Annotated in this window: 52 protein-coding genes and 1 pseudogene (1 of these 53 running past the window's edge); 33 read left to right on the top strand and 20 right to left on the bottom strand. The window is 47.0% G+C overall.

The genetic code is table 11. The features are described from left to right. The first annotated feature begins 41 nt into the window (after positions 1 to 41). The 5 genes from WBJ47_RS03950 to lysC are packed head-to-tail and all read left to right on the top strand — an operon-like array spanning position 42 to position 1,484. A complete protein-coding gene (locus WBJ47_RS03950; protein WP_424585243.1) occupies positions 42 to 269 on the top strand; it encodes a hypothetical protein in 228 nt (75 codons plus the stop codon). After that, the gene (locus tag WBJ47_RS03955) at positions 266 to 778 is read left to right on the top strand and encodes a glycoside hydrolase family 108 protein (protein ID WP_424585244.1); all 513 of its coding nucleotides are present in this window, start codon (positions 266 to 268) and stop codon (positions 776 to 778) included. The genes WBJ47_RS03950 and WBJ47_RS03955 overlap by 4 nt, the downstream gene beginning before the upstream one ends. Positions 779 to 794: 16 nt before the next feature. Continuing rightward, on the top strand, positions 795 to 1,007 hold the full coding sequence (locus WBJ47_RS03960) for a hypothetical protein (protein ID WP_422243639.1): 213 nt from the start codon (positions 795 to 797) through the stop codon (positions 1,005 to 1,007). Continuing rightward, on the top strand, positions 1,004 to 1,381 hold the full coding sequence (locus WBJ47_RS03965) for a hypothetical protein (RefSeq protein WP_422243772.1): 378 nt from the start codon (positions 1,004 to 1,006) through the stop codon (positions 1,379 to 1,381). Before WBJ47_RS03960 ends, WBJ47_RS03965 begins: the two co-directional genes overlap by 4 nt. Next, positions 1,296 to 1,484, top strand: a complete 189-nt coding sequence (gene lysC, locus WBJ47_RS03970) for an Rz1-like lysis system protein LysC (RefSeq protein ID WP_422243765.1) — start codon at positions 1,296 to 1,298, stop codon at positions 1,482 to 1,484. Before WBJ47_RS03965 ends, lysC begins: the two co-directional genes overlap by 86 nt. 193 nt (positions 1,485 to 1,677) lie before the next feature. Here lysC and WBJ47_RS03975 read toward each other — a convergent pair whose 3' ends face one another. The 12 genes from WBJ47_RS03975 to WBJ47_RS04030 all read right to left on the bottom strand — a co-directional run bounded on the left by WBJ47_RS03975 (position 1,678) and on the right by WBJ47_RS04030 (position 18,579). Then, the gene (locus WBJ47_RS03975) at positions 1,678 to 3,660 is read right to left on the bottom strand and encodes a DUF262 domain-containing protein (RefSeq protein ID WP_422243640.1); all 1,983 of its coding nucleotides are present in this window, start codon (positions 3,658 to 3,660) and stop codon (positions 1,678 to 1,680) included. After that, positions 3,657 to 5,138 carry a DUF262 domain-containing protein gene (locus tag WBJ47_RS03980; protein WP_422243641.1) on the bottom strand — a complete coding sequence of 494 codons (1,482 nt, stop codon included), beginning with the start codon at positions 5,136 to 5,138 and terminating at the stop codon, positions 3,657 to 3,659. Before WBJ47_RS03980 ends, WBJ47_RS03975 begins: the two co-directional genes overlap by 4 nt. 138 nt (positions 5,139 to 5,276) lie before the next feature. Next, positions 5,277 to 8,507 (bottom strand): DEAD/DEAH box helicase family protein, encoded by a 3,231-nt coding sequence (locus WBJ47_RS03985; protein WP_422243642.1) that lies wholly within the window; start codon positions 8,505 to 8,507, stop codon positions 5,277 to 5,279. Continuing rightward, entirely contained in the window at positions 8,504 to 9,787 is a 1,284-nt protein-coding gene (locus tag WBJ47_RS03990) for a restriction endonuclease subunit S (protein WP_422243643.1), read from the bottom strand. Before WBJ47_RS03990 ends, WBJ47_RS03985 begins: the two co-directional genes overlap by 4 nt. Continuing rightward, complete coding sequence (locus WBJ47_RS03995; RefSeq protein ID WP_422243644.1) at positions 9,784 to 11,853, bottom strand: HsdM family class I SAM-dependent methyltransferase; 2,070 nt, start codon at positions 11,851 to 11,853, stop codon at positions 9,784 to 9,786. The genes WBJ47_RS03990 and WBJ47_RS03995 overlap by 4 nt, the downstream gene beginning before the upstream one ends. A gap of 770 nt (positions 11,854 to 12,623) precedes the next feature. After that, complete coding sequence (locus tag WBJ47_RS04000; RefSeq protein ID WP_422243645.1) at positions 12,624 to 13,973, bottom strand: hypothetical protein; 1,350 nt, start codon at positions 13,971 to 13,973, stop codon at positions 12,624 to 12,626. Further along, the gene (locus WBJ47_RS04005; protein ID WP_422243646.1) at positions 13,974 to 14,858 is read right to left on the bottom strand and encodes a plasmid partitioning protein RepB C-terminal domain-containing protein; all 885 of its coding nucleotides are present in this window, start codon (positions 14,856 to 14,858) and stop codon (positions 13,974 to 13,976) included. It lies immediately after the preceding gene. Then, complete coding sequence (locus WBJ47_RS04010; RefSeq protein WP_422243647.1) at positions 14,855 to 15,757, bottom strand: plasmid partitioning protein RepB C-terminal domain-containing protein; 903 nt, start codon at positions 15,755 to 15,757, stop codon at positions 14,855 to 14,857. The genes WBJ47_RS04005 and WBJ47_RS04010 overlap by 4 nt, the downstream gene beginning before the upstream one ends. After that, on the bottom strand, positions 15,754 to 17,319 hold the full coding sequence (locus tag WBJ47_RS04015) for a recombinase family protein (RefSeq protein ID WP_424585245.1): 1,566 nt from the start codon (positions 17,317 to 17,319) through the stop codon (positions 15,754 to 15,756). Before WBJ47_RS04015 ends, WBJ47_RS04010 begins: the two co-directional genes overlap by 4 nt. Before the next feature lie 172 nt (positions 17,320 to 17,491). After that, complete coding sequence (locus tag WBJ47_RS04020) at positions 17,492 to 17,962, bottom strand: hypothetical protein (protein ID WP_424585246.1); 471 nt, start codon at positions 17,960 to 17,962, stop codon at positions 17,492 to 17,494. 154 nt (positions 17,963 to 18,116) lie between these two features. Beyond that, entirely contained in the window at positions 18,117 to 18,248 is a 132-nt protein-coding gene (locus tag WBJ47_RS04025) for a hypothetical protein (protein WP_422243649.1), read from the bottom strand. Between the two features lie 97 nt (positions 18,249 to 18,345). Further along, entirely contained in the window at positions 18,346 to 18,579 is a 234-nt protein-coding gene (locus WBJ47_RS04030) for a cupin domain-containing protein (protein WP_422243766.1), read from the bottom strand. Positions 18,580 to 19,125: 546 nt separating this feature from the next. On the opposite strand from WBJ47_RS04030, the gene WBJ47_RS04035 reads away from it, so the two are divergent. The 4 genes from WBJ47_RS04035 to WBJ47_RS04050 all read left to right on the top strand — a co-directional run bounded on the left by WBJ47_RS04035 (position 19,126) and on the right by WBJ47_RS04050 (position 22,292). Next, the gene (locus WBJ47_RS04035) at positions 19,126 to 19,914 is read left to right on the top strand and encodes a TIGR04255 family protein (protein ID WP_422243650.1); all 789 of its coding nucleotides are present in this window, start codon (positions 19,126 to 19,128) and stop codon (positions 19,912 to 19,914) included. After that, positions 19,895 to 20,086, top strand: coding sequence for a hypothetical protein (locus WBJ47_RS04040; RefSeq protein WP_422243651.1), 192 nt, complete (start codon positions 19,895 to 19,897; stop codon positions 20,084 to 20,086). The genes WBJ47_RS04035 and WBJ47_RS04040 overlap by 20 nt, the downstream gene beginning before the upstream one ends. Next, complete coding sequence (locus WBJ47_RS04045) at positions 20,079 to 20,633, top strand: hypothetical protein (protein ID WP_422243652.1); 555 nt, start codon at positions 20,079 to 20,081, stop codon at positions 20,631 to 20,633. The genes WBJ47_RS04040 and WBJ47_RS04045 overlap by 8 nt, the downstream gene beginning before the upstream one ends. Positions 20,634 to 21,674: 1,041 nt before the next feature. Further along, the gene (locus tag WBJ47_RS04050; RefSeq protein WP_422243653.1) at positions 21,675 to 22,292 is read left to right on the top strand and encodes a LysE family translocator; all 618 of its coding nucleotides are present in this window, start codon (positions 21,675 to 21,677) and stop codon (positions 22,290 to 22,292) included. 89 nt (positions 22,293 to 22,381) lie between these two features. On the opposite strand, the gene WBJ47_RS04055 is transcribed toward WBJ47_RS04050, so the two are convergent. After that, positions 22,382 to 22,675 carry a YciI family protein gene (locus tag WBJ47_RS04055; RefSeq protein ID WP_422243654.1) on the bottom strand — a complete coding sequence of 98 codons (294 nt, stop codon included), beginning with the start codon at positions 22,673 to 22,675 and terminating at the stop codon, positions 22,382 to 22,384. Between the two features lie 61 nt (positions 22,676 to 22,736). Here WBJ47_RS04055 and WBJ47_RS04060 point away from each other — a divergent pair. Together WBJ47_RS04060 and WBJ47_RS04065 are read left to right on the top strand one after the other, a co-directional pair. Then, positions 22,737 to 23,047 (top strand): annotated as a pseudogene (locus tag WBJ47_RS04060) (cupin). A gap of 244 nt (positions 23,048 to 23,291) precedes the next feature. Further along, the gene (locus tag WBJ47_RS04065; protein WP_422243655.1) at positions 23,292 to 23,555 is read left to right on the top strand and encodes a hypothetical protein; all 264 of its coding nucleotides are present in this window, start codon (positions 23,292 to 23,294) and stop codon (positions 23,553 to 23,555) included. 77 nt (positions 23,556 to 23,632) lie between these two features. Here WBJ47_RS04065 and WBJ47_RS04070 read toward each other — a convergent pair whose 3' ends face one another. The 4 genes from WBJ47_RS04070 to WBJ47_RS04085 all read right to left on the bottom strand — a co-directional run bounded on the left by WBJ47_RS04070 (position 23,633) and on the right by WBJ47_RS04085 (position 30,585). Beyond that, positions 23,633 to 26,830, bottom strand: coding sequence for a beta strand repeat-containing protein (locus tag WBJ47_RS04070; protein WP_422243656.1), 3,198 nt, complete (start codon positions 26,828 to 26,830; stop codon positions 23,633 to 23,635). A 576-nt stretch (positions 26,831 to 27,406) separates the two neighbouring features. Beyond that, the gene (locus tag WBJ47_RS04075) at positions 27,407 to 28,039 is read right to left on the bottom strand and encodes an outer membrane protein (RefSeq protein WP_422243657.1); all 633 of its coding nucleotides are present in this window, start codon (positions 28,037 to 28,039) and stop codon (positions 27,407 to 27,409) included. Between the two features lie 33 nt (positions 28,040 to 28,072). Beyond that, complete coding sequence (locus WBJ47_RS04080; RefSeq protein WP_422243658.1) at positions 28,073 to 28,774, bottom strand: response regulator transcription factor; 702 nt, start codon at positions 28,772 to 28,774, stop codon at positions 28,073 to 28,075. Beyond that, the gene (locus WBJ47_RS04085) at positions 28,774 to 30,585 is read right to left on the bottom strand and encodes an ATP-binding protein (protein ID WP_422243659.1); all 1,812 of its coding nucleotides are present in this window, start codon (positions 30,583 to 30,585) and stop codon (positions 28,774 to 28,776) included. The genes WBJ47_RS04080 and WBJ47_RS04085 overlap by 1 nt, the downstream gene beginning before the upstream one ends. Before the next feature lie 763 nt (positions 30,586 to 31,348). Between WBJ47_RS04085 and WBJ47_RS04090 the strand changes: the two genes are divergently transcribed. From WBJ47_RS04090 to WBJ47_RS04140, 11 genes are all read left to right on the top strand, one after another. Beyond that, positions 31,349 to 33,838 carry an autotransporter outer membrane beta-barrel domain-containing protein gene (locus WBJ47_RS04090; RefSeq protein ID WP_422243660.1) on the top strand — a complete coding sequence of 830 codons (2,490 nt, stop codon included), beginning with the start codon at positions 31,349 to 31,351 and terminating at the stop codon, positions 33,836 to 33,838. A gap of 441 nt (positions 33,839 to 34,279) precedes the next feature. Then, on the top strand, positions 34,280 to 36,070 hold the full coding sequence (locus WBJ47_RS04095) for an amidohydrolase (RefSeq protein ID WP_422243661.1): 1,791 nt from the start codon (positions 34,280 to 34,282) through the stop codon (positions 36,068 to 36,070). 572 nt (positions 36,071 to 36,642) lie between these two features. Next, entirely contained in the window at positions 36,643 to 36,975 is a 333-nt protein-coding gene (locus WBJ47_RS04100) for a type II toxin-antitoxin system RelE/ParE family toxin (protein ID WP_422243662.1), read from the top strand. 175 nt (positions 36,976 to 37,150) lie between these two features. Next, on the top strand, positions 37,151 to 37,816 hold the full coding sequence (locus tag WBJ47_RS04105; protein WP_422243663.1) for a hypothetical protein: 666 nt from the start codon (positions 37,151 to 37,153) through the stop codon (positions 37,814 to 37,816). Between the two features lie 212 nt (positions 37,817 to 38,028). Beyond that, complete coding sequence (locus tag WBJ47_RS04110) at positions 38,029 to 39,210, top strand: CaiB/BaiF CoA transferase family protein (RefSeq protein WP_422243664.1); 1,182 nt, start codon at positions 38,029 to 38,031, stop codon at positions 39,208 to 39,210. Between the two features lie 20 nt (positions 39,211 to 39,230). Then, the gene (gene acdA, locus WBJ47_RS04115) at positions 39,231 to 40,433 is read left to right on the top strand and encodes a 3-sulfinopropanoyl-CoA desulfinase (RefSeq protein WP_422243665.1); all 1,203 of its coding nucleotides are present in this window, start codon (positions 39,231 to 39,233) and stop codon (positions 40,431 to 40,433) included. A 138-nt stretch (positions 40,434 to 40,571) separates the two neighbouring features. After that, positions 40,572 to 41,678: a patatin-like phospholipase family protein gene (locus tag WBJ47_RS04120; protein WP_422243666.1), complete on the top strand. Its 1,107-nt coding sequence runs from the start codon at positions 40,572 to 40,574 to the stop codon at positions 41,676 to 41,678. A gap of 35 nt (positions 41,679 to 41,713) precedes the next feature. Continuing rightward, complete coding sequence (locus WBJ47_RS04125) at positions 41,714 to 43,009, top strand: alpha/beta hydrolase (RefSeq protein WP_422243667.1); 1,296 nt, start codon at positions 41,714 to 41,716, stop codon at positions 43,007 to 43,009. Between the two features lie 202 nt (positions 43,010 to 43,211). Continuing rightward, positions 43,212 to 44,162, top strand: coding sequence for a TRAP transporter substrate-binding protein (locus WBJ47_RS04130; protein ID WP_422243767.1), 951 nt, complete (start codon positions 43,212 to 43,214; stop codon positions 44,160 to 44,162). 62 nt (positions 44,163 to 44,224) lie between these two features. Next, a complete protein-coding gene (locus WBJ47_RS04135; RefSeq protein ID WP_422243668.1) occupies positions 44,225 to 44,719 on the top strand; it encodes a TRAP transporter small permease in 495 nt (164 codons plus the stop codon). Beyond that, positions 44,716 to 45,990, top strand: coding sequence for a TRAP transporter large permease (locus WBJ47_RS04140; protein WP_422243669.1), 1,275 nt, complete (start codon positions 44,716 to 44,718; stop codon positions 45,988 to 45,990). The genes WBJ47_RS04135 and WBJ47_RS04140 overlap by 4 nt, the downstream gene beginning before the upstream one ends. Before the next feature lie 11 nt (positions 45,991 to 46,001). Here WBJ47_RS04140 and WBJ47_RS04145 read toward each other — a convergent pair whose 3' ends face one another. Beyond that, positions 46,002 to 46,919 carry a hypothetical protein gene (locus WBJ47_RS04145; RefSeq protein WP_422243670.1) on the bottom strand — a complete coding sequence of 306 codons (918 nt, stop codon included), beginning with the start codon at positions 46,917 to 46,919 and terminating at the stop codon, positions 46,002 to 46,004. A gap of 852 nt (positions 46,920 to 47,771) precedes the next feature. On the opposite strand from WBJ47_RS04145, the gene WBJ47_RS04150 reads away from it, so the two are divergent. The 6 genes from WBJ47_RS04150 (at position 47,772) to WBJ47_RS04175 (ending at position 53,166) form a co-directional block, all read left to right on the top strand. Then, positions 47,772 to 48,143, top strand: a complete 372-nt coding sequence (locus WBJ47_RS04150) for a hypothetical protein (RefSeq protein WP_422243671.1) — start codon at positions 47,772 to 47,774, stop codon at positions 48,141 to 48,143. 165 nt (positions 48,144 to 48,308) lie between these two features. Then, on the top strand, positions 48,309 to 50,513 hold the full coding sequence (locus WBJ47_RS04155) for an OsmC domain/YcaO domain-containing protein (RefSeq protein WP_422243672.1): 2,205 nt from the start codon (positions 48,309 to 48,311) through the stop codon (positions 50,511 to 50,513). Between the two features lie 15 nt (positions 50,514 to 50,528). Continuing rightward, complete coding sequence (locus tag WBJ47_RS04160) at positions 50,529 to 51,062, top strand: hypothetical protein (RefSeq protein WP_422243673.1); 534 nt, start codon at positions 50,529 to 50,531, stop codon at positions 51,060 to 51,062. Between the two features lie 80 nt (positions 51,063 to 51,142). Then, positions 51,143 to 52,201, top strand: coding sequence for a linear amide C-N hydrolase (locus WBJ47_RS04165; RefSeq protein WP_422243674.1), 1,059 nt, complete (start codon positions 51,143 to 51,145; stop codon positions 52,199 to 52,201). Between the two features lie 108 nt (positions 52,202 to 52,309). Then, a complete protein-coding gene (locus WBJ47_RS04170; RefSeq protein WP_424585621.1) occupies positions 52,310 to 52,714 on the top strand; it encodes a potassium channel family protein in 405 nt (134 codons plus the stop codon). Positions 52,715 to 52,812: 98 nt separating this feature from the next. Continuing rightward, positions 52,813 to 53,166 carry a hypothetical protein gene (locus WBJ47_RS04175; protein WP_422243675.1) on the top strand — a complete coding sequence of 118 codons (354 nt, stop codon included), beginning with the start codon at positions 52,813 to 52,815 and terminating at the stop codon, positions 53,164 to 53,166. 20 nt (positions 53,167 to 53,186) lie between these two features. Here WBJ47_RS04175 and WBJ47_RS04180 read toward each other — a convergent pair whose 3' ends face one another. After that, complete coding sequence (locus WBJ47_RS04180) at positions 53,187 to 53,687, bottom strand: cupin domain-containing protein (protein ID WP_422243676.1); 501 nt, start codon at positions 53,685 to 53,687, stop codon at positions 53,187 to 53,189. Positions 53,688 to 53,828: 141 nt separating this feature from the next. Here WBJ47_RS04180 and WBJ47_RS04185 point away from each other — a divergent pair, with 141 nt between their 5' ends. The 5 genes from WBJ47_RS04185 (at position 53,829) to WBJ47_RS04205 (ending at position 57,226) form a co-directional block, all read left to right on the top strand. Then, complete coding sequence (locus WBJ47_RS04185; protein ID WP_422243677.1) at positions 53,829 to 54,308, top strand: hypothetical protein; 480 nt, start codon at positions 53,829 to 53,831, stop codon at positions 54,306 to 54,308. A 76-nt stretch (positions 54,309 to 54,384) separates the two neighbouring features. Further along, positions 54,385 to 55,860, top strand: coding sequence for a polyphosphate:AMP phosphotransferase (gene pap, locus WBJ47_RS04190; protein WP_422243678.1), 1,476 nt, complete (start codon positions 54,385 to 54,387; stop codon positions 55,858 to 55,860). Between the two features lie 116 nt (positions 55,861 to 55,976). Then, positions 55,977 to 56,537 carry a DUF2092 domain-containing protein gene (locus tag WBJ47_RS04195; protein ID WP_422243679.1) on the top strand — a complete coding sequence of 187 codons (561 nt, stop codon included), beginning with the start codon at positions 55,977 to 55,979 and terminating at the stop codon, positions 56,535 to 56,537. Continuing rightward, entirely contained in the window at positions 56,537 to 56,791 is a 255-nt protein-coding gene (locus tag WBJ47_RS04200; protein ID WP_422243680.1) for a DUF2092 domain-containing protein, read from the top strand. Before WBJ47_RS04195 ends, WBJ47_RS04200 begins: the two co-directional genes overlap by 1 nt. 21 nt (positions 56,792 to 56,812) lie before the next feature. After that, positions 56,813 to 57,226: a hypothetical protein gene (locus tag WBJ47_RS04205; RefSeq protein WP_422243681.1), complete on the top strand. Its 414-nt coding sequence runs from the start codon at positions 56,813 to 56,815 to the stop codon at positions 57,224 to 57,226. 118 nt (positions 57,227 to 57,344) lie between these two features. On the opposite strand, the gene WBJ47_RS04210 is transcribed toward WBJ47_RS04205, so the two are convergent. Continuing rightward, positions 57,345 to 57,671: the final stretch of a hypothetical protein gene (locus WBJ47_RS04210; protein WP_422243682.1), read on the bottom strand. It continues 453 nt past the right edge of the window; only the last 327 of its 780 coding nucleotides appear in the window; the start codon falls outside the window, past its right edge — the gene reads right to left on this strand; it ends in the stop codon at positions 57,345 to 57,347.

The raw sequence follows: 57,671 nt of genomic DNA on the forward strand, positions 1-57,671 counted from the left end.
GCACATATCGATTAAGAAATACATAACGGCTAAGGAACAACATGGACGAAGAAATCACCCATAAAGAAATCTACGAACGACTCGTCTGCGTTGAAGACAAGATCGATCGCATCGATGAGAACACAAAAGAAGTCACCGCCGCCTTTTCAGCCGCAAAAGGGGCATTTATTGCACTTGAAGTACTGGGCAAGATTGCTAAGCCGATCCTGTGGATTACAGGCGTGTGCTCGGCCATTGCAGTGCTTTGGAATGAGTTCTGGAAAAGATGATTACTTTTAATGAAGCTTTTGATCGCTTGATCTCACACGAGGGGGGTTACAGCGATGACCCACGCGACTCGGGCAATTGGACAGGAGGAGCACCTGGCATCGGGCTATTAAAAGGCACCAAGTTTGGAATTGCCGCAAGTTCCTACGGCTATCTCGACATCAAGAATCTCACTCTTGATAAGGCAAAGACCATCTATCAGCGAGACTTTTGGGATGTTTGTGGCGAGGCCCACCCAGCGGTCAAGTTTCAACTGTTTGATGCGTCAGTCAATCACGGCCGAAGTAATGCGATTCGCTTTTTACAGCGCGCAGTAAAGGTAGCTGATGATGGAGAGTGGGGAGTGATATCTCAAGCGGCACTAAACCGCATGGATCCCAATGATGTGTTGCTGCGTTTTCTGGCCTATCGCTTGAAGTTTTGGGCATCGCTTCAAAAGTTCGATATTTATGGACGGGGCTGGACTAATCGGGGAGCCGACAATCTTCTTTATGCGGCAGAGGATAACTAAATGCGGATAAAAACTCATGACTAATCGCTCAGATCGCTGGCGTAACCGGCGCAAGATGGCCTGGCTCTCTATGCTTGCGGGACTCCTTTTTCCACTACTAATACTCGTCACCGAATCCGATCAATTAGGTCAGATTGCACCACCCTTTTATGTTTTTGTCGGGATGGTCGTGACGGCCTACATTGGTGGAGCGGTAGTCGATGATCATTGGCAGAAGGAGGTCAAATGATTGCACTACTCACCAACCGATACGTACTCATCGCAATTGCCATGGTCGCTGGCATGTCGGGGCTATGGGGATACGGAAAGTATCAATTCCACGTGGGCTATCAAGCTGCAGAAAACATTCGCCATCTCGCAGATCTCGAATCATTTAAATCTGAGTCAATGCGATTGCAAGGGTTATCCCAAAACCTCGAAGCCCAACTATCAACACTGCGCGAGGCTCAACCCAAAATCATTGAAAGGTATAACCGTGTCGTTATTGAAAAACCACTACCCGGCGATTGCATTATTGATGCTGACAGGCTGCGCGAGCTCAACGCCGCCATCACGACCGCCAATACCGGCAAATCTGGCCAGCCCTTGCCCGGCGATCGATAGTTTTACGTCACCGTCCTGGGATGAGTTGATGAAAAGCTATCTGAAGCTGGTGATTCAGTATTCTGAATGTGCAAAAAAGCATGAAGCGTTCAGTGGTACTTAGACACTAAAAAATATCAACAATGGAGGGGCTCTCACGAATGCGGTGGCAGCCTCACTCGGTCATCCACTTAACCTGCCGTCGCTCGATATCGGGCCGCTCGCCACACTTACTCTCGGCATGCTGGGTCTGGGCGGGTTGCATGTGGCGGAGCGGGTCAATGGGGCTGCCTAAAACAGCATTATTCGGCCGCTTCTTATGCCCGTGGAGTGTCCCTGCAATAATTTTCCAGGCACTCAATCACCTCCTTTTGATGAGCGAACGCCTGCTTATCTCCCCACTGCTTGTTCTCATAGATTAGATCCATTTTGAGCGAATCGATCCGCTTCTTGTTCTTGTTGAGGAACCGTTGACGCTTCTCGTTGTAAGGCAGATTTCCATATTCTGAATTCAGACTCCGAGAAACAAGTGCGAGATTGCCTATGCAGTCGAGCGCTTGTTCAACTTGGTTGCTATCCCTTTCGGTCGGTGTCTGTGGCGAGATATGTTCAACCGAGCTTTTTGCGGTGAGCCGGAATTTCTTCCATCCATCTGTTTCACGCTTGCGTTGAAACCAAAGCACAAACTCTAATTTGTAAAACCAGTAGTGGGCGAACTTCACCCCGTTCGCACTTGTCAACTCCGTGTTATGGACCAAGTGGCGACGCTGCCAAGGCTTTTGCATAAATGCGCGGGTTCTTATAACAAGGGATTCATCAGCGGCAGAACCTAGCAGGTGATTATCAAGATGTCGAAGATAGTCGAAATAGCGCTTTGCCTTTGTGATTTGCGTTTCAGTCTTCTCGCCTGGATTGCGGTACATATACAACAATAATGGGGTCACCCAATACTGCGTCGTTATTTCCTGGGAGTGATAAAGCATGCTCTGCAAAAGCGAAAATCCCCGATGGGAGTCGGTCTCGCGCGACCTGCTGACGTAGCGCTTCCCACTGCTTGTGCTAACGCTGATGTTGCTAATCAGATGCACTTCCTCTTCGCCTTGATCGACCCACTTAATAAAGTGAATATCGAAGATAACGCGCAGCCTCCAGAGCAACTCAATGAACGAGCTTACGTCCTCTGCCCGTTTTAGCGAACCTTGAAAAAAATGTTCATCAAACAGGGTCAAAAGCTCTCGGTCAAGCAACCGAGGTAAGTCATCCCGTTTGTTTTCTAACAACCAAATTCGCAGCGTATGCTGTAAAAAGAGTGGAAACCCAAAAATGCTTCGCACCCATGTGGGATCACCATCCTCCACTTCGCTATCAATATCGGATATCGCAGGCTGATCCAATTCTTGCAGAATACTTTCCAAGTCCAGCGCATGAAGATTACTCTGGCCTTGCATTTTTTTACTCAGCGCCAGGCGGATGAATTCTGAATTACTAAATTCACCGCGCTCATAGAATTCCGTGACCTCACTTGCCGATAGCCCCGAAAGTCCAGCAAGGTTGCGCTCGATGAAACTATCCATGTCTGCGCAAGCCTCCCAGAGCACTGCGTAGGGGCCACGTTCGGCCTCAGTCAACGCGTCTAGCATCCTGGCCTTGAGAATCTCATGATGCTGAAGCTGCACCCCGCGATTGTTGATAACCTCGAATAGTTTGTTTAAGTCGGTCTCACGGGGAACCGTGGTGATTACGAACTTCACCTTGCCAAAAACGAAATCCGTCAATCCAGTGAGATGCATCTCTTTGCTTCTCACACCTTCCGGCAGGGGGCGCCTCTCAAAAACAGACCTCATTAGATCAAGCGCAGTTCGCATCCGTTTGGTAGCTTCATCTTCAGCTATTGGCTGACCGCGCGATCCAAAAGTCAATGTTTCCAAAAAGTGATTGACTTCGGGCCGAATGGCGAATCTTAGTCGCGTCTGCGTGCGGGTGTCTTCCGTTACCGTTAGGAACGGCTTCAAAGCTTCTTGCCATGCATGGCAAAGCATCCACAGTGTCGTGAATCGCTGCTGCCCGTCGATGAGGTCAAAGTGTCGCCCTGTAACACCGCCTTGCTCAACCAGCAGGGTGCCACCGAGAAAAAATAAATCCTCACCTCGCTCATAGGCATTCACTAGGTCGTTCAGTAGCGTAAGTACCTGATCTTCACCCCACACATACAAGCGCTGATAAATTGGAATATTGAAGTGCCAGTTGGGGCTTTCCTCGACGATTTCTGTCAAGCTGTAAAGCTCTGAAGCGATCTTCATGCGGCACCCTCTTTAAGCTTTTCAACGATCCATTTATTCTTGCCACCAAGTGATGTGCGTTTTGTTTGTTCAAAATAGGCTAGTACCGCTTGTTTGTAGCTTCCCTGCACACCTTTTCCTACTTCAATGGACTCACTCGCGTAGATCTCACTGTGTGCGTGGTACATTTTTAAGTGGCCGATAACCTGCTCTGGTCGGAAGCCGGTTGAAATGATATCGAACAAATTCAGGTTGCCCGGGTTGTTGGGGTCCTGTTTGACAAAATTTTGTGCCGCCTCATATCGAACTTGCTGCTTATCTAACCGAATTGCGCCCAACGCGTGCTCGAGCCAAAGCGAGAACTCCCACAGTCGCTCATCCTCAAACTGATCGAAGTACATCAGCGAAGCCAACAAAAAAACCTCTCGCAGGAAAATCGAGTTTGCCATCAACAACTTCTCGTAAACCACACGGTAGCGCAACACCTCGGATGACTCCGTAGGTTCGTGGACTAAGCGGCGCAGGAGTGCGGAATATTTATCCGCGTAGAGAAAGAAGCCAATACCCTTGTGAATCGGTTGTCGGATAGCAAAGGGTAAATCTTCGGCGTTGGGGCTCAGTGAAATGCGATTGGTGTGAATTTCACTGTGCCCGTCGCGGGTGAGCGAAAGTGCTGTGCCAAGCCGATTATTCCGCGAGCGGTAAAGCGGGATGGTGGCATTGTCGCCTTCCAGCGCCCACGTCTGTTTCTGGAACTCCTCCATAAGTGCATCGTGGCCACCGTAGTTAACACGACCACCGGTCCAGTAGCGGGCACGCCATAGGAACTTGGCAAAAAGGCTAGGTGCAAACTCTTGGTCGTGCGACATCACCGGCGCACCCTGCTGGATACCTTCCCAGCGTCGTGCACATAATGTTTGCAGTGCCTCCTTCCGTTCTGTTGTTGCGCCATCGACCGCCCTCAAGTGGTAAGCTTTGAGCAAGTCTGTGGCATGAAGCGGCACCCCCCGGTTGTTTTGAGTGTCAAAAAAAGTAAAGGCAAGATCCACTCGATTCACGCTAATCACCGTGAAGACGATCTGCTGGAAGATGTCAGCGTTGGGGAGGTTTAAGTGCTCCCGAAAAATCCCAGCAGCGCAACGAATGCGGCGAGCCGACTGTGGTGAGTATGTCAGTGCACATTTCTCAGGCAAGCGGCCCGTCAACTTCTGATACAGCACACACAAAGCCGTCAGCCGCTGCTGGCCATCTATGATGAAACGTTTTTTCTTTTGAGCATGAAAATGTACAAGTACCGTACCCATATAGTACGGTGGCTTCGGATCGGGCGCTTTCTGGTAGTCGGCCAAGTCATCGGCAAGTTGCCGAATCTTTTCATCATTCCAGACAAACCCCCGCTGATATGTATCCACCGCAAACGGATGCTTCGATTTCCCGAATAATTCTGAAAAACTCCTGACGCTCACACGTACCGGAGATTGCGTAGGGTTGTCACTCATACCAGTCGAATCCTGCCGGGCAGAAGTAACTCCCGCATCGTCATGGCCATCCTATGGATGACCGAGACTATCGCAAATGCGGGCTGTTTGATTTTTGAGATCATAGGTGTGCCCAATTGATGACCGACGCCCTATTGCTCACGGTGCATCCCGGACGGTGACCTCAAAGTCATCACACAGCTTATCAACCAGATCCTCGGTTTCCTTGAAAAAATAGTCGCCAACCGTCTGCCGATGCAGCGCTTTGTAGCGGCGATAAATCTTCGCAAAATCGTCGTAGATTTCGTTCTCTGAAATGTGCGATTTGATCTTAACGATCAGCCGTTCACCTTCACTTGACTCGCGCACATAGCGGAAGAAATCAACGATCTTGGATTCAAAGTCTTTGATTAGTGTTCCCGTCTTTGCTTCCTGCTCGTTACGGGCTGCAATGATGGCCAAAATATCAAACTGACCGCCGGGACCGGGAGGCGTTCCCTCAGCAACTTCTGTTGGCTTTCTCTTCTTCTTTTTTGATTCTGCAGCGACCACTTCTACCATGCCAATCTGGTTGTCAAAATACACTTCAATCGGGTCTTTGATGTCCTCGCTTCGATGCAGCATGTTGTAGAGCGTATTGAACTTTCGCCAGAAAAATAAAAAGCTCGGTTCGCTGTACTTAGCATCCAACTCAATCACGTATTCAATGCGATTGAGAATGGTGAAATACTGCGAAGCCTTGGCTTTATTATCGGCGGTTCGCTGTGGGTTGGCGTCGATGTATTTCTTCAGGCTACTTTCAAAGTCTAAATAGCTCTCTGGTTCGTCGCGCTTGACGGCATCCTTGTATATACCTATGAATATGGCAAAGAATTTTTCGTAAGTATCCGACTTCCTCAATTCAGTCAGCAATACGTCTAGTACTTTTTTGTCCCCAAACGGATCAAAGTCACTTACCACCACATCTGAGAAGTGCTCGAAGGCATCCTTGATATTTTGAACATTCACGTTGTTATAGGAAAAATCAACAATCTTGCAGTCGTTCTTGTATTTCGTCGTGCGATTCACGCGTGAAATGGTTTGAATGGCGCTGATTCCCTTGATTTCTTTGTCCAGGAATAAGGTGTGCAATTTCTTCTCGTCAAAGCCGGTTTGCAGCTTGGCTACAACGATCATCAAACCATTTTTACAGAGCGCAAAACTCTCCAGCACCTTTTCTTCCGTCAAACCGCCATTCAGACCGGTAGCACTTTGCTCATCCTGATTGCTGGAATACACCACATGTATCGGTGCATCCGCGTACTTTTCATACTTAGGTTCTTTCACCAAGGCGTTGAAGTGTTTCGTCACCGCACCTTGGTAGGCAATCGCCGCCTTGATTGAATGCACTGCCAGCATCGCCTTGCCTGTGCCGCGTATTTGACGGTACACGTCCTTAACTAACAGGTCGGCCACGTACTTGGCAATAGCATCGATTCGATCACGGTTCTCATAGACCTGCTTTTTCTGCGCGTCCTTGTATTCCTTCTCGGTAAAACCTTCGAGCGGATTCGCGGGCAAATCAAAAAGCATCTTGGACGCGACGGGCACAATGTTTTTCAGCGGGTTCAGGATGAAGCCATCCTCAATCGCTTCTTTCATGGTGTAGCTATCGAAGGGCCGCCAGAGTTTCTCGCTTTCGGCATAGCCACTGAACTCGCCAAAGCGGGCCAGGGTGTGGTCGTCTGGCGTTGCGGTAAAGCCGATGATCAGATTCTTCTTGATAGCTTGACCGGCGTAGGCTGCGCCGTCGAACGGACTTTGCAGTTCGTCAAAAATGCTCACCATCTCTTCATGCTGGTCGCCACTGTTGGATCGGTGGATCTCGTCAATCAGGAAAACAATGCGCATGCCTGACAGTTTTTTCAGAACATCCGCGTCGAGCATTTCGCGTACTGAGCCAAATTTCTGCAAATTGACGATCACCAATCGGGTGTCGGACGCCAGAGCATCTTGAAAGGTCTTCTTGTTGGTTGCCTCGATCACCATGCGCTTGTCGATGTTCATGTTCAGCATGAGCGAATCAATCTGGCTGCGCAGTTGCAGGCGGTCCACCACAATCATGATTTTGTCGTACACATACTGCGATTTGCCGTAGCTATCGGGGCGGCGCAGGTCCTTCAACTGCAGGGCTGACCAGCCGATGATGTTGGACTTGCCAAACCCGGCGGCGTATTGCATCAGCAACGAATACACATTCTTGTTGTTGGAGTAGGCTTTACGCTTTTCCAGCAGTTCTTTTTTCTTGGCTTCGGAAACGCCCACCAATTGCTTTTCGAGCAACTTCTCAAAATAATCAGGCTCTTGCTCGTGAGCCAAAAATTCGTCGATCTTGGCCATGATCTTGTCGGTGCCGAACTTCTGCTTCGGGCGCGGAGAAATCAAATGGCCAGTTTGATCTTTAACTTCCTTTATCCCTTTATTAACATAGACGTCACGCTCAATGAAATTGTAATAAAGGATTTCTTTTTCCATCATTAGCTTGCCGTATAAAGCCGCGAATAGCTCTTTTATTTTGTCCTTCTTTTCCGCATCGGGGTTAAGCAAGGGGTAAAGCTTAAATACGCTTTGAGCTTTTTTCTCTATTTCTTCGCGATCGAATTTGCCTTCGCGACAGGTAGCCAATATCTCATCAAAGTAATCGGCAATAGTGCGGATAACATAGGTTTCACCAATGTCGGTGGTAGTGATGTGAATCGCGCTTTCGAAAATTTTGAGAAAATCCTTGCGGACACCCTGCTTTTCCTTCTCGCTCAGCATTAGATTACTATCGATGTGCTGGTGATAAACTTTCACTGCTTCAAAATAATCCTTCAGAACTTTGCCACGCCCGTTTTTGCTAGCGCTCTGACTTGTGTAGTTGCTTTTCAGTTCGCTGTAGCCGAGATAAATACCATTAACAAACATCACGAGATCTGGCCGAAACGAAAATATCTGTGAACCTTGATAGATGAACTTGTACGGCAGCTCTTGCACGACCGAGAAAATATTTTCATCAAATAAGGCATTGCCATGAATCACGCTGTCACTGGTGTAAAACAGATGGAGCTTGATACCTTGTAAGGTAATCGACTTATTGGCGTTGATGAACAAGGCCATATTCCGACTGCTGGCAATGCGTTCAGCAATCAAAGTCATTAGCTCTTGCAGCAAAGCCTTTTTGTCGCCCTTATATTTCTTGAGCAAAATCTCGTAGGGCTTTTGGTTGAGCGAACTCTCTGCAATAAACGCCTGTAAGTCTTCTTCAATAATGAGCGCTTGGGTCACAGTATTGGCTTTGACTTCCTTATAGCCCAAGCCCTCCCGATAGAACGGAATCAGGAATTTATCCTGCAGATGAAGTTCGTTCATTCGTCATTCCCTATACCCACAACTTTAATTTTGCCGGTCACAACATCGTTGATCAGCGCTTTGCGGAGATCTTTAAGTTTTTTAAGCTGGTAATTGATGGCGGTGACTATTCGATCGATCCTCTCTGTTCTTTCATTTAGATAAGATGTAATTTTGGCTTGTTCATGGGCGGGTGGGACGCAGGCCATAGAATTTCTAACATCTTCGATCGAAACCGCGACGTAAGTCGATCCAGTGGCGATGCTATTTAAATAAGAAGACATAGACGATAAAAAGTAGTACCAATACTGGTAATTTGATTTCGATCTTATTGCGCACAAGCCTCGCCCGATTCCATATGAGGCAGATGCAACATTAACTGCTCCTACTGGAGCGCGAACAGAAAGTAAGACATCGTTTTTTAGGCATACTTTCTTTACTTCAGAGCACCATACTCTTGGGGTCGGGGAGTAATTTCCAAAATCAGCATTGCCTTGAAGAAATGGGAAACCTAGTCCTTCTTCGGTATAGTCCGACGAAGAAGGCGATTGCCCCATATGAACATCTACCACTTCTTTTAGTCGTCGCACATTCCAATGAGTAGGTGTCTTCCCAATCCATTCCACTCCACTATCCTTCATTCCTACGGATTTATCCAAACCTCGAGTAACTGTCTGGACAATTAACGATTGTTTGAGTTCGCTGTATTTCTTTAACTTCTCGTTGAGTAACTCTATGTGCCGATCAATTTGCGCGGTTTTGGTATCAATATAAGTTGCGATTGCCTGCTGCGTTGAAAATGGCGGGACGGGAACAGTGATTGCACCGAGCTTGTCAAAATACAACCGCAGTCGCATATCCATGATGCCGCGCGAATTTCGCTTGAATATTTGTTTAGCGATCTCGGTTCTAAACAAATATGAAAAATATCGCTCATCAACGCGCATCGACGTTTTTCGCAAAACATCGTAAGCAGGGCTAGTAACTCCGTCATATTCCGATAAGCCAACAGATCCCATCCAAGCCAACAGTTTATTGACGACAATATCCCCCTTTTTTACAATCCAGTACCCATCGGTGGAACTGGCTTTGTTGCCCCTCGCTTCCAAATCTTTACGCGGCCTTACGCCTATGCTCGCATAAAGTGACAAAAGTTCCTGGTCATTATCGACAGGGGCCTTATCTGTGACAAGCTTAAAAAGGTCTTTTACTCTTTTCTCTTCCCATTCGGAAGGGGTTTGATCGATCCATTCACCATTACTAACTCTGTACGATTCATACGGATGAGAACGGAGATTCACAGCAATATCTCCTGCTCGAGAAGTTTCAACTGACCGTCGATATTTGCGAGCTCACCTAAAATTACACTTACATCACGCAACTTTTCCGGCTGATAAAAAATCTTGTTGAAGTTCAGTTCAACACCGACGACGTTCTCCAGATACTCGAATGGCTTACTGATGTAGCGCGCCATAAAGGCTTCAATGGCAGTTTGGTTTACCGCTACATCTTTATGATACGAAACAATTTCGTAGTCTTTTTGATAATCCGCAGTCAGTTCTACGCAAATCTCAATGCGCTCTGACAATTTCTTGGTGGCCTTCTTGTAGTTGGCCGAAACGATGATCTTGCCGCAGCCTAGCTCTTCTGTGATGCCGCCAGCTTCTTTGATCAGGGTTTCTTTCTCTGGGTCGTAAAAAAAGTTAGCATCGGCAGTGGTGATGAGCAAAGGCTGCTCTTTGTAGTCAAGCTGGGCGACTTTGGGTTTGATGGCGTCGGCGCAATAACTCTCCAATGAGGCATACTGGGTCGCATCGTACTTCGTGATGCTGAATTCAGTCAGCTCAAGTTCGCCCTGCGCGATCTTGTTGGGCGTCAGCTCAATCGAGCTTACACGTTTCATTTCGCCGAACTTATCCTCCTTCAACGGCAAGTGCGTTTCAAAGGTTCTGCCTTGCTCATCGACATTGGTGAGCATGATGGCTTGTTTGTTGAAGTAGAAAAACTCTCTGTCAAACACGCGGGCATAATCATTCTCTTGGTAGGCGGAGAGAGTGGCCACGATTTCCAGGCGGCTGACTTCATCCACTTCATTTTTCTTAGATCCCTTGCTCTTCTGCAGGGGCTTGAATTTTTCGCTGGCGTTAATCAGCATCACCTTGTTTTCGTGATGCGGCTGCTTATTTTTATTGATCACCCACAGATAGGTGTAAATGCCGGTATTGAAAAATTCATCCGTAGGTAGCTGAATCACCGCTTCGACGATATCGCTGTCGAGCATCCATTTACGGATATTGCTCTCAGCTGAGCCGGCATCACCACTGAACAGTGTCGAGCCGTTATGAACCACCACGCCCATCCCATCGGCATCTAACTTGGAGATGAGGTGCTGCATGAAAAGCAGTTGTCCATCTGAAATGGATGGCAAGTACTTGAAACGCTCGGTCTTGTCGTTGGTAATGTCTTTTTCATAGCCCTTCCAGCTCACGCCGTAGGGCGGATTGGCGATAACGACGTCGAATTCTTCGTTGTCGAATTTGTCTTCTACCAGAGTGTTGCCGTGCTCGATCTTGGAATCAGGACGGAAACGGCTTTCAATTTTCGCCAAAGCATAAAGCGCATCGTTCCAGTCTTGGCCATAGGTTTGGGTGAGGCGCTTGAATTTCTGGTTGATGCGGTCTTCGACCCCAAACAACATATTGCCGCCGCCGCAGGTGCAGTCGTAGATCTTTAGTAGCGTGTCTGACTCTTCAATTTTGGAGGCGATGATTTCAGCAATCAGAGCGATAACGTCGTCCGGGGTGTATTGCTCTCCGGCGGTCTCGGCAGAAATGTCCGCCCACTTGCGCTTGATGTGCTCTTCCAGCGTAGTGATTTCTGAGTTATTGAAGGGCTTGAGATCAATCTCTGCCCAGAGCTTGGTGTAACTAAACAGCACCTTCTTTGCTTTGAGCTTGGTGATTACACCTTTGATGTCGAGGAATTTTTCTCCCTCAGAGGCATCGACGCCCAGCAGGTCTTTTGTTTCGCCATCAAAGCCTTTCAGGTAGGTGTCGAAGTCGATTTCAAATGATTTATCGTTCTTGCAAATATCGGTCAGCGTCTGAGTCTTTTCAAAAATGAAAATGTTGTAGCCTTGGCCTTTGTCTTTGATAAGATCGTAAAGATCTTCTTTATGAATCTTGGTAAAGGCATTTACCCCAATCTCGGCTTTGAGGTCGTCAAACATTCTCACCAAGCGACTTTCGATCATGGCTAATGCAAAGAACGGCATCATGAAGGACGGCCATTCGGACTCTTTGATGCCACAGCCACGTAGTAAATCAGCAGTAGCCCAGATTTTTGATTCGTATTGAAGTATGTTCATAAGCCTTTGGCTTTAAATTTTTGATGATCAATTTTTAAACGAATGTAAAAAAAAGACTATCGCGTGTATAAACTAATTAACAGGGCTGTTTTAGTTTCAAATTAACGCTCTTGAGTCCTCAACTTAACCTCGTATCGACAAGCTTTGCATCTGCTATTTCTATACTTTGTGCTGCCAGCCACATCTCAATGAAACAATTAGTAAAAAAGATTTTTTTGTGTAACTAATTCTACCCGCTCAAAATAGGTTTTCATTCGAAACGTGGGGTTACAGAGCAATTTGGTAGATTGGTCGTGTGAGACGATTTAAATGTCTTCTGAAATATGACCGATTGACTAAATTTTTCATTGAATGTCAACCCCTCATCTACGGGATCTAGTCAGAAATTATGAAATTAACGACGATGACTTAATTGAGTCTATGTCTTGTGCATAATCAGCATAATTTCAAATCTTGTAGGTTAAAACCGAAAGCTCACGTTGTAGTTAACGGCTTCCTAGCCAGTGCGTTCTACCAATGTGAAATTCATTTTTAGTAGGTTTCAAGAGGTTGGTGCAAACTGATCAATCGCGCACAACAACCGCCTCAGCCTGGAAGAATTATGATTGGCTTATGGCTCACCAGGTGAGACATCGACTGTGATCTCTGCTTGACATGGATACCTATGCGAAATCAGCGAAATGTGCGAAATGTGTTGTATGGCAATGGTTACAGCCGAGTCTGACAGCTGCGAAATCTGCGAAATCAGCCCCCGCCCAGGGCACTTCTAGCTATGCCAAGCGGTAGATTCTGGTCGGAGAGCCGGCCGCTTCTTCTGAGCGCTTGACCAATTGCACGCAGATTCGCGCAGGCGTAGCTGTCAGCAAATAATCCAGACTGACATCGAGCTGCACCTTGGTCACTCGTCCCCGAAAGCATTCGGCACTGATTTCACTACGCGTCGCGTGCCCGCGCTCGCGCAAGAACTCCAGCACACGAGTCGCAAACTCAATGACCTTCGCCAGCTTGGCTTCTTCCTCCGCGCTGACGAAAACGTAAGTGACAGATGCCGTGGCGTACCGCATCCAGGACATCGCCGCCTCAATGTGCGGAACCTCTATCCGGGTTTGCAAGTCAGTCAAGGCAAAGAGCATGGCCAGACGCAACAGCATAGGAGCCCGGCGCTCCACCATAGAGCTGACTAGCTCACTTCCAAGATCATCGTTCAGTTCGCCCCGGTAGAGCTGGGCGTAGTGCCATTGCGCTTGCGCAGACATTTCCATACGCAGGCTGTCTCGCTGCTCATGGTGGTCAGCCTCACAAAACTCCAGAATATTCAGAATCCGACGTGCGAGACTATCCACCATCACTTGCGGAGTAGCCTTTGGGAAGGGAACGACCTGTGTGCGCTCAGCCCAAATCATCAGAAATCGGTTAGCGAAGCCATTCGTTAGCTCGCGCGCTGTCATCAGCCCGGTCAATTCACCTGGTGAAATAGCGCCACTCAGGCACACATGGGGATTGCTCGCATACAGCCTGTTCGACTTGGTCGCGGGTTTAAGGCAAACGCCATCCCAACAGTCCCTCAACGCCGAAGAAAGCGTATTGCCGTCGCGTCGACCTTGGTGCAGCACGTTGGCGAATTCTGACTCAACCACCCATAGTCGTTTGTCATCTATGGCCGCAATTTCTTGCTTGCCTTGCCAATATCCGTCGTGCATCAAGGCTACGAGTCCCTCGCGACTGGATAGCCCACCACGGTGAATCTGCGGTGCAAAGCACTCGCCTACCTCTCGTAGAGCCTGATCAAGACGCAAAATCAACTGTAAAGCATCACCCTTTCGTCCACGACCAGATCGTCCAATATGAAGGCAGAAAAGTCGAGCGTGGTGTGCAGTATTTCCTACGGACAGATAAGCCCCACGACCAATCGCACAGGAAAGGTAGGTCATAAAATTGGCCGCTATGGCGTATGGGCTTGTTTCAGTTCCTTCGCTACCTGCACAAGCGACCTCGCCAACCAAGCCATACAAACACGAACGATCTGGTTGAGGTGCGTTCCTGTGGCTCACTGAATCCAGTGGCGCACCCGTGCTCAAGGATTCGAATGATTTTTCGGTTGACGCAGGGCTGCTTTGCATTCACTGTTTGTCCAACGCCGCTGCTCGCACGATGCCCGAAAACTCTCGTAAGATGTCTGGGTTGTTTTGTGAGAGAAAGCGGATCACTGCGTCATTGTCGAGCAGTTTCGTCAAGTAACCTTTAGCAAGCACCAGATTCAGGACATCTTGCCCGTAGCTCTGCTCGACCAATTTGAACTGACCTTCAAGATTTGCCATCTCGCGCTCCATCTTGGCCATCTGTTCTGAGGTAACACCTTTAATTTTTTTCTGCCCGCGCTCATTAACCAGCATATTGCTAGGCGTGGCCGCAAGCAGCGCTTGGGCATAGGCCACAGTGATGTTGTTCGTGGCCACCATCAGTTCAACGCATTCGACCTGGCGGTATGGTTTCAGTTTTCTAAGCACCGGACTCAAATTAGCCGAAAACTGTTTGTCTTTGAGCAAGCCAACTGCCTCCGAACAGATTCCGTCCAGCAGGTTGATCTTCTTGGTGATGAGATCGAGGTCCAATTCCAGTGATTTCGCCAGGCGCGCCGGTGTCACACCACGATCAACCGCTCGCCGAATCATGAAATGCTCTTGAATGGTTGAAAGACGATTGATGCGGTTGTTATAGGTGTAGCTCTCATCGTCCTTCGCGATCAGGCATGGAGCATCTTTAAATCCCAGTTCCTGAAGGGCAAACATCCGGATATGACCATCAAGCAGCAGGTGTTTGCCAGAGGCACGATCAGCTTTAGCAATCGTCAAAGGTTCGATCAGACCAACCGCATCGATAGATGACAAAATCTGCTTGAACTTGCGCGACTTCATCAGTCCCTCTGGCGCCTTGCGAGAGGGCAACAGATTGTCAAATGCCACGGTCAGCGGCTCAGGGATGAACCCCAAATGTTTCTGTGTCATGTCGGGTGACCTGCGGGCCAGACCCGCTCAGCAATGAATTTAGGCAAGGAGTCGAGCCCCTCTGCGCGGAGCAGATTTGTAAAATTTTCATCCGCCATCAGTTGCCGCATGGCTTGCGCCATGAACAGCAAGCGCTGATGGGTGATTTCCGCCTTTTTAACCATCAGTTTCTGGCGCTCGACCTCCTGTTGATAGGTCCTGATCAGACTCGAAGACGTTACGTCTACCACCTTGCGTGACGTCGATCTTGCAACGCCTCTCCCGAGATTCCGACGCTTTTCAATAACCTTTCGGGCCGCGATCAGGTGGTTGCCTCGCAGTTGACCACTTTCATAGGCCTCTTGTAGGGCCTCCTGCACGTCCTTATGCTGGCTACCGGCACCTGCGATAGCCAGAGCCGCGTTAAGTGGAATACGCCCATTTTCAACTGCAATAAGTAATCGCTCCTCACCATTTTTGAGCAATTGCAAAATACCGTGAATATAATCCTGACCAAGGCCTGTCTTCTCAGAAATTGCTTTTTTGTCATAGCCCTGGTCGCGTAAATGTTCGATACCAGCCAGCAATTCCAACGTACGTCCCTGGCGCCGAGCAATGTTTTCAGCGAGGCTCATGATGAACGCGTCCTCGTCACTGACGTTGACAACCATCGCAGGGATCGTGGTTTCGCCGAGTGACTTAAAAGCTTTGAGCCTGCCTTCACCGCAGATTAATAAGAACTTTTCCTTGCCATCCAGATCTTTACGTGGCGTCACTGTGATCGGCTTCTTTAGGCCAATCTCCTTAATATTGCCCACGATATCGTCAAAGATCCGGCCGTTGCGCTCGCGAGGATTAAGGACATCGATCTTATCGATCGGAATCATCTGCAAATCGCAGGACGGGTGTTCTTTAATCATGCTGCCCTCCTCACTTGTGTGCGTTGCGCCATACCATATAGGTAATCCAAGCTCTCAAAACGATAGCTTTCGAACTCAATGCCGTTGTGCTCGGCCAGACTGATGCGTGGCAAGCCAAAATCCAAGCGTGGCAGCAGGTAATAATCAAGCGGCGATTGATTGAATTGATCGAGTCGCACAGCCACCGTGATATCGGGGGCGAGGCTCGTGTCAAAGCGAACCTTCCAGCGATGCCGCCCACTCTCCTTGGTCTGGCAGCGTGCCAGAACCAACGAAACACTGAATTCTCGGTTCACGGTCAACAGATCAGTGGCTGGATCACGCTCGACGTGACCACCGATTTGGGCTATCGCCTGCTCCGTCTGACTGATAATTTCAGGGTGCATCTTGCGTAAAAACTTATTGACTTCCAGAAACTGATAGTCTCGATCTGGCGTGAAACCAACAGCTTCGTACGCTCGTATCAGACTACCAAATCGATGGATATAGGCCGCAGCCGACGGCATATCATCCGCCTCATCGATAATCAGACCAGATAGAAATCCACGGTGGTGGTACAAACGACGGAGCTTTTCGATCAACTCCTCGCTACTGAATCTGTGTGCGCGGGCACGAAGGATGCCTTGTGCCATGTAGAAAATTTCTGGTGATACGATGGCCTCGAATGCCCCCTCCTTCTTAATCCACATGTCAGGTTGGTTAATGATCCGGTGTTTTTTGAGCTTGAAGGAAATTCTGTTGTATACGTTATTGCCGATATACTTTTCGTTGATCAGTACCTCGCGCACAGTCGCCCGCGTCCAGTCCCGATTCAGATCGGTTCGCACACCACTGCCATTGAGACGAGCCGCGATTTCTGACTCCGATATACCCTCTTCGATAAACCACTTGTAGATTTGATTTACGCTCTGCACTTCTGAGTCTGGGCCAGGCATTAGGATGACTCGATCCGTTTCCAGGCTCTTGTGTTCACCACGAGTCAGTTCACTCTTGATTGAGCCAGTTTGGTCAATTAGCACTCTACGCAATCCGAAACCTGCAGGGCCACCTTGGCGGAAGCCCATTTCGATCAGGCGACATTGCCCTGCAAATACTTTGGTCGATAGCTCCCTGCTGTACTCACCGGCCATTGCCCGCTTGACACCTTTAACGATGGTAGAGACTGGCGAGCCGTCATTCTCGAACTGCTCGGCAACATAGGTGACATGGATACCAGCGCGGCGACAGATGTACTCGTAATAGGCGCTTTCGTCCGCGTCCTGAAACCTGCCCCACCGACTAACGTCGTACACCAGGATCATCTGAAAATCAGCAGTACCTGCTTCAACATCCTTGATAAGTTGTTGCAATGCCAGTCGCCCACCGATATTCAGTCCGCTTTTTCCTTCATCCGCATACGTCCGAACAATCTCAACTCCACGCTGTGCAGCATATTCGCGGATTTTGTCAGCTTGGTTTTCTGTCGAGTACTGCTGATGCTCAGTAGACATCCGGACGTATTCGGCGGCTCTGAAAAGAGTCGGTTGAGTTGGAGCTTCACTTTTTGATTCTTCTGAGTGCATATGACCCGATCGCCCAATGTGAGAAATTGCTGCTCCCGAACCTGCGGTTCACTTCATCTGTAACTGTCGTGCTGGTTATTGCCAGCGTCTAGGTACCGTTGCCGTGCTTGCCACGCAGATATTCGGGAGCTCACTTTGAGGTAACGATAATGTCAGATATACAAACTGACCATCACGTACTATCTTTGCAAGCGTCTATTTTGCAAGGACAGGTAGCGCAGACTGGAGTGATCTCAATAATCCACGCGTCTGTTTTGCAATGAACGCTATCCTGAACATGTCGAATGCGATAAACACCTGCTGGAATTCCATGTAGCACGAATGACGCTGTAGACATGTCGATCTTTGCAACATTCTGTTCGCGTTCATGGCAACAACGTATTCTTTGTTGCTCCCGGTTCTTTTGAGTGTATTGAGGATTGGCGGCACGATAATTGCGTGAGTAATCTGGGTTTCGGGTGCGCCAGGCACGTTGTGCATCCTGGAGGTTCTCCCGATAGTGCAGATCATCTTGCAGCTTTTTGCGCTGCCATTGCTGTCGACGCTCACGTTGGCAGGCATGCTTAGAGCAGAATGCGTGATTGGGAACTTGGGGGCGTGTGACAAAGAGCTCACCGCAGCATGCGCAGTTTTTCAGGCTCATGAGATTTCTCCATACAAAATTTGTATGGAAACTCATCGCTTGATTATCATTCAACAAAAATTAGCTGGCTGGAAACCGAATTAAGCAACACCAATACAGCAAAGAGTTAAATGAGTTTTTAAGGAGCACTTCGTTGAAGTGCGTACCACCCCATTCAATCGCCTTTTTTATGTTTATGAGACTTGAGCTCTGGCGTATTCTTTGGAGTTTCTTTGTTGTCACGTTGACGTTTATCCGGTTTACCAGTTGATTTTGCAATTGGTTTTGGACCAGGTTTGATTGGCATGCTTACTCTCCTTTAGCTTGAAAACTATCTGAGGTTCTTAAAACTTCAATCCTTGCGAAAGGCATATACAGATGTCTAATTTAGTTATGCAGTCAGATTACGGGCATTCACCACCCTGCGGCCCATAAAAAAATACCCAAGTGACAAAGTCCTCGGAGAAATTACTAAAACGATGTTCAACACCAGCAGCCACGAACAAAACATCGCCAGCAATCACATCATATTCTTCAGCACCCATCGTGAAATGGGACGAACCCGATGCCAAGACGTAAATTTCATCACGATCATGCGGTTTTTGAAGATCGACCCCCTCGGGGTTGTATAGCTCTATCTCTAATGATCCGTGCGAAAAAAATTTACGGAATAGTGAATGGCCGTCAGAGACTTTTTAGTGAATCCAGGAAACATAACTTTGACATTGGGGCACCATCAGCTCCGACCTTTTATCGTGTCAATTGCAGTAGCCGAAGTTCGAGCTAATCTTCCAATTAGTCTCGTATACAAGGATACTAAATGTCAATCCCATAAATTGGGGAGCCCCCCATAAGTTGGACATAAATTCATCCTTTTAAAGGACTGTTTTTATGTCAAAGCATTCCAAAAAGTTCAAAATCAAAGCTATTAGTCGCTAATTAAGGCTGTTTATGACGCCGCGGTAAAAACTGGATCTACCCTCGCCTATTGGCAAGCAAAAGTCTCCACCATTGCTGACCGAGCCCTATATGATAAAGTCGATAAAGATTTGGAATTTATTGTTTATTCCCACGAGTTTTAGTACTCTTGCTTATAAGTTGAGGAATACTAGATTTTGAAATAAAAATTTATATTGCTGCTATACAAACTAATGCAAGATAAAATTTGTGATGGGAGATGCGTAGTGACTGCGAAGAAAAAATACGACAAGGTTTGCTACAACAAGGTCTTTCTTAAGGAAGTAATTCTTCGGATTGACTTCCCGGCTCCTGTTTCTGCTTTAGCAAAAACCATCCCCGCAAAATTATCGAAAGCTGCGCTATCGCTCTTTCCTGTTTCTGAATCTCAGCAAGTTCAGGCCCAAGAACTACAGTTTTCTGCGACGGGTGTTTCAGCAAGTAGCCGGGAAGAAACACAGTGGATATTCAATGGAAAAGATCGTGAAAAAACACTTGTCATTGCGCAGCAACATATGGTTTTCACAACCAGAAGTTACAGGACATATGAGGAAATGGCAGATGATTTTTTCTCTGTCTTAAATGTTCTTCAAAAGATAGATCCTGATTTGATTGCCAGTCGAATGGGGCTGCGCTACATAAATATCATTGATCTGCCCGATGGAGACCCTCTTGATTGGGATGGTTACATCGAGGACTCATTGTTGGGCATGATGAACTTTAATAGCAGACAGAAGAACCTTTCAAGGGCATTTCATGTTCTAGAGTACAACTTCGAGGAAATGTTGTTGAAATGTCAATTTGGTATGGCCAATCCTGATTACCCGGCAATTGTCCGGCGGCGGCAGTTTGTATTGGATCTAGATGCTTTTTCTACGTCTGCTTGCGAACTTGACGACTTACCAAGAGTAATTGACGAAGCTCATGCAATTGTCCAAGATTTTTTTGAATCAAGTATCGGCGAGCAAACTCGAAAAATCATGAAACAGCGCAAACATGCAAGAAAAGCTAACTAATATTTTTGATCCCATGTATGTGGGGCATGATGTAACCGATAAGCATGTCCCAAACAAAGTTTCGGAGATGAAGGAGTTTCTTAAATCTCCGATCGCAGAAGCTGATATTGACCGCTATGGAAAGTCAAAGCCATATCGTGTCGTAGTTAAAGCGAATATAAAAAATGGTTAATGTCATTAATGTACCGTTGTCTAGATTGGCTCAAGGCGATATTCTTCGAGATGTCGAGCATATTGAGTACGTCATTGTTAAAGACGGCATTATCGAATTTTCAAAGATAGTCTTCCCGCTTACAATAGTTTTGACGCAAGACTGTGATCTGGAGCAAGATCACACATTTCGTAGCACTGAAGAAAACAAACCTACTCAAGACAAGTACTTACTGTCTGTCCTCCTGGCTCCACTATATAACCTCGAGCAGGTTTACCAAGGAGAGCATCTAATAGATTTGGGTTTGAAAATGTCCTCAATCAAGAAGAAGTCTAGCGCAAGTAATAACTTGCAAAATAATGAAACTCCGCGTTACCACTATCTTGAGTTTCCTCAAGCAATTCCTGTTGTTCCGTCTGTAATTGATTTCAAGCATTATTTTTCCTGCAATGTTGAATATCTTAAATTACACAAAGAAGAAAATTACGTTTGCCAATTAGCTGATTTGTTTAGGGAGAGTGTTTCTCAACGTTTCTCAAATTTCTTATCGCGTATCGGGCTCCCATAATTACTTGTGATTGCACACAAAGAAGATACGCTGACACTCTTAAATTTCTCCGATTAACTTGAGCTTGAGAGACGACTCTCAAGAAGATTTCATGGGTTTACTCTACGAAAACTGGTGCTCAGTCAACCCGATCTATCTGTACATTTGTGTATCAACGTAAAAACGTTGCAGCTTTGGCGAGCTTATCAAACTAGTTTTGTACTTTAAAAATATTTCATCAATTTTTTATTTGAAATCGGTATTGGCAGAGATTCTTTGTAACAGCGTTAGGTAAACGGGAGAATTGAACGTGGTAAACAAGTTGATTACGGTACTGATCTATTTGTCGTCGTCGGGATTGATTGCATCAATCGTTGGTATGGCTTTTATTGAGTTTGATTTATCAACTCTATTAGGTAATAAGACAACATATGGCTTTTGACATTTTCGTTTCGGTATAAGCTTATTGATAGACATGCTGTATGCAGGTTGATAGTGGAAAAACGAGGAATATGAGTAGGACCGAGCAGTAACTACCAATGCCCACGAACCTCTCATGAACCGCATGCTGAACGACTGAACTCGCATGAGTACGGGATGGGAGTCCCAGGTGGCGCTACACTACACCACCAAATACAGAAGCCCAACCGTTCTCGGTTGGGCTTCTTCTTTTGTGCTATCCCCAGTGTTCGCGGGGCTTCCGGCAATCTGCGTGTGCCAACCGGTACTTGCTACCAAGGGTACGTTCGCAGTTATATCTTATGTTCTGCCTCTCCTTCTCGAATTACTTCAGAGAACTCTGTCGATCTGGCACACGCAAAACGCCTTAATTAACAATCAGTTATACGTGTGTCGAATAGGAGAGTTTTGGATATTGATTGCTTGAGCAAAGCATCAATTATTCAGCGTTCGCACAGCGGATTTTTTTATTTTGAAGTGATGTAACTAGATAAGTGAAGTAACTAGATGTTACTGACAGATGATTGCCAAGATCCGTGTACACCCTTAGTATTGAATTCATGTCAAAAATGACTTTAGAGTTTTCCTATACTTGATCACGTTATGTCCTTAATTCCCTTCATGATCGCCGCGACTCTCCTAGCTGTTACTCCGGGACCCGGCCTAGCGTATGTCGTGGCCAGGACGGTCTCTGGCGGCCGCTCTGAAGGTTTGGCGTCATGCATAGGAACTAGCTTGGGTGGACTAGTTCACGTTCTAGCTTCAGCACTTGGCTTGTCGCTAATCATCGCGGAATCTGCCATGGCATTTAACCTGCTGAAATACATTGGCGCAGCATATCTTGTTTACCTAGGTATCCGCATACTGCGAAGCAAAGATAAGCACGTCGCAATCAGTTCAATCTCCCCTCAAGGTTGCCGTCGCGCACTCTGCGAAGGTATTGTTGTTGAAACCCTGAATGTAAAGACAGCTTTGTTTTTTCTGGCATTTCTGCCTCAATTCGTTTCACCTTACGAGCCACTTGTTGCGCAGTTTGTTTTACTTGGATGTATATGCGTCACACTCAATACGCTAGTCGATATCGCAGCAGTATTTGCAGCCAATGGATTGATGAAGTCAGATATAGCTCGCACAGCACGAGCTAAGTTAATGAGTCGGTTATCAGGCGTAACGATGATTGGCATCGGTGCCTTTCTGGCATTAACCCGACGACAGATTTGACCTAACTTATTAGTTAAAGTTTACAGGTTGAAAACGTCCTTTTGAACGGACAAAACCTTGAGCTTCTAGTTACGGGACGGCTAAAATAATCAGAGTGTGACAGCCAAGTCATCAAAAGCTTTACCCCAAGTACGTATCTTGTAGCCTCGACGATCGGGCGAATAATACGGATCTGACTCAATCAGTTCAACCACTCGCTCTCTACTGGGCACATCAAGAACCCACAAGCCACCAACATATGCTTGACCTGGCTCCTCTCTACAGCCACCTGCCAACAGGATCTCATCGCTATGTTTTCGCAAATACGCAAGGTGGTCGGGTTCGCGTTCCTTCCTGATAGCTAACATTGCAGGCGTATCCTCGAAAAATACAATCCAACGCATTATTCACCTTGCTCGTTTAGTCTTGGTATTATGACTTTAGCACCAACAATAAACCCACAAAATGAAAATCATCCGTAGCAAAGAATTCACTGCAGATCGTCCTTGGGGGCGTTAGATATTGCCGACATGAATGGCATCACGACACGTCTGCATTGGACTGACCAGCCATACAAATGGCACGTCAATGACGGAGAGGAAATTTTTGCTGTAATGGATGATCGAGTTGAAATGCGGTATCGACTCGATGGACTGGAACAATCCACTGTTCTGGATACAGGTGATATTTTTTATGCGTCTGTTGTCACTGAACACGTAGCTCACCCGATCGGACAGGCTCGCATACTTGTCATGGAAACAGCTGGCAGCGTCTAGTTACGGGATGGTTGATTCGTAATTGTCATGTTACACGACACTTGAAAGATGAGTCTGATTGATGACCAGCAGTGACAGTCAATTTGGAAACCCAACTCTAAACTCTGAGTATGTAGAAAAACATTTTGCACACCTCTACATGGATTTAGGTCAGCGTTCTGAAATCGTTGATGACTTTCGGCTCTATCCACCAAATTTTTATCAACATCCGTATAGCCTTGATGGATATCTTGAATAGACAGCAATGTTTCTTGCTGACAAGCGATTTTCAGTACGAGATGTCGTCGACTATGTTGCAAATCAATTTGATGGCGTGCATGTTGCACCACATTTAGATAACTACGACCATCAATTACTTGCTCGATTTAATGACTCACTAATGGTAAAAGGCAATGGCATGGTTCTTCACTGCATAGATCAAATTGCAAACATCATACTTAAAGTACTTGCACACCTTATGCGAACCATTCAATCAAAATGTGATGCTCTAGAAAAAACTACGCTGTAATTTCAATTTGATTCAAATCGATACTATTAAAGATGGCTATAACATGGCAAAAAAATATTAAGCGATTTAAATTAATCCTAAAACTGGATTCGAACTCCTGCACTTACGACGCCAAGCGTCTGTCCGCCTCTAGCCTCACCTGCTATCCCTGCATATGCAAAGGTGTTATCCGCAATTTTCGCTGTTCCGTACAAACCCGCCTGTACAAATGCTGCATCCGCATTCGGTGTAGTGATATTGGTGGATAATCCCGCAAGCGAAGCATTCATCGTTGGATTAAGCAGACCTGAAGAATCTGCACCCACACCAAGATAAGCACGATAGGTGTATTTCTCGGTCATCGGATTGTTGGTCTTGGAGCCTACCGCAGCACCAATCACGCCACGCACGCCATTACCTGTGAAGCGATTGATGCTCAGTGCAGATGCCACGTCACCTTCATTGACGCTAGATTGAGTCACCATCTGCCAGGTCACACGCGCAAAGGGCGTCACACGCAGGTTTGTATCCAGATCAATCAGACGGCTTAATCCCAAGCTGACCAGGGCATCATTACCTTTAATGTTCTTGTTGCTAAAGCCGCCACTTAAGTTCGTAATATCACCGCGGGACAAATTGCTTGAGTTCAACCCAAAGCTTGCCATAGCATCCACGACATATCCTTTGACAGGTATCTTGCCGTAGGCAAAGAGCGAGCCTTGCTGAATCATGCCTGAACCGTAAGTTGGATTTAATGTGGTGCTTGAAAGTGCGAAGCCACCGCCCATGGTCATGCCATTTGACTTGAACCAATCCGAGCCAAAGACAAGCTGGTACAGATTACTATTCCATCCACCCGAGTAGCTGTCACTTGAACGATTGCCTTTCTGGTATGCCAACTCTCCCCAGACATTCTTGTTTGAGAATGCTTGAGCCTCAGCATTAGGATTGATGCTCGGGTTTGTGCTGACTGCGGAAGAAGCCACACCACCATTTAATGCTGTATTGGTAGTGTTCATCAACGCACTGTTGCCCGCAGGATTGGTCATCACGTCAGGCAAACCTAGACCTGCAGTGTCACCTAACCGTGTCAAAACAGCTTGTTGAACACGTTGCGTCGTTTGAGCAATCACAGCGACTGCTGCGGCATAGACCTCGCCTGCCAAGCTCTGTGCATAGGATGCGATGTCAGAACCAGATGTCAGGTTTGAAATACTATATAGCAGCTGATCTTGGATGAAAGTCGATGTCCCTGATGTGTTGGCGAGTGTGATCTGATCGAGCACTGAACCCACTGACTGAGCGTTCTTGTTGCCTGAAGCAGATGAAATCGTCGATTTGTATGATGATGGAATAACCGCCAAGTCCAAGCTATTATTGTTATTCATATTGTAGAAGGACACGAACTGCGTGCCAGAATCTAGGCCATCAGGTTGTACGAGGCTTGAGAAACGACCGCTGACGCCTTCTGTCGCCGTCAGAATGCGGAATTGATCGCCCAGCCTGGGTACATATGGTGCACTGCCGTAGCCTGATTCATCCGATGAAAATAGATTTGTCAACATAGGTGCAAGCGTTGCACCAGTGTTAATAACAAATTGTCCATTCAAAATATTTGTAAATGAGTAGTACCCAGTCGCACCGATAGGACTTAAAGCATTTGACTGCGTGACACCCGCTATATCTTCACGATAAGTACTACCACTTTGCATGGTAATCGTGGATTGACTTGATACATATCCGGGCGAATTACCTGGCTTAAAAATACCACCAACAGATATTTCTCGGGAAAGACTGCCTGATCCCATCAAGACAGCACCTGGGCTCACGTAAACAGCGCCGGAACCTAATGACGCATAGCCATCAAAAATAACAACAACACCAGGCCCAATATATAACCCCCCAGAAAATGTATTTACACCACTTAGTCTGACTGTTGAAGCCAATCCAGAGAACGCCCAAGAGTAATTTATTGTCGAGACAACACCATTAAGATTGGCTGAATTAACAATATTTAGTCCTCCTCCACCGGTAATATTCGAGCAAAGGCAAGTTGAATTTCCATCTAAAACTGAAACACTACCACCGGCTGATAATGATATTGGTGCAGTGACCCAACTGCCAATTTGATTTAAAGACAACATTCCGCCATTAAGGGTTAAGCTGGATCCTAAATTATTAGAAGAAACCGTTTGCCCACGTTGCACAGTTGTGATTTGTATGGACGATGAGGATGAAGATGTACTTTCAGTTGAAGAGGATCCGCCACCACTTCCTGCTGTTACAACCAAATCCCATCGCGTGCCGCTTACATTGCTAAGTAGCCAGTTATATGAACCATAAGTACCGCTCGTACTGCCCACAATATTTGACGGACTTAGGCCTGTCAATACAGAAGAATAAGTCCCGGCGGCCAAATTAGAAGCTGCTACACCAGAAACGCCTCCAGCATAAATTCCAAATGTAGTCGCACCTACTGGTGCTGAGACGTTTAACTGTCCGTAACGCGTAGGCGAAGAAACTATAGTGCTGTAATTTGTTGGAAGATTGCCTTTGTATGTCAAAGCTGTTGTTGAGGATCCGGCACCATTACCACCTTGCCCATTATTAAACGTGGAAATTGATCCAGAGGATTGAATTCCCCAGGAACTAGCCCCTCCTGCAATGGATCCATTATTTGTAAGATTAGAAATTGTTGCGCCGGACTGATTGTCGATAGCAATTAAATTACTTGAGCCTGAGGTTATTGTGCCTGTATTTGTAAAATTGTTTATTGTCAATCTATTGATGATAGTGGATCCACCGGTTGCTGAATTAGATATTTGGCCGCTGTTATTAAAAGTTGATAATGTCCCTCTGTTATCAATTGCGGTGCTCGGTCCAGTTGTGCTAATGGTGCCGGTGTTGTAAAAGGCAGCAGATCCACCTGTGTTAATCCATAGACTCTGGCTTGTATCTGTATTAATTACGCCATTATTAGTGATCGTTGCAAGGCCTCCTGATCTCACCCATATGCCTTGGCCGCCGAATGTGCTCAATGTTCCATTGTTAATTATCGTCCCCCCGTTACCACTTGCAGTCACACCTACCGACCCAACAGGAGATAATGTGATGCCGCTATTAATAGTGATGCTGCAATTAGCCTCTCCCATATCATCTAATGGGAAAGAGCTATTGCTGCTTAGCACAACAGGACAGGTAGCAAGTGCTTGTGAAACAAAAACGCTGCTGAAACTCGCAGCGACAAATAAAATGATTGGATTTAGTTTTCCAATACCAATTGGATTTTGAATCATATATCCACCTCAATATGTCAGCATTAGCTGCAATTTTTATGACATGGATAATAAGTACACGGCACAAAGAATTCTCTCAACACCTCTCAGTGATAGCTGATCGTCACATCACTAGAGACCTAACATTTCAATAAATTTTATTTTATAAGTGCATCATATTGAAACCGCCCGTCTTAAAAACTAACGTAGCCTCCTCATTCGCAGTACCGCAGATATTCCTTAAACTACTTGATAGGAATAAACCTATGTTTACTGATATGACCCAATCGGATTTTCTAGGTCTGATCTGTCCAATTTAAGTGAGAATTACGCATAACTGCGTACCCGCAAAATGGTTGCGTCTACACCTTTTTAACAATTAGGTCATTAGGATCCAGTCCGGCATGCAATGTACCCTTCACGGTCAAAGCGATGTCTGACTAATGCGTATGTATACGCTCCCGGATCTTGGGCGCACCCTAAGTTGGAAACTCTTTTTTAACCTGCACAATGAGTTTTTAACCTGAAATGTCAAGCGATTTGCCTGCCTTCGCGCTGAGCTTTTTGCTTTTGAGGCTTATAACTATATTACCCACACTAAAACTTATACCCAATACCGGCCATGATGTTGTATCCGGAGTAATCTGCCTGACCGGTTACGGTTAATCCGTTCAAATTTGTCTGCAAACTAAACGAATTCATTTTTACGTAGTTTGCTTCCACAAACCCATACCAATTTGATACCAACAGATATTTGGCGCCCACGCCAGCAGTTAGGCCCGTCGTCGACGCCGTTTTATTTTGGTTGTTGACCACATCAACGCTCACCTGCGCGTGAACAAACGCTACCTTCGAATAGCCCTGAATATTCGGAGTAAACGCGTAGCCAGGTAACACCGACAACACATACTGCCTATTAACCGGGTTTACCTCAATTTGTGCAGCAATAGTTGCCTGACTACCTAGAGCGATTGTGTGACTTAGCCCGACAAAATACGGTATTGAGCTACCTTGATAGCGTTGATCTGGCAATTGCAAGGAACCATAGTTGAGACGCAGATCACTCCCCTTAATCGAATAAGGCTGGTAGCCAACGTCAAACTGAATAGCAGTTCCACCAAAATATTTGGCTGGCTCAGTAAAAGTCGCAGCTTGTGCGAATATGGCACCAGAAAAAACCAAGGTACAGCCATAAACACCGAGTCGACTTACTAGCTTTAAAATACTCAACACGCCTCCTATGGCTACCTCATCGGGCATTGCCTAAAATACGATTGAAATCGGAACGCACAGCTGATAGCCTAGTCCACGTACTGAGCGAATAAAAGGTAAAGATTCCTTCATGTCTGAGTCTATGACTTTTTTTCTAAGTCGACTAATGATATTTTCAAGCGCACGACGCGTGAAATAGCCATCTTGAACGATTGCCGCTAGTTCCTCACAAATTGTATCGGCATCAGCCGCCATGTTTGGAGCTTGCGCGAGACACAGCAATAATTGCTGCTCAACGTTAGTGAGGCCAACGCGATGCTTATCTAAGGGACCTAACAATAGATATCGTGTCGTCAACAACCGCCAGGGTAGTTCTACTTGAGTTTGCCCAAGCCGTCGGCTCAAACTACCTATCGCTGCAAGAATTTCAGCTGGTAAAGTGGGTTTAGGTAGATATATATCAGCACCCGAATCGTATCCCTTGATTCGATCCGGCAATGCAGTCCGAGCGGTCAGCATGACGATTCCGACACTAGGAAGCTTTGCCCTAACTTGTTTGGCGATATCAAAGCCGCTTAGACCGGGCAAATTCAAATCCAAAATTACGAGATCAACAGCGCGTTGGTTAAGTACATCGTAAAGAGCCACGCCAGTTAACAACTCAATTACTTCAAAATCGTGACAGCGCAAAAAATGACTTAACTCCTCGCGTAAAATCGCATCGTCTTCCACGACCGCTATTGTCAATTTCATTAAATAGCTCCCCTTTCGAGGCCAAGCGGCATGGTGATCTTAAATTCCATCAGATCGCCGCTCAGCTGACATGTCACATCTACTCTCAATAGGTGGCAAAGCTCGCGAACAATAAAGAGACCCAGGCCCGAGCCTGAGGTCGTCGTATCAGACGGATCACGATAAAAGCGTTCAAAAATTCGCTCTAAATTGGGAATATGAAACATCTTGACCTTATTTCGGAGAACAAAACATGCGACCGTACGCTCATTCGTAGCATCTAAAAAAAGCTCTACTGTCACGGGGCTGTTCGGTGGAGAATACTTCAAAGCATTTTCAATAAGATTCTTAAACACGATCCTCAACAGCTCTTGGTCCGACTGAATCCAGATATCTCGATCCAACTCAAATTTAATTCGATTCGAGGAGCTCTGTTGCGCAATCACTTGGTCGACGCAATCACTGGGATTAACTGGCTCACTAGCAGGAGACAATTCGTGGTTATCAATTCGATTCATTAACTGACATCGCTCAATAATTGCATCCATACTTAATACGGATTGATGCATGTTATGCAGGCGACGCCACCCTTGATCGCCCATCAACGAACCTTTTAGAGAACCAATCGCCATACTGATGGCAGCCAGTGGGTTCTTGAGTTCGTGCGCCAACATATCTAGCAATACGCGGCGCTCAGTTAATAACTTACGCTCAAAGTCCAACCGTAGTGATATTTCCACATTCGCTGCTTTGACATCGCTAAATTGCTTGGCCGTTAGCCGATTTCGAACAACCACTACTACGAGTAGAACTGCAGGGACTACAAAATCAATGATTCGAGTTATTTGGATAGCGTAAATAGTAGATTCGAAGGGATATGACGCCAGCCCGACTGCTAAAAAAGTTAACAGTCCTACCGTAAAAAATCCGCCAAACAGCACTCGCCGAAAATAACCTTTAATGCCTGACTCAAATTGGACGGCGATTATTTGCGTTATCACAGTCAAGCTAAAGCCAATAAGGAGGATGAGCTGCAACAATACAACCTTGTTAATCAACACTAATCCAATTGCAATTACTACAATGATGTATCCAATATTGCAGCACCATCGGTACCAATTGGGTCGCCCAAAAGGAAGCAAAAATGCTTCTGATACCCAAACCCATGCCGCCAACCTGATGCACACCATTGTGTTAAAAAAAAATGTATCTAGTTGAGGTGATTCAACGAACACATACTTAGCCAAAATTCCGCTACCACCGAGCATGCCGAGTAATGTACTGAGTGTCAGACAGGCAAAGCGGAACGTGAGCGCACCAGGATAAATAAAATAGTTGGCAATGGAGATCGCACATAGTAGGAGCAAAATTCCGGTATGAATTCCGATTCCAATGCTTGGGGAAAAGTTGCTAATCTGGCTCGGATTTAAGTCGAATACCTCGATCGCAATCAAACCCAGTCCGGGCTGTTGAATGCGAACAAAAATCGTGGTGTCTGAGGTTGCGTCTGTCGAAGCAATAAACGTATATCCCCCCACCCCGGCAAATCCGCGACTAAATGCGAAGGTGCTGCCAGCCGATGTCAGACGCCAACCATTATTTTCCTTTTCAAACAGCCCGATTTCCCCCACAAAATGCGGCGCAATCTGAACGATCACTTCTCCATGCAACGAGAATTTCGGGGCTATTGATACTCGAATCCAAGTGGTAGTGGCGGCCAAAGTCGCAGCTGGCAAATCTTTTTTTGCAACATATCGACACGCCAACGCATCCGATATGTCAGCACCAGCCAGCCTATCTGAACAATATTCAATTTTTATTGGATCTGTCACCTGGGAATGCACAGCCCAACAACTCGGTGACAAGACTATCAACAATGCTAACAGCAACCATCGGACGTGGCAGATGGGCAGGTTCGGCTCATAAATCGCTGATTTAGTGGGGATGATCATTCATCAATTTATAAATGAGTCGATGTGAGAGAAACCGAGAGACTTTAGATTTCAGTTTTAGATAATACGAGATCTTAAGTAAAAGCTTGCATCTCGTTGGTTGACTGCTGTGCAAAAATCTCGACGCCATCTTCTAATAGCTCTAACAGCGCTCAGCGTTATTTTTGGCGCCTTTAGTGCCTTTGCACAGTCTTGTCCTAACTATACGCTATCTTCAAATAGTTCCTCGATAATCGCGGTCACAGTACCGAACGTAAACTGTGTGGTGACAATTAATAGCGGCGTCACATTAAACAGCGTGGGCACCGCAGTTTTTCTCCAAGCAACTAATTCATCAATTACCAACAGTGGAACCATTATTAGTACCAATGTAGGAATAGTAATAGATCAGAGGGTCGTTAGTTCTGTTATCAATACTGGCTTCATTAGGACATCTGGCGTAAGCGTTAACAACATTGCTGGAGCCACGACAATTAACAATAGCGGGAGCATTTCGAGCGACTTCATAGCTATAAGATCTGGAGTTGTAACGAATCTAATTAACACGGGCACAGTCACAGGTTCGCTAGACTCTTCCACTTGGTCCGCTGTTGATGTTGGCAGAGTAACTGCAGATGTCATAACTACATTTACAAACTACGGCGTGTTGCGCAGCTTGGGCTCAGGCTATGGAGTCTATGCGGACATCAGCAATGGGACCATCGGGACGTTCAATAACGGACAAGGTGGCAACGGCTCGGCCGCCAGTTCGACAGCGCTACGTTACTACGGCAAGCTACCCGCAAACTACAACATCATCGTCACATCCCCAACAAGATACGGGCAGCTTTCCGTAACCAGTGCTGCAGGATTAACATCAATTGGAATTTACGCTGGTGGCGTCTCCGGCGTTGCGGCATCCGTGCTTGGTGTGGGTACGTATTCGTCCGTTTTGACAGGAATTTCCGCCAGCAACATCACCGGAGCGACCACCGGAACTTATGGGTCGTACGCCTGGTCTTTGGTTAACTCCTCTGGATCAAACTGGGATCTTCTAGTCACCTCCAATAGTTCTGACGGAGGATCCAGCAACTCGACAAGCAACACCATGGCTTCAGGCGGCACCTACACACTTGCGGGCGTAGGGACGACTGTCGGTGCAGTCTTTGATGGCGGTACGTTGGTTCTTTCCTCCGGAGATTCGTCAGCTCGTGCATTCACGGTCAACTCTGGCGGTGCATTTATCCGATCTCCCAACACTGGCACAGCCACTCTGTCGGGTATCTTTTCAGGCGTTGGCGGGCTGACCTTCACGGGTTCTGGCGCCACGTTCATAAGCGGTGCGAACACCTATACAGGCGGTACGACCGTATCTTCTGGCACCCTGTCCGTTCAGGGCATCTCACCCACAGGCTTCGGTGATGTGTTTGTAGGCATCAACGGCACGCTGATGGGTACGGGTACCATCAACGGTCGATTGACCGTTGATGGTACTCTCAAGCCCGGGCACTCCCCGGGCTATCTGGCCACCACCAACGCCGTAACGATGAACACGGGCTCCACATTCCAGCAAGATATTGCCGGTGCAGTAGCCGCCACGAGCACAACGCCCATCGGCGCTACGGGCTATTACTCCGCGCTTAACATCACAGGTGGACAGTTCGTGATCAACTCTGGGGCGACGCTTACGCCGCGCCTCTCGAATCTGTTTAGCCCATCAGAGTCGGGCTACGGCAGCCCGATCTTTGTGCCAGCACTAGGTGACCGCTTCCGGGTGGTCACGGCCGATGGAGGCATATCCGGCAGGTTCTCAACGGTCTCCCAACCCGCTGAGCTCGCTGCGGGCACTCAGTTTCTGCCTTTCTACAACATGGCAGGCAGCAATAGCCTGGATCTCGCGGTGATCCCCACCTCCTATCGCACGACGCTGGCATCAAGCTCGGGTAATCAGAATGCGCAGTCCATCGGTGCAGCACTCGATCAAATGGTGAGCGCAGCCCAAGCAGCAAGGTCGAGCTCCACACAAGACGAGTTGCTCTACGAAACATCCAATCAAACAGCCACCTCCTTGCCCGGCTACACACAGAGCCTCGCGGGCGAGGTCTACGCCGCAACGGTTGCCGTCATCGCCCAGACCGTGCAGCTCGTGCAACAGGCGGTGCAGGCGCGCCTGGGCGACACAATAGGGCTTGGTCTGCCTAGGTCAATGAACAGCGCTAATGGGAACACCGCAGCAATGGGTTTGACCAACGCGCTGATTTCGGGTGGCGTGCCTACTGCTGCCATGGCCTCAAACCCGAGCGTGAATCCCGCAGCTGATGCGGCCTCTTTCTTCAACGGTAATGCCTGGGGTGAGCTCGCCTACCAAAGGGGTAACCGTAACAGTGACAGCTACTCAGGCGGCTGGACTAGCAACCTGTATCAGTTGACCTTTGGCTCAGACTTCTATGCCCAGAATGGCATGAAGCTCGGCGGGGGCTTTGCGCTCTCGAGCACTACCCTCACTCCTGTTTACGGCTCCGCTACTCTTCAACAGGGTTCGCTCTTTGCATACGGCAAGATGCCTGTTGAGGAGTATGTGCTTGATGCCATGGCAAGCGTTGGGCTCAGCGCCACTGACATCTCACGCAGCGCTGCCTCAGGACTTGCCAGTGGCTTTAGAAACAAGAATCTCTCAGGCAATGACGCAATGCTTAGCCTGGGCGTGAGTCGACCGATGGACCTGCAGGACATCCGTCTAACTCCATTTGCCCGCCTGACCTGGCAGCTGGTGACGCAGTCCGGTGTCAACGAGGGCACCACGGGCGCAGCACTCACCGTGGGCCGCTACACCGGTCAAGGCATGCGCGGTGTCTTAGGGATCGCTGCGGGCTCCAAAGCCAACAACCCGCTCACCGAGGACTTCACCTACCGCGCCTACGTCGGACTTGGCGCGGATTCCTCCGGGCTCTTAAATCCAACCTTAAACGCCTCGCTTGCAAGTTTGAGCACCAACATCGCCACACCCAAAGCCAGTACCACGTTTGTACAGGCCGGGCTCTACTGCACAGCCAAGTTTGCCGACAACGGCTACGCCTACGCAGGCATCTCGGGTGAAGCACGCACAGGCCAAACGCTGGGCACGGTCAATCTTGGGGTTAGGTTGCAGTTCTAAGGCTCACCCAGCCTGAGGGGTATAAGCGGGACTCTGCTTAATGGCTACCGCTCGCTCAAACCTGCTCACTATAGGCAGGTTTTCGAAAAGCGTAATACTACTGAGTAAGCGTATTTATCTGTATCACTCCTATTCCACCACCACTGAATTTATAGAAACCCCTGCGGTCGCGCTGGAGTTTTTGCTTTTGGGTCGCTACTTTTATACCGAGCCCATTGCTTACAGGTTGATAACGTCATTTCGAACAGGCGAAATCTCGAGCGTCTAGTTACGGGACGCTTTACGTTAAAAGAGTCGTTTTAAACAACGACTCTTATGGCCCAGATACGGGAGTCAAATATCCTGTAGGGATCGGTAAGTTATTAAAAAGTTATGTCAGTAAATTAATAAATTGAATCTAATTGTGTTTATCAACCTAGCAATACACGCCAAAGGAAAAGCATGAAAAATAAGATTTATTTGATTCTGCCTTTACTCTCGTTCTGTTTTTTTTCTAAGTTAGCAATTGCAGAAATACAAATCTTAAAAGCATCGACCATTATTACGATGGATGATAAAAATCCACGGGCCGAGGCGATTGCCTTTGATACAGTCACAAAAAAAATTACAGCGATCGGATCACTTGAAAGCATCAAGAACATTGCACCCAATGCAAAGATTAATGATCTTGGTGCAACAGTATTGATGCCTGGCTTTGTCGATCCACACAATCATCCCGTGCTCTCTGGCATTATTACCCAGGAACCCGCCTATTGGATTGCACCTTACCTGGGCTATAAAACCTGGGCAGATGTTCAAGCGAAAATTTTGAAGGCTGACAAAGAGGCTGCTCCAGGCGTCGCATTAATTTTTAACGGTCTTGATCGTCTGTTGCAAGAAGCACCGCTCCCAACACGCGAAGTTTTGGATAAATTAACGCCAAGCGGTCGGCCGATAGCCATGTTAGATAATTCGGGTCACGCCGTTTATTTCAATACAGCGACTGTAAAAGTTTTAGGTTGGAAGGACCTGAAACCACCGGCAAACCCAGTCGGTGGAAGTTATGGTCGCAATCAGGATGGCACTTCTAATGGAGTAGCCGACGAAGCTGGTGCTGAGTTGACTGTACTGCCTCCCTTATTTCCAAAAGCTGTTCCTCACCCATTGTTATCTGGCGCAAAATGGTACGCCTTGATGGCTGCTAATGGAATCACATCATCCTCTGAGCATACGTACAACAGTGGTCAGTATAAAGCGTACCAAGCTTATGCCTCCGCCCCCAATAACCCCTTAAGAATGCATGTGTATCACATGGCCGTTGATCCAGGCGCGGCAGACAAGGTCACTTGGGATGATCCTTCTATGCTGCGAAAAAATGGCATCAAGCTTTGGGCAGATGGAAGCCCTTGGCTGGGGACGGTTGCACAGAGTTTTGGCTATTTAGATAACGCCCGAACCAAACAGGCGAATATTCTCTTGGGACCACTGTTCGAAAAGGGCATGAATTACACGCGCTCACAGCTCGACCAAATGCTCGATCAATACGCGCCTATGGGCTATCAAATGTCGTTTCATTGCAATGGCGACGTTGGATTTGATGTGGTGCTCGACGCCTATGAGAATGCTTTAAATAAACACAAGCTGATTGGAACCGATCACCGCTGGCGTGTTGAGCATTTAGGTGCAGCTCGAGCCGATCAGTTTAAGCGCGCAGAGCGTCTTGGAGTCACCGTATCACTCGCGCCATTCCAATTTATCTACTGGGGTGATTTACTAGATGGCACCATGTTTAAGTCTGAATACGGCTCGCAATGGCAAGCAGCGAATGATGCATTTAAGGCAAATGTGCATACTTCGTTTCACAATGATGGCATGGTATCTCCCCCAGATACCTTGAGAAATATTCAACATATGGTGACACGCACATCAATTAATGGAAATGTGCATGGTGCAAATCAAGCAGTGACCATGGACCAAGCGCTTAAAGCATCAACCATTAATGGTGCTTACCAATTAAAGCGAGACGATATAGGATCGCTAGAGGTCGGTAAGTATGCTGATTTGGTAGAGCTTTCAGCCGACCTCACCGCCGTTAAGCCCGCTGAGATTACATCTAAAGTGAAGGTTCTAGGGACATGGATTGGTGGTCAAAAAGTTGATACTGCCAAATTTTTACAGCAAATCTCTGAAATTGATCCAAGTGAACATAAAGGTTTGGCGGAGGCGGCTTTAAAAAATTCTCATAGACATTAATCTACTACAGGTATCCTAAATTAAAGAACCATCATCAGTAAAGCTCACTCACATTGAGTCAAATAGATGATGGATTAGGTATCCTCAGTTTTGGTCGATTCCGCCCCGGGCCACCATCTGAAACTGAAAAACTCCAGCGTCCGCGCTGGGTTTTTTGCTTTTGTGGCTCTGTCACTGGCAATCTTGTCACAAGCAAATATTCGACAGCTTAAAGACGTCATTTTGAACGGACGAAACCTCGAGCGTCTAGTGACGGTAAGATTCATCTTCGATTTCGTTACCTCTTGAAACAGACTTTCAGCTAAAAATCTTTCAGAATTGAAGATCCAATCTGGAGCCCATCGTCATGTCATTACACCTACCCAGCAACCGAAACACATTATCAGAACCAAAGCCTTACAACCGTGATTCTAGCGATGAAGATGATTATCAATCAAATAGTTTTCAGATTCACCAAGATCGAGCTTGGCTGCGCGAGCAGTTACTAGCTGGTAAAAACTCACCTCTTTGCGAACCCATTACACCTGCATTCTTTGAACGCTTGAGGGCTAGGGCAAGGGGAGAGTTTTGAAATGCCGCCAAAATCTATCATCCCCCATCGTCATGCGGTTGATGATCTACTTGACGCTGTAGATTATTACCGAGAGCACGCGGGAACTTTGGTCGCCGAAAAATTCTCTTTTGAAATCGATCAAGCGCTGGAGCGGTTGAGTAAACATCCAAACATTGGGTCTCCGCGCCCAGCATTAGACTTAGACATCGAATGCATCAAATCTTGGGCGTTGAAACGTTTTCCACATCAGATCTTCTACGAAATCCAAGATAATCACGTGGAACTCTGGCGCATCCTACATCCAAGACGTGACATCACCCAGGCAATGCTATCTCGCCAACGCTTTCAATAAGGATCGCACATCTTCAAACCCAGATCGATTCCGCTCAGGGCCACCACTGAAACCATAGAAACCCCTGCTTTCATGCTGGGGTTTTTGCTTTTGTGGGGGTGTAACTGGATGTTTCGGCTGATGACTACACATTGACGAAGTTTAAGACAAATCCTAGCACTGGAACTTTACAAAAATGACCTGCAAGCGCACTTCATATCGTTGGAGGCCTCGGCGACAACACAAAGCTGCATTTATCTCCGTCAAAAATGACATTCGCCGACACACCAAATTTCTAGGTGGTCTATTTACTACATACGACTACCTTCATGGTAAAAACGGATGGATTGACTGCCTATTTCTGAGCAAAAAGCCGCAGATTTTTTACAACTGCGTGATCGATACAACAACCCATATGTTCAAAGAAAGCGTGTGGGAACTGGCATACGAACGATCCTACGCTCTGGTACCTGAGACCAATCTTTCCTTATTTGATCAAGCCACTAAAGATCCTATATCAGGCAGATGGAAATTTACACCAACAGCAGAAAAACAATTCTATGCTTTTGGGGGCCTTACTCGAAGCGAGTGGGTTAATGAAAATATTCGCATTATTGCGAATAAAAAAATCATCCAAGTTAATGAAACGGTTTCGCTGCATCATGACTACAAATTTGGAATTGGATTACATGCCACGCTTGATGTGCCCTACTTAACAATTGAGACCGTGAGCACATTCATCGAACGCTTTCTCCTTACCGAGACGGAATACCGCATCTCCAAACCAATTATCTACTGTTACGATGAAATTGAAAATTGGCATATTGAATCGAATCTAATTGCCGATTTCGTTACCTCTTGAAACAGACGTTTATCTAAAAAACATTCAGAATTGAAGGACTGCTCAGGAGTTCAATAGCCATGCCACCGCACCTACCTATTACCCAAAATACCTTATCCGAGCCAAAGCCTTACAACCGGAAAGATGCCCACGATCCTTCTTTGCAAGCAATGACGCATTTAGTACTAATATCAAAAACAAGAAAATTAGAAAATTTATGAATGGAGTAGACAATGCATCCCACTGCACTAAGCGGTATACGTGTATTGGATCTGTCACGGATCCTTGCAGGTCCCTCAGCAGCACAACTTCTCGGTGACCTTGGTGCCGATGTTGTAAAAGTGGAAAAGCCTGGCGAAGGTGATGACACTCGCAAGTGGGGTCCCCCGTTCGTGGAAGATGCTGACGGCCAGCCCACGTCTGAAAGTGCTTATTACTTATGTGCCAACAGAAACAAACGATCCATCGAAATCGACATTGCAAGTGCGGAAGGCCAAAACCTCATCATGCGCTTGCTTGAAAATGCCGATATCTTGGTTGAAAATTACAAAGTAGGTGGGCTCAGTCACTATGGTCTTGCCTATGATCAAATCAAAGAACGATTTCCCCGATTGGTGTATTGCTCAATCACGGGATTTGGACAGACAGGTCCTTACGCCACGCGCGCGGGTTACGACTTCCTGATTCAAGGCATGGGCGGGATCATGAGCTTGACCGGCGAACCGGAAGGTCAACCGATGAAGGTGGGCGTAGGAATTGCTGACGTCATGACAGGCATGTATGCAACTGTTGGCATCCTGGCAGCCTTGCGACACCGAGATCAAACAGGAAAAGGCCAACAAATTGATGTATCGCTGCTCGATACACAAGTGTCATGGCTCATCAATGCCGGCACGAGTTATCTCAATTCCAAAGAGAATCCGGTCAGGCTTGGGAATGGGCACCCAAATATCGTGCCTTATCAGGTCTTTCCGACCGCTGATGACCCAATCATTATCGCTGCAGGCAATGACAGCCAATTTACAAAACTCTGTCATATTGCCGACATCGCTACCGTTGCCGAAGACCCTAAATACGCGACTAACGTTTCTCGAGTAATGAATCGAGAGGCAGTGGTAGATATCGTCACTGCGGCCCTTCAAAAGAAATCACGCACTTACTGGCTTGCTGCCTGCGAAAAAGTGGGTGTTCCATGCGGACCCGTCAATAACCTCGAACAAGTTTTCAATGACCCGCATCTTCAACACCGTGGCGCCGAGGTTCGGATGCCCCACCCTCTTGCAGGCTCGGGGGAGGTGAGCCTGATCGCCAACCCCTTAAAACTCTCTGAAACACCAGTACAGTATAGGCAAACACCGCCCATTCGCAACCAGCACGAACAAGAGATTTTGCGTGACTGGCTCGGACAACATTGATCACATCGGCAAACATAAAAATGACTATTTTGACGCACGAACAACTCACAATCCAGGCCCAAGCACGTGAGTTAGCACAAACAGTTTTTAAAGCGACCGCAGCTCAGACCGATGCCACGGAGGCTTACCCTTGGGACAACATTGACAAGCTCAATGCAGCAGGATTTATGGGAATGACTGTGCCAAAGGAATACGGCGGTCGCGGCCTTGGCTACCTTGAAACGACACTCGTGATCGAAGAAATGGCCAAAGCCTGTGCGACCATGGGCCGCATTACGGTTGAGGCCAACATGGGCGCAATTGGTGCCATCATGGCCTATGGCACCGAAGAACAAAAGAAGATTGCCGCTGAGTGCGTGTTATCTGGCGATAAACCGGCGATCTGTATCTCTGAACCCAATGCGGGAAGTGCCGCGAGTGAAATGACGACACGCGCCGATAAAAAGGGCGATCGATACATCATCAATGGTCAAAAATACTGGATTACGGGTGGCGGCGTATCGCGCTTGCACCTGATTTTTGCGCGCGTGTTTGAGGATGGTATTGAACAAGGCATTGGTGGCTTTATCGTTGTACGTGATGGCAACGAACCCAAAGAGCTCGTCATCGCCAAACGAACACCCGCAATGGGTGTGCGCGGCATTCCTGAAACCTACGTAGACTTTATCAACCTTGAGGTACATGAATCGATGGCGTTAAAGCCACTCGGTGATTTACGTAAAGGCTTTGCTGCGCTGATGAACGCATACAACGCGCAACGAGTGGGAGCGGGAACGGTGGCGCTTGGTATCGCTGTTGGTGCCTTTGAAGAAGCTGTTCAATACAGCAAAGAGCGCAAACAATTCGGTCGATCGATTGCTGAGTTTCAAGGACTTCAGTGGATGATCGCAGATATGTCTATCGCTCTTGATGCCGCGCGGCTCATGCTTCATCGCGCTGCCAATGTGCCGGTGGGTAGCTTCCCAGATTTAAAATTAGCCGCCCAAGCCAAGATCATTGCTGCGGAAACCGCCATTAAAGTCACCAATGATTCACTGCAACTCTTTGGATCTAGTGGTTACTCACGTGAATTTGCTGCTGAACGCCACGTGCGAGATGCTCGAATGTTTACGATTGCGGGAGGTACGGCTCAGATTCTGCGGACACAAGTCGCAAGTGCTGTCTTAGGTGCAAAACTTCCACAAACGCGTGAGGGCTATGTGAAACACCCGATAGGGAAATAAAAACCAGTCCTATCAGTAAGCCCAAAATTTCTAGGCTCCGGTCGATTCCCGCCCTGAGTCACCACTGAATATATAAAGCACAAGACCCGTTTAGACGGGTCTTAGATTAAATCAACACGATTCATCAATGGAGCCCAAATGACAACATCCTCTCGCCGCAATTTTTTCAAATCCTCTGCACTGGGTGCTGCGGCCATTGTGGGAACATCAGGGACCTTGATTAACTCTGCCCAAGCTCAGGCGAGCACTGCCCGGCCAAATATTGGTCTTAAGGCAGATGAGATAACAAAAAAGTTATTTGCCGAGGACGGTTTGTCAATTCCAATTTCTGAAAAGCCTACCGTTTCAAAACTAGCAAAGGATTTAGATCGTACGATGGTACTCGGCGGTGGCGGGGAATATTACATTGCTTGGTACTGTGGCTTTTTTCACGGTCTGTATGAAGCGGGACTGGACATGGCCAACATCCCTGAAATGGTGGTTGGCACCTCTGCCGGATCTTATGTGGGCTCGTCTCTCCTTTCAGGAGAGTTTGCTCGTTTACGAACAGAGTTTGAATTTTTTGGTAAGTTTCCTGAAATCTTTGCCAAGATTGCACCCGTCTCTCAACCAAATCTCAGCCAGCAACGCGCTGACCAAATCAATATGAGTGCCACTGATGGCAGCATTGAGACACGCAAAGTCATTGGTCATGCCGCTTTAGCCGCCGATAATAAATTGAATAGTGAGCGTATTGAAAAGCTTGCTGCGTTGCTAACAGGCGACAGCAAAACAGACTGGCCGACCAATCGAATGTTCACAACAGGTGTTGACTGCTACTCAGGTGAGCGCATTGTCGTGAGTCAACAGACCGCTAGAAAAAATAATATTGCCTTGGCACACGGAGCAGCGGCAAGCAGTTCGTTACCAGGCGTTGCTGGACCAACCTTGTTGGGTCAGCGTTACGTGATGGATGGAGGTATTTGCTCAAATCCCGCCCATGTGGATTTGGTCGCTGGCTCTAAAAGAGCACTGGTGATCACGTTGACTGATGGCATAACAGGCGCAATACTGACCACCATTCCACATCCGATTGCTCAAAACATTAAGGACATTGAGGCCACAGGCACAAAGGTCAAATGGGTCGTTGCAGGCACACCTCAAGGAGTAGATCTCTTAGATCCAAAGCAGATCGCGGGGGCATTACGCACAGGCTACGCGCGAGCAAAAATCGAAGCACCAACAATCAAAGAATTCTGGGCGTAGGCTCATTGATCAATTAACAACCTTAGGAAGGACTCATGAAATCATTCATTCAGAGCTTGGCCCTTGCATGCTTTTCTTTTACTTTTGCCAATGCGTTCGCCGAGCCTCCCGTTCCTCCTTTTTATGAGTCAGTCATGCAAATGAGCCCCACTGGCAAATTGGGGCAAGTGATTAAAAAAGAGCAAATCAAAACCTCACTTAAAGGCGCGCAGGCTTGGAAGATTGCCTACATTTCATCTGATGTCGCTGGACGTCAGACGATTGCAACAGCCCTGGTGATTGCTCCTGTTGGACCCGCCCCCAAAGAAGGCAGACCCATTTTGGCATGGGCCCATGGCACAACAGGCTCGGCTCAAAACTGTGGTCCTTCCCAAATTACGGATCCAACGCGTGCACTCAACCAGTATTTCCTGATGAATGGCAACTCATGGACCGACTTCGGTATTCCAAATGGTCAAGAATTTATCAATGAAGGCTATGTCGTTGTAGCGACGGACTACCAAGGTCTTGGTGGGGGTGGGAAGCATCAGTATGCTGTGGCTGCTACGAATGGCAGAGACGTCATTAACGCTGCAAGAGCCGCCAGCTCTATGACCGAAGTCGGTGCCGGCAAAAAGACTCTTGCTTATGGCTGGTCACAGGGTGGTGGGGCAGCAATCGCAGCGGCTAGCATGCCTGACTACTTGTCACAACAAGGCACTGCGGCGGACAACCTGCAGTATCTTGGCTTTGTCGCTTTGGCGCCAGAAGATGTAGCAGCCATGCTGCCAAAGGTACCAACTGATGAGGCTGGCGCAGCCAAGCTCATGCAGGAGTTCACTGCGGCAAACGTCCCGAATGTCTTCTTATTTACCCATTTCATGATGGGTCTCTGGGGCGCTCAGGCATCCAATCCTGCTCTTAAGTTAACCGATGTGCTGACCGAGGAAGGTGCAAAGGTTGCAGATCAATTATCCAGTAATAAATGTGTTCATGTGATGGCGGATGCTTTTAACTACGCTTATGGAGACAACTACAAATCTCTGATAAAGCCCCAGGCTAGCAATACGTTGGCATGGCTCAAGACGTTTATAGATGGTAGCGTTAACCCAGTCAAACCAGTCGCACCTGTCGTGATTTACTGGGGTTCAAAAGATGTTACGGTGCCACCGGTCATGCATGAGCTGTATCAAAAGCAAATGTGCGCGATGGGTGCGAATGTCGGAAGAATTCAGCTGCCTGGCGAACAAACGCACTTTACAACTCCTGGCGTTTCTGCGCCTATGTATCTTCAGTGGGTAAAGGATCGTATTAGCGGCAAGCCATTAGCGAATGGTTGCCCAAAAGGCTAGGGCAAACGTATGGTTGAAACGACCCAAGGGATTCTACCTAGACTCAATATGACTATTTTCTTTTAGTATCGAAACCAGAAAAATAATGATGTTGCAGCAAACAACCACCCTAGCCTAATCATTGGCGGCAACACTGGTATGACGCTCAGTCAACCAGCTCTGGAGAAGTTTGATGAAACTGTTACAACGCGCAACTATCGTCATGGCTGGTGCTCTGACTCTCGGCTTGGCTGCAACCGCACACTCACAAACCGTGATGCGTAACAGTATCTCTGTTGCGCAAAATTCCCATCAAGGCGTGGGTATTGATGTGCTAGCCCAAGAAGTAGAAAAAGGCACCAACGGTCGTATCATTATTAAAAACTTTTATTCAGGTAGTCTGGGCGGAGAGCGCGAAAGCATTGAGTCCGTTCAATTAGGTACCCAAGAACTTGCTGCCAGCAGCACTGGACCTGTGCCAAACTTTGTGCCTGCCGTCCGTATTTTAGATATCCCTTTCTTATTTCGTGACAAGGCGCATGCTCGGGCCGTACTAGATGGCCCCATTGGTCAGGCCATGCTCAAAGAGTTTGATAGTAAAGGCTTCAAGGCATTGGCATGGTCTGAAAATGGCGTTCGTCATATGACAAACAGCAAGAGAGCCGTGAATGGACCGGATGACTTAAAAGGGCTCAAGATGCGCACGATGGAAAATCCCGTCCATGTCGCGGCATACAAAGGTTTCGGAATCATTACGACTCCGATGGCGTTCCCTGAGGTGTTTACCGCCCTGCAACAAGGTGTTGTCGATGGACAAGAAAATCCTCTTTCAGTCATCATGGCTTCGAAGTTTGACCAAGTACAAAAGCATATGACCTTGACGGGTCACGTTTATAGTCCTGCCATTTTTCTGATGAATAAAGCAGCCTTTGACAAACTCTCACCTGCCGATCAAAAAGTCTTTTTAGATGCAGCGAAGGTTGCCTCACAAGCTCAACGTGCACGCGTTGATCAAGACGATGCAAATGGTGTGGCAGAGTTACGCAAGAAAGGCATGTCTGTGGTGGAGAATGTTGACAAAGCCCCCTTCGTTGCCAAGCTTGCACCGGTCAATGCACAATTTGAAAAAGAATTTGGTAAAGACAAGATCGACGCAATCCGAAACTACAAGTAATTGAGTAGTATGTGACATGGGCGTAGCGCGCAAGTGCTACGCCCATTCTTTCTGGAGTCAGAATGAAACGGTTTCTGTTTGCCTTAGAAAATCTGACCACCCGGGTCTCAATGCTGGCGGCCTGCTTGATGATGGCGCTCGCCGTCACGCTCGGACTGTTCCAGGTTGTCATGCGGTTTGTGCTGGAGATCCCGGCTGAGTGGACCGAAGTCCTCATTCGCTTCAGTTTGATCTGGATGGTGTTTATGGGAATCCCCTATGCCTTTAGAGTCGGCGCAATGGTCAGCGTTGATGTACTAGCGCGCATGGTCGGTCCTCTAGGCAAGCGTATTTTTTCCTTTTTCACCTGTATCGCAGCACTCATATTAGTCGTCGCCATTATTTGGTGGGGCTGGGACTATGCCACCCGCGGACGAATGCAAAGCGTGATTGGTCTCGAAGGTGTCACCATGTTTTGGGCTTATCTGGCCTTGCCGGTTGGCGGTCTCTTTTGCATACCCGCAATAATTGCGCAGTTTTTTGATCCTAAAAACAGTGAATTAGAGGTCGCACAATGAGCATCACCATGCTGATTACGATGATGCTGTGCTTCACGCTGACGATTTCTGTCGCGGTATCGATCGGACTCGCTGCAATGTTAGGGATACAAATTGCCAACATCAACATGCTGATTTCAGTCAAAGAGATGTTCAACTCTCTGAACAAGTTTCCTTTGGCAGCGATTCCATTTTTTATTCTGGCGGGTAATCTCATGGAGACCGGCGGCATTTCGCGACGGCTCGTGGAGTTTGCAAAAAGTATTGTCGGGGGAGTGCAAGGCGGCTTACCGATGACCTGTGTGTTGACCTGCATGATTTTTGCTGCAGTGTCTGGCTCCAGCGTTGCGACAACCTTTGCCATCGGGGCCATTTTGATTCCAGCCTTAGTCAAACATGGTTATCCGACTAACTACGCTGCGGCTCTTCAAGCCACAAGCGCAGAATTAGGCGTCATTATCCCTCCTTCTATTCCTCTGATTTTGTACGGTGTGGCCGCGGAGGTTTCGATCGGTGAGTTGTTTATTGCAGGGTTTGGGCCAGGTATCTTTATCGGTGTGTCTCTCATGTTGTTTGTCCACCTGTACTGTAGATGGAAAGGCTGGGGCAAGAACGATGGTGATGGCCGACTAAGTGTGGGACGTGCGACGATTCAAGCGGCATGGGCCTTATTAATGCCAGTCATTATTTTGGGTGGTATTTATGGCGGCGTGTTCACGCCCACCGAAGCGGCTGCGGTCGCCGTTTTTTACGCACTTTTTGTTGGCATGCTGGTGTATCGCGAGATTAAGCCGCGTCAACTATTTCCGATTCTCAAGAAATCTGTCGTATCTAGTGCGGTGATTATGTTCATCATCGCCAACGCAGGCCTCTTCGCCTTTTTATTAACGCGCGCAGGTGTCCCTGGTGAAATTGGTCGCTGGCTCAGTACGGTCCTTGAATCGCCCGCCATGTTTTTACTGGGTGTCAATATTGCATTGTTTGTGATTGGCATGTTTATTGAAACCAGTGCGGCGATTCTTGTCTTGGCACCCATTTTGGTACCAGTCGCGATTCATTTTGGAGTCGATCCCGTGCACTTCGGACTGGTCATGGTGATCAACCTTGCGATGGGTATGATCACGCCCCCTTTTGGTGTGAACTTGTTTGCCGCTTGCACCATCGCACGTATCTCTCTCGATCAAATAGTGGGTCGACTCATTCCCTTTATCGTCGTGATATTTTGTTGTCTGATGGTAGTCACTTATGTTCCCTCCATATCACTGACCTTGAGGGATTTGGTTTACAAGTGAGCGCGACAGTGTCACTCCTTATTCGGCTGAGGTCCAAGGCGGCCAAACCGTCTCATTAATTCGACGGTGGCCCCATCCGCCATCAGGTCACGCTCTAAACGATACGTTTCTCCAAAAAAAGCTTGGCTGGCCTTGCGGTCATTTAGAACAGTTCTCAGGACGCCCAGCGCCGTCTCTCGGTCAAAAATGCTTTCCATATAAAGCACTCTTGCGCCAGCGGAGCCGGGACCGAACGCGTATACAAAATATTGGAACTGCAGATTACCTTCGCGGGCTGTCTTCGGACCGGTAATCACCGCAATCGCCTTTTCGAATTCTCCGGGTTTCAGTTTTTGACTGAGTGCGTGCACAGCTTGATCAAGCGCTTCAATCTGCACATTGGCAGCATCTGCGGCATTGGCGAGAAGGAGCGGCGCGAGAGTGCGAGAGTAGAGGGTGACTGTCGCGCTGTCGGTATTTTCTCGCATCAAAATTTCTTCGAGATAGGTCCGTGACAGTGACAGGATATTCTGCTGACGGGCTTTTTGTATCTCGGTGAATGACGCGCTGCCCAGATCTGCCTCGGCACTGTTTACCTGCTTGAGCAACATCCTCAACCTTTCTATCCAACGCTGATCCGTTGGATTCTCAAGCAACCCCACAGACGCCGAGAACACGCCAAGAGGAAGATGCGAAAGGGACTTTAAATAATGATAAAGGGGCGGCGAATACGGTAAAGAGCCTAAATCCTCACCCCTGATCAACGTCACGGTGTCCGTCACCAGAAAGACTGGTTGGTCACTCTTTAATGCAAGGGATCTTGCGGCTGCATAAGACTCTCGAGCGGCCACATTAAGATCATTAAACAAGGAAGGCGCTGGTTCCTGAGCAAATGCTGGCAGAATCAAGGCAAAAAAGATTGAAATAGTTCTTAGTGTGATTCTGCGCATGTCGACTCCAACATCAAAGTGAATAGATTGGTCTGAAATCTCTAAACAATGAGTATTGCATTCAACTCCCTGATGCGCTCATCTAAATAGTAGCCGCCGTATTCTGTGTAGTGCAGAAATGTTCTCTTGCAACCTGAGCACTGGAGAACATCTGAGCGGTCATAGGGATGATGTTGTATGGAAATTGGGGCCTCTTCAGACCAAAGATTCGTGCCACCTGGGTGATACTCATCCCAATTTTCCTCCGCACCTTCATTCTTCAGTGTCCCCAATACTTTCAGTTTCTTATGATTGAAATATCCAGGCACCGACATCCATCCCGGACAAGATAGTGATGAGCACTCTGTGCAAGCCCCAGAAGCCTTGGGTGACAGTGCGATATCTAGCAACTGTTCTCTATTTAGTTTTTTAATCACTTAGGTTGACACTCGAATAAGCAAAGGATACTTAGAAGGTTATTCATTGGAGCTCACCGGTCCATTATCATTGAATGCTGTCATTCCCGAACCTCCTGGCACGATTCATCATTTAAACATTGACAATGCCCAGGTTACACTTTAGTATTAAAGTACCATTGAATATGGCCCGTGATGACACCCTGTCATTCGCCACTTCTTTCTTTAGCTTGATTCAAATGATATGAATCAAGCTCCAAATTTTTCCCCTCACAGAAAGACAATCTGTCACCAATCGCTTATCCCGGCGAAATGACTGATTCGCACTTTATTCATCCTCTCAATCATTCAAGTCACTTGATCTTGGTAATTATTTTTGGGCGTTCACCTCCATGAAACGCTTAGATCTAAGCGCTTGTGTCTATGTGCAATCAAAGTTAGTCAACAGGAGTTGCGTATGTTTGGTATTTTTAAATTTATCTGGTTAATGATGACCGCATTCATTGGTTTACTGAGCGTAGACCGTAATGCACTCGTCCGTGTGCCGAACGAAACGAAGTATTTGGCAATGATCATGCTCAGTTGTTTCTGGTGTTTAGCCTTTGGTTTGTATATGGGAGAACTATTTTTTATTGGCTACAACATGATCGGGCATGTGCTACTCATCACTATGTGTTTTGTCACGTGGATGACATTTCGTGCCTACCGCACTCGTCAAACTCCTTATGTCAAGCGAGGCGAAAACTTTCTCCGCATGCCAGATCGTTCAAGCAGATGCGATGACCTGAGTGACGAGCGAAGGTTAGAACTTGCCAAAAATATGAGTTGATTGAGCGATAAGATATTTTAAAAATTGAAACTAATTTTTAAACCCCAGCTTTCAAACTGGGGTTTTTTCTTTTGTGCTTTGTTTTTATGTTGCAGCGACTCGGACACGTTAATATTCTTTGAATCTAAATCGGAAAGAATATGCAGCATTTACGGAACTATCCCAATGGAAATTAAGGTCAACTTTCTCGACAAACTCCGTCTCGAGGCCAAGTTTGATGACTTTACGGTCATCGCTGACCAACCCATTCGCTACAAAGGCGATGGTTCAGCTCCGGGGCCTTTCGATTATTTTCTGGCGTCCTCCGCTTTATGTGCCGCTTATTTTGTGAAGCTGTATTGCGACACGCGAAATATTTCTACTGAAAATATCCGTCTCTCGCAAAATAATATCGTTGATCCAGAAAATCGTTACCAGCAGATTTTCAAAATTCAGGTGGAGCTACCTGAAGATATCTCTGACCATGACCGTCAGGGTATTTTGCGATCGATTGAACGTTGTACGGTAAAAAAAGTGGTGCAGGCTGGTCCAGAGTTTGTGATCGAAATGGTCAAGAACCTCGACGCTGATGCGCAGGCCTTATTGACATTGAACTCCACCTCTGATGCGAGCACCTTTATTGTTGGCAAGGATCTCCCCCTAGAGGAAACGATTGCCAACATGTCAAGGCTGTTAGCCAGCCTTGGTATCAAAATTGAAATTGCGTCTTGGCGCAACCTCATCCCCAACGTCTGGTCCTTGCACATCCGAGATGCGCACTCCCCCATGTGCTTTACCAATGGGAAGGGCTCGACAAAGGAAAGTGCCTTGGCCTCAGCCTTGGGTGAGTATATCGAGCGACTGAGCAACAACCATTTTTATGCAGGCGCATTTTGGGGTGAAGACATCGCCAACGCAGCGTTTGTTCATTACCCGAATGAACGCTGGTTTAAGCCCGGCAAGGGTGATGCGCTGCCAAAAGAAATTCTGGATGCTTACTGCCTGAAAATTTTTAATCCCGATGGCGAATTGCGTGGCTCTCATTTAATTGATACCAACTCAGGCAATGTGCAACGCGGCATCTGTGCACTCCCTTATGTCCGTCAATCCGATGGTGCGACGGTTTATTTTCCTTCCAATTTGATTGAAAACCTCTATGTCAGTAATGGCATGAGTGCTGGAAACACCTTGGCCGAAGCACAGGTGCAATGTCTTTCCGAGATTTTCGAGCGCGCAGTAAAACGAGATATCTTAGAAGGTGAGATTGCATTACCCGATGTTCCGCATGAGGTGCTTGCAAAATATCCAGGCATTTTGGCTGGCATCCAAGAGCTTGAACAACAGGGCTATCCGGTTTTGGTCAAGGATGCTTCGCTAGGAGGCGTCTATCCTGTCATGTGCGTGACCTTGATGAACCCCCGAACAGGCGGAGTATTTGCGTCCTTTGGCGCACATCCAAGCTTGGAAGTGGCCTTGGAACGCAGTTTGACAGAGCTGCTGCAGGGACGAAGCTTAGAGGGGCTGAACGATTTGCCACCACCCACTTTTGCAAGTGAAGCTGTGACCGAGCCCAATAATTTTGTCGAGCATTTTATTGACTCTAGTGGCATTGTCTCTTGGCGCTTTTTTAGCGCGCGGTCAGACTACGCATTTGTTGAGTGGGATTTCTCTGGCGAAGGTCAGCACTCTAACGCCCAAGAGGCGGCGGCCTTGTTTGGCATTCTCGCAGACATGGGTAAAGAAGCCTATGTTGCGATTTATGACCAACTGGGTGCGATTGCTTGTCGCATCTTGGTACCTGACTATTCTGAGGTCTATCCAATCGAAGATCTAGTTTGGGATAATACCAATCAGGCGTTGCTCTTCCGTGGTGATATTTTGAATCTGCACACACTCAATAATAAAGAGTTGTTGGCGTTACTTGAGCGTTTAGAGAATACAGAGCTAGATGAGTATGGTGACATCGCGACATTGATCGGCATAGAATTTGACGAGAATACGCCCTGGGGTCAACTCACAGTGCTGGAGCTCAAGCTATTAATTCAGCTGGCTTTGCAGCGCTTTGAGCAAGCGCATGAATCGGTCGCTGCCTTTTTACAATACAACGACAATACGGTTGATCGAAAATTGTTTTATCAGGCCATGAATGCTGTGCTCGAAATACGGCTTGATGATGAACTAGCGCTTGAGGACTATATCGTCAATTTCCGTCGTATGTTCGGCAATGAGAGGATGGATGCGGTGCTGGGATCCGTGGATGGTAGTATGAAATTTTACGGTTTAATGCCCACTAGCTTAAAACTTGAGGGACTCGACAGGCATCATCGATTGCTTGATAGCTACAAAAAACTACATGCTGCTCGTTCCAAAGCTGCAGTTGCAACCAACTAGATTCAGTGAGAAAGCATGAATTTTCAATACGATAAAAGATTTTTATTTTCAGGCCTAATAATGTTTATGCTTGGTTTATTAGCGCCGATTTATTCACCCTATGCCTTAGCCAAGATTGGATTATTACAAGCGCATCTGATCGGCGCAGTACAAGCCTTAGTTTTCTTTTCTTTTGCGTGGATGTGGCCACAATTATCTTTACCAGGCCTTACAAAAAAAATAGCGACGATTTCTCTTTATTTATCATTATGGGCTAACTGGATTGGCACACTCTTTGTTGGTATCTTTGGCGCAGGCAAGGAGCAATACATTGTCAATCAGGATCTTGTTCCGGGCGCTACGGGCTTCTGGAATCTGGCCACTCTTTTGCTGATTAATTTGTCCCAACTCGCAGTTCTAGCTATTCTTTTGGCAATTATTGGCCTCATAAATTGTTCATGGACCAATAGCAAAGTAAAAGTCGTCAACTTGATATCCTTAGTATTATTTATTGGTCTTTTTCTACTGAGCTTGTTTCAAACCTTCAACCCTCAATATTCAAATGGCTAGGACGGTGAGAATCGAGAGACCTTAACTGATTGATCCATACTGACCTGTAACACCAATGCGCTCAAACTAGGAGTTCACGCATGCGATTCAAAATCTGGTTTGTCATACTTTCATTTCTCGGTACGACCGTTGCACAAGCCTGCACCTCGATCGTTTTGAGTGGTACAGATAATGGACGAGTCTATGCGCGGACGATGGAGTTCGGCATTCCATTGAAGTCTGCCGTTCTCATCACACCCAGAGGTTATGCCTTTAAAGGTGTCGGTATTGATGGTGTGCCCGGATCAGGCAAAAACTGGACATCAAAATACGCAGTGATCGGTGCAAACGCTTTTGGTCTGCCTGTTTATGTAGACGGTCTCAATGAAGCGGGTCTCGCAGGCGGGCTTCTCAACGCACCCAATACTGCTCAATATCAAAATCCTAAACAAGACCAATCTACTCACAGCATTGCGTCTCAACAGTTGTTGATTTATGCGTTGACTAATTTCGCGAATGTTGCTGAAGTTAAAGATGCGCTTCCAAAAACGTTTGTGAATAGCTCACCACTCAAAGAGTGGGGGGGTGTTGCCAAATCACGCATGACCTTGCATGATGCCTCAGGTGCAAGTCTGGTGGTTGAGTACCTGGACGGCAAGCTCGTCATGACCGATAACGCAATTGGCACTATGACCAATGACCCTGCGTTCGCATGGCACTTACAAAATATTGGCAACTATGCAAACCTGAGTGGTACGGATAAAAAACCGATGACATTTAATGGTCAGAAGTTTATGGCTGCGAGTTCCGGTAACGGCTTACACGGTCTGCCTGGCAGCTTTTTAAGTCCCGATCGATTTATCCGTGCCTCAATGCTTGTGATGAGTACGCCCCCTGCAGCATCTGATGTCCAAGAGCGTAGGGCCTGGCACATTATGAATAACTTTGATATTCCATTTGGTGCGATCCATCTGGATAGCTCAAGCGGCTATGGTGGTGGTGTGAACTCGTATGAGTACACAGAGTGGACGGTTGTTGCGAACCTTAAAACAAAAACATACAACATTCGCTCATTTGAAAATCCGGGTGTTTTAACCGTAGGCTTTACAGAAATGGACATAAACAGTAAAAACCTCAGATCAATCCCATTGCTAAAGTAAGTCATGCATACAGACCACACTCATTTCACTTCAGTCAATTTGTATTGATGTAGGGATTCGTTCTTGTCCATGCTACTTGTGCTCGCATTTTTCCTAAATACGTTTTTGATGAGTGCAACAATTTTGTTGCACTACGAGTCGCTTTTTTACCTCGACAAAACCCTTAAACGTATTAGCCATATCAAGCCAAGATTTAAAGTGCTCATCGGTGTCGGAATTATTTTTTTGACGCACGTAATAGAAATCTGGCTGTTCGGGTTCGGATTTTTTCTGTCCTTACAGATTGATGGAATGGGTCAACTTGTCGGCCAAACAAACAATTTATTTTTAGATTGTGTGTACTTTTCTTTTATTACCTACACGACAGTCGGCTATGGTGATCTTGTTGCTCAAGGTACGATTCGCTATCTGACAGGCGTTGAAGCACTCACAGGTCTGATCTTAATTACCTGGTCTGCATCATTTCTGTTCATCGAAATGCAGCGTTATTGGTCTGACGAAAAAAGAAAATAACAATTTCCACTTATTCCTCACAGATCTAGTCCCTCTTTTAATTGAATTGAATTGAATTGAATATGAAACTTAAAGTGCCGGTTAGTTTTATAGTTTTGATGTTTTCAACTCTAATGGTGCATGCTCAGATGCCCGACTGGAAAGAAGGCAGTGGTACCGTAGCGTGTGGATATGCAAAGTCAAAACCTCGACCTGGCAAATCACCCGATCAACCTGGCTACATCCAAGATGTGCCATTTCCCATTTATTCACAGCCCGGCGATACCAATCCAAAAGTTGTTGTCACTGAACAAAAAGCCAATGGTGTTTTTTTGTTAGGTATTGCGAAAACTGGCATTTGGATCAAAGTGCGCGCTGCAGGCTCCAATAACCCTCTTTTTAAAGCTGGGCAGTTTGTTGGCTACGTCAAAGAAGCCGACCTGGAATGGGGTGCGCTTAGAAACTGCAGCTAGTCTTTATGCTGCGCCTTGAGTCAGCCAGGCAGTGATCGAGTCAGTGCGGTAATTACTGACTCGTTTTCTGCTGCCCCCCCAAACTCTTTAAGCAACTCTTCACGCTGAGCGATTTCAAACTCACTAAATAAAAAGCCTGGCGCGACCGCACAACTCACCAAGCAAAATGAATCTTCATTTTTTGGCTTCGAAGCAAACCAAGTGTTTGCAGGAATAGTTGCTTGAAGATTCATTGACTCCATGCCAACCTGAGTCGTTTGAAGCGTTTTATTTTTATCAAAATAATAGACAAGCAAATCGCAGCCCAAATGGTAGAACCAACTTTCATCAGATTGAATTCGATGCCACGCTGAAAAATCTGTTCCCGACAAAAGATAGTAGATGGTGGTGTACGCGCTTTTATCCTCTAGGGTATTAATGTCCTTGATGAATTTTTCTGAGCGATGCATCTCTCTAAAGAAGCCACCCTCGGGGTGCGGCTGGAGGTTGAGGCGCTCGATGATGCGGTTAAATTGGTTCATGATTTCTTATTTACGTTAAAAAATTAAATAAATTATTCCGACCAATAGCGACATTTTTTCGTGGATGAGCGTGAAACTGAAACTATCCCCATAAACTCTGAATGAAGATTTTTATCCATAGTCACATTCGAGAAAATTATCATGAACACTCTCATTCGCTTTGCAAGTATTGCTTGCCTGTCAGTCTCACTATTTTCCGTCGCTCAAGCAGCTCAGACCTTTAGTATCATGCAAGAAAAACCTCAGATTCAACACGTTGACATTGGCGCACCGGGCATGTCCCATGGCGACTTGCTAGCCTTCGAGGCACCTTTCTCAACCAAAGATGGCAAAAAGGGCACGATGAGCGGACTCATCACTACGGTATCGTTACCTACTGGTGCCGGCGATGAGTTTTTAGATCGGATTGGCACAATCGTATTTGATTTTGGAGGTGTTGATTCTTTGGTCGTGATTGGTAAATCATTGTACGGCTCCGGACAAGGCGAAATGAAGGATCTCGCCACTCAAGTTAGAGCCATTACCGGCGGAACGGGTCGCTTTATCGGTGCAAGAGGTCAGATTTCAACTACACGCAAGCCTGATGGCTTGTATGAACACATGATTCAGATAGTTGACTGATTCAGTCGTAGCATGATCCGATTTTCTCTTGGATAGCATAAGATAAGTTAAGTCTGACTCTATCCAAGGAAGCATCATGATCAGCATGTTTGATGAAGCGGAACAAAACCCGAAACTGTCTGACAGTGAGTTTGCGCGCATTGAGGAGCCCCTTCGCATTCAACTGCTTAATGAACAATACCGCCACCTCAAGCTCAAAGATCGTGCTTTAGTCATTGTAGTGGCCGGCATTGATGGCGCTGGCAAGGGCGATACCGTTAATTTATTGAACGAATGGCTTGATCCACGACATGTTCGCACGCTGGCGTTCGCAGACCCAAGCGCGGAAGAGAAAGCCTACCCTCTTGTTAGAAGACTTTGGCTGGGCATTCCACCAAAAGGTACGGTTGGTATCTTGTTTGGCGCGGGATACACCCCACTTTTAAAAGAGATCGCTAAAAAGAAATCTAATCCTGACAAGCTTGAGTCAATGATTAGTGCAATCAAAAAGTTTGAAGATACGCTGATCGCTAACGACGTTCAAATCATCAAACTTTGGTTTCATATGTCTCAAGACGCACAGCGTGCGCGGACAGAACAATTGATGGCCAACCCTTCGACTGCTTGGTTAGTGGGGAAAAATTACGAGAAAGTATTTAAACACTTTGATCGTGCCAGACAAGCGGGTCAGCGTGTGATTGAAGCTACTGATGCCGCACATTCTCCTTGGGTGATTGTGCCTAGCGCAGATAACAACATGCGTATTGTGAGAACGGCACAAGCCGTTTTGGCTGCATTCAAAAAGGGCGCGATCAAAGTTGCACCCTCTCATGATCCTGCCGCACCGACTAAACGCCAACCCAAGCACTCACGTTTTGATTCGCTCGATTTTGCAGCCAGCATCAACAAGGAAACCTACGAGCAAGAATTGATTCATTGGCAAAACAGACTGGCCATTGCCGTTCGCGACAAAGGCTTTAAAAAGAAATCACTTGTTCTGGTCTTTGAAGGACAAGATGCTGCAGGTAAAGGAGGTGCAATTCGACGCGTTACACATGCTTTGGATGCACGTCAATATCGCACTGTTCCGGTCGCTGCGCCCCGCCCTTTTGAAATGGATCGTCCCTATCTGTGGCGTTTTTGGCGCAATGTACCGAGCCGCGGGAGAATTACTATTTTTGATCGCTCTTGGTACGGGCGCGTGCTGGTCGAGCGGGTCGAAGGCTACGCCAAGCGGTCCGCATGGCAACGCGCATATCAAGAAATCAATGAATTTGAAAATCAGCTCATCAATCACGGTGCAATGGTGTTGAAATTTTGGCTGGCTGTCACGCCTGAAGAGCAACTTTCTCGCTTTAAAGCACGGGAGCACTCTCCTTATAAAAATTTTAAGATCACCCCCGAGGACTGGCGAAATCGTCGTCAGTGGCCAGCCTATTCGAAGGCCGCCGAGGAGATGTTTGCCAAAACTGATACGCCGCTAGCGCCCTGGCATATTTTGTCTGCAAACGACAAACGTCATGCAAGACTTGAAGTCATCAAGAGAATTACCAAGGCTGTTGAAGAGTCTTGATCATCCGGCACAGGGTCTTTGCCAATTGTTAAATATTGCTTTAACCGTTACTGTAATCTGCGATCAAGGTATTTTCTATCGCTCCCTGCTGTTTAACGTGGACCCTCCAATAGCCTATGCAAACACGATTAGAAATACCAAAGAAATTACTCTGTCAGATCAGCGCAGCTTTCGCGCTGTCTGCAACGCTTGGATTTGGTTCGGTGATGGCGCAGACCTCGGCGCCCCTACTCACCGCGCCACCCAAACAAATACCTGCAATTGAGCAGGGTGCGCTAGACATCATCAAACAGATGAGTACAAAACTAGCTAGCGCAAAAACATTACAGTTTCAAGCACGTGTGCAATCGGATGCCCCTTCTATCGATGGCATTCCCGTGATTTACACATCAAACTCAGACTTCACCATTCAACGCCCGAACAAAATGGCGGTCATCACTTCTGGACAGGGCTTAGCTAGCGAACTTATTTATGATGGTAAATCCATCGTTGCCATTACACCCAACACAGAGATCGTTGCATTCAGCAAAGCGCCTGGAAACATTGACGACATGGCTGAATACATCTTTAAAAAAGCGGGTTTATATTTTCCTGGCGGAATGATTCTGTTGTCTGACCCCTATACAAGCCTCACCGGAGATATGCGCGCTGCGTTCATCGTCGAAAAACAAACCTAGTGGGCGGCGTCGAAACTGATGTGATCGTTTTAGCGGGCAGTGGCATGGAAGGTCAGTTTTGGATTGGTTCGAAAGACAAACTCCCCTACATGATCTCCATGATTTATACCAAAGAGCCCAATCGCCCTCGCGTCACGATTGACTTTAGTCATTGGAAAGTGAATGCGACGATTGATGCAGATCGTTTCAACACAGCCAAAATTGCGAATGCAATCAAAGTTGATTTTGCGCATCGTGATGCGCCTTTGAAATAATCGCGAACAAGGATAAACAACATGAAAAAAATACTCGTATTGATCCTCTTTGCGATTGCTGGAACAACTGCTGTATCAAGTGATGCACAAGCTTATTGGCATGGTCGTTATTGGGGTGGCGGTGGCTTTTATCATCCCGGCTGGGGTTGCGGCTGGCGTTGCGGTGGTCCAGGGTGGGCAGAGCGCGGTTGGGTCGGCCCAGCGGTCGTTGCAGGAGGCGTTGGGGCCGCAGTGGTCGCCGCCCCTCCTTACGCACCACCAGCACCAGTTGTTGAATACAGCTCGGTCCCGCCAATTGGCTCTGTGTATCCCACCTTGCCAGGGGGTTGCGTTCTAGCACCACGAAATGAAATAAATTTCTATCAGTGTGCGGGCTATCGTGTTCGACCACTTTATGGAAAAAATGGTTTATTTTATCGAGTCGTTCCCGAATAATTTGAATGCATGAAAGAAATCGCCCCCAACAAAATTTAAATTGTTGGGGGCGATCTCTTTTCTATGCCTAGCTTATTGAAATAAATGACCTGCGAACTACACTTAAGCTTCAATCAAATTAAAACCTGAATGTCGCAGCGATCGCGGCACCAAACATATTCAAGTCAACATTTGTATTGTTAGGCTTGAATTGGTAATAGACATTTTTAGCGACTAAAGACACATCGCCCCATTCAAACGTTCGTCCTACACCCAGATACGCTTGGCTGGTGAAACTCGATGTTTGACCCGCTCCGACGTCGACATAAAAAGGCACAAAATAGTTTGAGCTACCAATATTCCATCGACCTTTTACACCCGCCACTCCGGCTACCAGCTGCAAATTACTGCTTTGCGTAACAGATAGATTTTCGGCAGGCAAGGCGATCGTTGTCCGAGCGTTTTG

This window comes from Zwartia sp., assembly GCF_049655405.1.
GTDB lineage: Bacteria > Pseudomonadota > Gammaproteobacteria > Burkholderiales > Burkholderiaceae_B > Zwartia.

Coding starts and splice junctions, on each gene's coding strand:
- WBJ47_RS03950 (WP_424585243.1), top strand. CDS start 42: ATGGACGAAGAAATCACCCATAAAGAAATCTACGAACGACTCGTCTGC.
- WBJ47_RS03955 (WP_424585244.1), top strand. CDS start 266: ATGATTACTTTTAATGAAGCTTTTGATCGCTTGATCTCACACGAGGGG.
- WBJ47_RS03960 (WP_422243639.1), top strand. CDS start 795: ATGACTAATCGCTCAGATCGCTGGCGTAACCGGCGCAAGATGGCCTGG.
- WBJ47_RS03965 (WP_422243772.1), top strand. CDS start 1,004: ATGATTGCACTACTCACCAACCGATACGTACTCATCGCAATTGCCATG.
- lysC (WP_422243765.1), top strand. CDS start 1,296: ATGCTGACAGGCTGCGCGAGCTCAACGCCGCCATCACGACCGCCAATA.
- WBJ47_RS03975 (WP_422243640.1), bottom strand. CDS start 3,660: ATGAAGATCGCTTCAGAGCTTTACAGCTTGACAGAAATCGTCGAGGAA.
- WBJ47_RS03980 (WP_422243641.1), bottom strand. CDS start 5,138: ATGAGTGACAACCCTACGCAATCTCCGGTACGTGTGAGCGTCAGGAGT.
- WBJ47_RS03985 (WP_422243642.1), bottom strand. CDS start 8,507: ATGAACGAACTTCATCTGCAGGATAAATTCCTGATTCCGTTCTATCGG.
- WBJ47_RS03995 (WP_422243644.1), bottom strand. CDS start 11,853: ATGAACATACTTCAATACGAATCAAAAATCTGGGCTACTGCTGATTTA.
- WBJ47_RS04000 (WP_422243645.1), bottom strand. CDS start 13,973: ATGCAAAGCAGCCCTGCGTCAACCGAAAAATCATTCGAATCCTTGAGC.
- WBJ47_RS04005 (WP_422243646.1), bottom strand. CDS start 14,858: ATGACACAGAAACATTTGGGGTTCATCCCTGAGCCGCTGACCGTGGCA.
- WBJ47_RS04010 (WP_422243647.1), bottom strand. CDS start 15,757: ATGATTAAAGAACACCCGTCCTGCGATTTGCAGATGATTCCGATCGAT.
- WBJ47_RS04015 (WP_424585245.1), bottom strand. CDS start 17,319: ATGCACTCAGAAGAATCAAAAAGTGAAGCTCCAACTCAACCGACTCTT.
- WBJ47_RS04020 (WP_424585246.1), bottom strand. CDS start 17,962: ATGAGCCTGAAAAACTGCGCATGCTGCGGTGAGCTCTTTGTCACACGC.
- WBJ47_RS04025 (WP_422243649.1), bottom strand. CDS start 18,248: ATGCCAATCAAACCTGGTCCAAAACCAATTGCAAAATCAACTGGTAAA.
- WBJ47_RS04040 (WP_422243651.1), top strand. CDS start 19,895: ATGCAAGAAAAGCTAACTAATATTTTTGATCCCATGTATGTGGGGCAT.
- WBJ47_RS04045 (WP_422243652.1), top strand. CDS start 20,079: ATGGTTAATGTCATTAATGTACCGTTGTCTAGATTGGCTCAAGGCGAT.
- WBJ47_RS04050 (WP_422243653.1), top strand. CDS start 21,675: ATGTCCTTAATTCCCTTCATGATCGCCGCGACTCTCCTAGCTGTTACT.
- WBJ47_RS04055 (WP_422243654.1), bottom strand. CDS start 22,675: ATGCGTTGGATTGTATTTTTCGAGGATACGCCTGCAATGTTAGCTATC.
- WBJ47_RS04065 (WP_422243655.1), top strand. CDS start 23,292: ATGTTTCTTGCTGACAAGCGATTTTCAGTACGAGATGTCGTCGACTAT.
- WBJ47_RS04070 (WP_422243656.1), bottom strand. CDS start 26,830: ATGATTCAAAATCCAATTGGTATTGGAAAACTAAATCCAATCATTTTA.
- WBJ47_RS04080 (WP_422243658.1), bottom strand. CDS start 28,774: ATGAAATTGACAATAGCGGTCGTGGAAGACGATGCGATTTTACGCGAG.
- WBJ47_RS04095 (WP_422243661.1), top strand. CDS start 34,280: ATGAAAAATAAGATTTATTTGATTCTGCCTTTACTCTCGTTCTGTTTT.
- WBJ47_RS04100 (WP_422243662.1), top strand. CDS start 36,643: ATGCCGCCAAAATCTATCATCCCCCATCGTCATGCGGTTGATGATCTA.
- WBJ47_RS04105 (WP_422243663.1), top strand. CDS start 37,151: ATGACCTGCAAGCGCACTTCATATCGTTGGAGGCCTCGGCGACAACAC.
- WBJ47_RS04110 (WP_422243664.1), top strand. CDS start 38,029: ATGCATCCCACTGCACTAAGCGGTATACGTGTATTGGATCTGTCACGG.
- acdA (WP_422243665.1), top strand. CDS start 39,231: ATGACTATTTTGACGCACGAACAACTCACAATCCAGGCCCAAGCACGT.
- WBJ47_RS04120 (WP_422243666.1), top strand. CDS start 40,572: ATGACAACATCCTCTCGCCGCAATTTTTTCAAATCCTCTGCACTGGGT.
- WBJ47_RS04125 (WP_422243667.1), top strand. CDS start 41,714: ATGAAATCATTCATTCAGAGCTTGGCCCTTGCATGCTTTTCTTTTACT.
- WBJ47_RS04130 (WP_422243767.1), top strand. CDS start 43,212: ATGGCTGGTGCTCTGACTCTCGGCTTGGCTGCAACCGCACACTCACAA.
- WBJ47_RS04135 (WP_422243668.1), top strand. CDS start 44,225: ATGAAACGGTTTCTGTTTGCCTTAGAAAATCTGACCACCCGGGTCTCA.
- WBJ47_RS04140 (WP_422243669.1), top strand. CDS start 44,716: ATGAGCATCACCATGCTGATTACGATGATGCTGTGCTTCACGCTGACG.
- WBJ47_RS04145 (WP_422243670.1), bottom strand. CDS start 46,919: ATGCGCAGAATCACACTAAGAACTATTTCAATCTTTTTTGCCTTGATT.
- WBJ47_RS04150 (WP_422243671.1), top strand. CDS start 47,772: ATGTTTGGTATTTTTAAATTTATCTGGTTAATGATGACCGCATTCATT.
- WBJ47_RS04155 (WP_422243672.1), top strand. CDS start 48,309: ATGGAAATTAAGGTCAACTTTCTCGACAAACTCCGTCTCGAGGCCAAG.
- WBJ47_RS04160 (WP_422243673.1), top strand. CDS start 50,529: ATGAATTTTCAATACGATAAAAGATTTTTATTTTCAGGCCTAATAATG.
- WBJ47_RS04165 (WP_422243674.1), top strand. CDS start 51,143: ATGCGATTCAAAATCTGGTTTGTCATACTTTCATTTCTCGGTACGACC.
- WBJ47_RS04170 (WP_424585621.1), top strand. CDS start 52,310: ATGAGTGCAACAATTTTGTTGCACTACGAGTCGCTTTTTTACCTCGAC.
- WBJ47_RS04175 (WP_422243675.1), top strand. CDS start 52,813: ATGTTTTCAACTCTAATGGTGCATGCTCAGATGCCCGACTGGAAAGAA.
- WBJ47_RS04180 (WP_422243676.1), bottom strand. CDS start 53,687: ATGAACCAATTTAACCGCATCATCGAGCGCCTCAACCTCCAGCCGCAC.
- WBJ47_RS04185 (WP_422243677.1), top strand. CDS start 53,829: ATGAACACTCTCATTCGCTTTGCAAGTATTGCTTGCCTGTCAGTCTCA.
- pap (WP_422243678.1), top strand. CDS start 54,385: ATGATCAGCATGTTTGATGAAGCGGAACAAAACCCGAAACTGTCTGAC.
- WBJ47_RS04195 (WP_422243679.1), top strand. CDS start 55,977: ATGCAAACACGATTAGAAATACCAAAGAAATTACTCTGTCAGATCAGC.
- WBJ47_RS04205 (WP_422243681.1), top strand. CDS start 56,813: ATGAAAAAAATACTCGTATTGATCCTCTTTGCGATTGCTGGAACAACT.